This is a genomic window from Corynebacterium sp. 5QC2CO, assembly GCF_024580435.1.
Lineage (GTDB): Bacteria > Actinomycetota > Actinomycetes > Mycobacteriales > Mycobacteriaceae > Corynebacterium > Corynebacterium jeikeium_D.
In genome coordinates this window covers 1-41897 of sequence record NZ_JANIKI010000016.1, presented here as the reverse complement: position 1 = coordinate 41897, position 41897 = coordinate 1, and the positions used below count along the sequence as shown (strand labels likewise).

Below are 41897 nucleotides of genomic sequence, written 5' to 3'. Positions count from 1 at the left end.
ATGGTGGGGCGGGGAGGTTCTCGTGGCAGCACCTTTGGCGGCCGGCAGCTGTGTTGGTGGGCTATTTGTGCTGGCAGGAGGTTCTTTTTCTTTAATTGCCGCTGGGGTTGACCTCTGAGGAGCTGGCGGCTATCCCCGCACAGGGTGACGATTGAGCGCGGTGTGTAACCCACATTCAATGATGGCTGCAAGTGCTTTTAGTTGAGATAGTTTATGTCCGACTTAAAGATGCTTCCGCGCCCTGTTTTTGGCTGTGTAAAAGCGTGATTCTTGAAGCCGTTATCGGGAGCGGTGAAGCGGAGCTTGGGGTGGTGTTGAGGGGCACTGTTTGTGGTGCCGTATCTGAGCTAAGAAGCGCCCAAAAGTTAAAAAAAGGTTAACTGAAAACAAAGTTTAGTGCTTGCCAGGTCTTGTGTTGTGGTCTACGGTTGCAGGTCATAAGTTCCAAACGGTTCGATGAAACATTATTTCAACTGCGGAATCGCAAAGAATCGGTTGGAGAAGTCCAACAATAAAGATCAAAGAGATTTTAAGAGAGGTGACCTCTGATGAACGCATTCAACGAGATTATGGATACTGTGTCCCCGATTTTCCGGGACGGCAAGGAATCTAAGCAGGATGCGCTGGCATCGCTGCTTGCCGAAGCCATCGTGGAGGCGAACCCGAACCAGGGCATCGCCGCCGACGACCGCCGCGCTGCCTAACAAGAATTAGCTTTGGTCCGATTCCTGCTAGGCAGCTAGTGGGGAAGCAATCCCTACTGGTTATTCCTACTGGTTCAGGAACTCCCGGACCTGCTCCATATCCTTATCACCGCGACCCGACAGGTTCACGAGCAACAGCAAAGGCTCATCGCCTTCGTGAACCGGCAGCCCGAGCTCGCTACCAGCGGCAGGGTCGGTTTCACGGAGTCGCGCAATCTTAATGGCCTGCGCCAGCGCATGCGAGGATTCCATCGCCGGAATAATGCCCTCCATGCGGCTGAGCAGCTGGAATGCTTCCAGCGCCTCCTCGTCGGTAATTCCGACATAGCTGGCGCGGCCATTCTCCTTCAGCATGCCGTGCTCCGGGCCAACAGACGGGTAATCCAAGCCCGCCGAGATGGAGTGCGATGGCAACACCTCGCCGTCGTCGGAAAGCATGACAAATGAGCGCATGCCGTGAAGGACGCCAGTCTTGCCCGCATTGATGGGCGCGCCGTGACGATCGGTGTCGAGTCCCTCACCTGCGGGCTCGACGCCAATGAGGGCGACATCGGAGTCGTCAATGTAGTTAGCAAATGCGCCGATGGCGTTGGAGCCGCCACCGACGGCTGCGATGACAGCGTCGGGAAGCTTGCCGTAACGCTCGACCATCTGACTGCGTGATTCCTCCGAGATGACCTGCTGGAATTCACGCACGATAGTGGGGAATGGGTGCGGACCGGCGGCGGTGCCCAGCAGGTAGAAAGTGGAGTCGAGAGTCTTGCTCCACTCGACCAGTGCCTCGTCAATAGCATCCTTCAAACCGGCCTCGCCGGTGGTGACGGGAACGACCTTCGCGCCCATGAGCTCCATGCGCTCGACATTGGGGTGCTGGCGGGCGACATCGTGCGCGCCCATGTAAATCTCGCACTCAAGTCCCAGCAGTGCTGTGGCCATCGCGGTGGCCGTGCCGTGCTGGCCTGCACCCGTCTCAGCAATGAGGCGGGTTTTCCCCATGCGCTTTGCCAGCAGTGCCTGGCCGACCACGTTGTTGCCCTTGTGCGCGCCGCCGTGGTTCAAGTCCTCGCGTTTCAGCACAATCGTCGTGTTCGGCGTGGATAGACGACGGCATTCGAACAGCGGGGTTGCGCGGCCGAGGAAATCACGACGCAGTTCTTCCAGCTCGCGCTGGAACTCCGAATCGCTCATCGCCTCGATGTAAGCCGCTTCCAGCTCATCGAGTGCTGGCAGCAGGAACTCCGGCACTTCCTGTCCGCCAAAGCGGCCGAAAAATGCAGGTAAGAGGGTTTCGCGCACCTCGCCCGCGCCGTTAACGCTTGCCGACGGCACCTTGGTTGCAGTCGGTGCTGAAGCCTTGGCGATGGCATCCGCGCTGGGGTTGTAATCAGTCATTGAGAGGGGCCTTTCGTTGCTGTTGTTTATTTCAGCGGGCCCTGGTTCTCTTTGTCGAACCGATAAAAGAAAAGAGCCCGCCAGATTTATCTTCTTGCGAGCTCGTACTTGACGGGTTTGCCGTCGAATTTAATGAGATGACGTGACGTTGCTCGCGGACTTAAGCGAGCCACCACCACTGTGGGCCGCACGGCACGGGTGTGTTCATCAGGGGTGTCATCATGAATCTGACCATAACTCAAGCTTTCTGCAGTAGCCAAAGCGGGGTAGGGTGTGGGGGCGGGGATTGGGCGCGAAATGTGTACGGGGCATCGTAACTGTGCATGGGGCGTAAGGCAGTTCCCTCTAAGCCTGGGCATATGCAGAGGCGGAATATCAACATTCCCCCTCGACACCGCTGGCCACGAGGACTAACGTTCCGATGGTGATTACGCTGTCGCGGCAGACCACTAAATCACGTCGGGGAGTTCGTCCCACGACGTTGGTGGTGTGGTGTTATGTCGCCCTCATAACCGTTGGCACGGTTTTGTTAATGCTGCCGATTTCGGCGGCCAATAGCCATCCCACGGGGCATTGTGCCCCGAGCCCTGGGGATATGTGCCTGCCCACGGCGCTGTCTGATGCTCTGTTCACAGCCACCTCGGCAGCAAGCCTGACCGGCCTGATCACCGTAGATACGGCCACCCATTGGTCAACTTTCGGCAAGGTTGTCATCATGCTGTTAATTCAGCTAGGTGGTCTCGGGTTCATGACCTTGGCTTCGCTCTTTGGCCTTTTCGTTGCGGGAAGGCTCGGCCTGAACCGCCGTGCCGGTGCTCGCGTCGAAGGCCGCGGTATGGACATGGGCGAGATCTCATGGGTTGTCCGTGCTGCCGTTAGCTTCACTCTGTTGGTGGAGTTTGTTGTGGCAGTGGCACTAATGCTGCGGTTCCACCTAGGTTATGGGTACGGCTGGGGGAGAGCAGCGTGGGAGGGGTTGTTCCATGCCATCTCAAGCTTCAACAATGCCGGTTTTGCTCTGTATGCGGACAACGTCATTGGGTTCCACAGTGATGCCTGGATACTTTTGCCGTTGGCCTTCTCTCTTATCGTTGGTGGTCTGGGTTTTTCCGTTCTGCTCGAAGCTTGGCGACACCTGAAAGCGTGGCTTAGTGTCCGCACGCGAGGGCAGTTGCCTAAACGCTGGTCTCTGACTACTCGCTTCACTATCAAAGGCACCATCCTGCTGATTGCTTTGGGCACAATCATGGTGGCATTTGGTGAGTGGTCCAATGCCATGTCTGGATTCACGACGGGGGAGAAGATACTCAACTCATTCTTCGCTAGTGTGAGCCCGCGTACCGCGGGGTTCAACGCGCTCGATTACGCGGATTTCCACCCATCGACACTGCTGGGCACTGACTTCCTCATGTTCATTGGTGGCGGCACCGGTGGTACTGCAGGTGGCGTGAAAATCACGACGTCGGCAGTCATTCTCGCCGCCGTTCTCGCGGAGATTCGCGGTGACACCTCCGTGTCCGTGGCTCGGCGGCGCCTCAACCCAAAGGTGCTGCGTCAGGCCCTCGTCGTTCTTGCATTCGGTATTGGCCAGGTTTTTCTGGCAGTAATCGCCGTCAGTTTCCTAGCGCCACAGTTTTCTACTGACCAAATCCTTTTTGAAGTAGTCAGTGCCTTCGCCACGGTAGGCCTATCCACAGGCATCACCGCTAATCTACCGGTGGCGGCACAGACAATCTTCATCGTGCTGATGTTCACCGGACGTGTTGGCCCAATCGCTTTGGCGACGGCCTTGGCCGCCCGCCCACGCCAGCGCATCTACGAATATCCAGAAGAAAGGCCCTTCATTGGCTAACTCGAAATTCAACCCGTTTGCTGGTTTTGCAGAGAATTTCTCTAACCAAGTCAGCTCTTCTCCTGTTGTCATTCTCGGCATGGGGCGTTTCGGACAGGCGCTCGGCGAGGAGCTGGTCGCTGGCGGTATCGAGGTTCTCTGCGTAGACCATCGCGAAAAGGTGGTTCAGGAGCTGTCCTCGACCTTCGATCACGTAGTTACCGCCGACACCACCATGCCGGAAGTACTGAAGCAGCTCGGCGTCGATGAAGCCGAACGTGTGGTCATCGCAATCGGCAGTGATATCGAGGCTTCATTGCTGACCGCATCCGCACTGGTGGACATGGATGTGCCGCTGATTTGGGCAAAGGCCGATAACCAGGCCCACGCCAAGATTCTGGGTCAGATCGGTGTTCACCACGTCATTCGCCCGGAGGCCGACACTGGCCGTCGTATTGCGCACCTAATCGGCGGCAAGGTCCAGGACTTCCTGGAGTTCGACCGCGACTACGCAGTCGGCAAAGTCGCCCCACCGATCCATTGCCTGGATAAGACAGTGGCAGAGATTAACCAGAGCGCACCGATTACGGTTGTCGCCGTTCAAAAGCGCGGTCAGCGCTTCCGCCCCGCACTTGCCGACGACCGTATTACCGCAGGTGACCTCCTGATTGTCTCGGGTGCCATTCGGCAGTTGGAGACATTCGCCGGAGAGTAGGCGCTGATTGCTACTTGTCGCCGTGGCTGTCGATTCCGTCGACGCCTGTGACCGTGGTCAGCAAAAACACGGAATCCGTTAGAGCTTTCACGCCATGCTTGACGTGGGTGAGCACCTTGAGATTGCCCTCGGAAATCGTGGTTTCATCGGCACCGGTAATTTCAACTTCGCCAACAAGAACAAGCATCGAGGCTGCGGGCGGTGAGTTATGGGCGGAAAGCTCAGTTCCTTCAGCCAGTGCGATGAGAGTCTGGCGTAGCGGGCCGTCGTGGACAACAATTTCCGCAGCGCGGCCATTGCTGTCGCTTTTGGCCTGAGCGAGAAGTTCGTCCTTGTGGGAAAGAATCTTCATGGTTCTAGCTCCTTGGGGAAACCACAGCGCGCAGAGCACGCGCTGCCTCTTCCGGATTTGCTGCCTCGGTTAGTGCGCGAACCACCACCATGCGCTCCGCACCAGCGCCGATAACTTCGCTGGCGGTCTCGGCATTGATACCGCCGATTGCCCACCATGGCTTGACGGGGTCACTTGCGCCGCGGTCGTGTGGGCGCACAATATCGGCCACGGAATCCTGGTGGGACTCCGCTGAACCCTGTGCGCGTACCCTCCGCACGAGTGCCGCAGCTTCACGGACCATCTCGACTCCGACGGGCTGACGGTCGGGCTTCGTCGGGGTGGCGTAAACCGGGCCGATCACCGCGTAATCGATGCCATCGTCGGCAAGCGAGGCGGCGAACATGTCCAGATTTCGGTTGGATCGGCCGATGAGAACCTCGGGGCCAACGATCTGGCGGGCCTGCTCGGTGGTGAGGTCCTCCTGGCCCACATGCAGGATGTCTGCACCGGTCAGCGCGGCAATGTCGGCGCGGTCATTGACGGCGAAGAGCTTGCCGTGTTCAGCGGCGACCTCGGCGAGGACCTCCACGGCGGCGATCTCGTCGCGGGTGTCGACTTTCTTGTCGCGCAGCTGAATGATGTCGGTGCCGCCTTCGTAACAGGCGTGCAGGAATTCGCGCAGATCACCGCGGGATGCGCGCGAGTCGGTGCAGAGGTACAGGCGGGCGTCGGCGAGCAGGGCGCGTCGTGTTGTGCGAGTGGCGGCTGATGAGGCGTTCATGTCCCCATGTTAGGCGAGGTTGGGGATGCGGTGTCGTGGCGGAGAGTCCGAAGTCATATGATGGGGGAGTACCACGTTCCGCGGGAGCCGTACTCGGTATCGATGAGATGCCGCTGGCTGAGAGGGCGAGTAACGCCGACCGCTTTTACCTGATGCGGGTTATGCCGCCGGAGGGAGGAATGGCAGTGAATGCTGCCGCTATGGGTGCTGCCTCGACAAGTGAGGGTGGCACAGGGGATACGTCGTCAAGCGTTGTTATCGCAGGCGCGGGCATTATTGGCTTGGCGACGGCATGGAGACTACTCCGCCAGGGATTCGATGTGACCGTCCTCGATGCCGAGCCCGTTTCCGGCGCAACTTTCGCGGCGGCGGGCATGCTGGCGCCGGTGGCCGAAGTCGTGTGGGATCAGCCGACGCTGTATCCGCTGATGGTGGAGTCGGGCAAGCTCTACCGCGACTTTGCCCAGACTATCGCCGAGGAATCGGGCCACGATGTTGGCTATATCGAGAATTCCACGTTCGTTTGTGCGGGCGATGCCGCCGACCGGCAGACACTCAGCGAGCTCGTTGAGCTGCAGCATGACATGGGTATGGAGATCAACCGCATCACCGCCACCGAAGCGCGCCGGGCAGAACCGGCACTGGGGCCGGGCTGTGTTGGTGCGGTGGATATTCCGGGAGATCACCAGGTCAATCCGCGTCTGCTCGCCGAGGCGTTGCTGACCATTCTGGGAGACCGCGTCATCCGCACCCGCGCGGAAGAGGTTATCTACGCTTCCGACCGCGCCATCGGGCTGCGCGGTGCGGACGGAAATGACTACCTCGCCGATGAGGTCGTGCTTGCTGCGGGGCTGAACACCGCCGACATCACTGGTCTGCCGGAGAATCTGAATCTGCCACTGCGTCCGGTCTATGGGGATGTGCTGCGTTTGCGTGTACCGGAGCGCTTGCAGCCGCTGGTCACTCGCACTATTCGCGGTGTGGTTCAGGGGCGTCCGGTTTATATCGTCCCGCGTGCTGACGGCACCGTCGTGCTCGGCGCTACCTCGCGTGAAGATGACCTGACCGGCGTCTCCGCCGAAGGAGTCCACCAGCTACTCCGCGACGCATACCGCCTGGTGCCCGGCATTCTCGACTGCGAAATCTACGAGATGACCGCCCGCGCCCGGCCTGGCTCCCCGGACGATGTCCCCATGATTGGCCGCGTGGCTCCAGGGCTGACCGTGTCCACCGGCTACTTCCGTCACGGCATTCTGCTTATGGCCATCGGCTCCAAGCTCACGGTCGACGTCGTCGCAGGTCGGGAAAATGACAACGACCCGGCGCTTCTTTCCGCCGTCAATCCATTCCGCTTCAGCGACTAGAGGAGGCTCGCTTATGTCCACCACAACACTCAATGGCGAAGGCTACACACCGACTGCGGGGGAGATGGTCGCAGATCTCGTCGCAAAGCACACGGGGCATGCGCTTAACGACGACGGCACTGCCGCGGACGGCACCCGCCTGGGAATCGCGGTAGCCGTGGACGGCGCGGTGATTCCGCGAGCCAAGTGGGCGACCACACCGGTGGCAGGTGCCATCGACATCGTGACAGCAGTTCAGGGAGGCTAGAGATGACCGCGAATTCCGCACAAGCAAACATGTCCGCGCAGGAAAATGAAACCGGGACGGCGAGCGAAGTTACACGCGAACCGCTGCGCATTGGCGGGCTGGAGTTGAACTCTCGTCTGATTATGGGAACTGGCGGTGCGACCAGCATGGATACGCTGGAGCGCGCGCTGGTGGCTTCGGGCACCGAGCTGACTACGGTGGCGATGCGCCGCTTTACGCCCGGCACGAAGCAGAACGTTTTTGAGATTCTGCAGCGCAACAATATTGCGGCGCTGCCGAATACTGCGGGGTGCTATACCGCTCGTGACGCGGTGCTGACTGCGCAGTTGGCCCGCGAGGCGCTGGAGACCAACCTGCTGAAGCTCGAGGTCATCGCTGACGAGGACACCCTTCTGCCGGACCCCGTCGAGCTGGTTGCCGCTGCGGAGCAGTTAGTAGCTGACGACTTCGTCGTTTTCGCTTACACCAACGATGATCCGGCGCTGGCCAAGCGGCTGGAGGATCTGGGCTGTGCAGCTGTCATGCCGGCGGGCTCGCCTATCGGCACTGGTCTGGGCATTCTTAACCCACACAACATCGAGCTGATTGTGGACCGCGCGAATGTACCCATCATCCTGGATGCGGGCATCGGTACCGCGTCTGAGGCTGCACAGGCGATGGAACTAGGCTGCGATGCAGTGCTGCTGGCATCCGCTGTGACCCGTGCACATGATCCGGTGGGCATGGCCACAGCGATGCGCTTCGGCGTTGAGGCAGGACTGACTGCTCGCGAGTCCGGCCGCATTCCACGGCGTCGACTAGCCCAGGCTAGTTCGTCGTTCGAGGGAATCATCACTGAGCGCATCAGCGGCGCACGCGAGCAGGATTCTCTGTAATGGCTGAGCAGGGTGTCAATCTTTCGGACCGCGACCTGCGCCGGTACGCGCGGCACCTAACACTTCCGGGCTTTGGTGCCGAGGGACAGCGGATCTTGCGAGCCGCCCGCGTCCTCATCATCGGAGCTGGTGGCTTGGGATCTCCTGCGCTGTTGTACCTGGCCGGGGCAGGGGTCGGGCACATCACCATCATTGACGATGACGTGGTCGACGAGTCCAATCTTCAGCGCCAGGTCATTCACCGTGAGTCCGATATTGGTCGCCCGAAGTCCGAATCCGCCGCGGATGCCGTGAGGCGTCTCGACTCCGAGGCATCGGTGACCGCAATCGTCGGCAGGTTAAGCGTCGACAATGCCGAGGAGCTCTTCGCCACTCACGATGTAGTGCTCGATGGCGCGGACAACTTCGCCACGCGCTACCTGTCCTCCGATGCCGCGGAGCTGACCGGAACGCCGCTGGTCTGGGCCACAATTCTGCAGTTCGCAGGGCAACTGTCCGTCTTCTGGCCTGGCCACGGCCCCATGCTTCGCGATCTCTACCCCGACATCCCCGACCCCGGCTCCGTGCCGTCGTGCGCCGCAGGCGGTGTCCTCGGCGCAATGGTCGGACAAATCGGCTCCATGATGGTCGTCGAAGCTATCAAGGTGCTCACCGGTGTCGGCAAGGTCGCCGTCGGCAAACTCGTGCTTATCGACGCCTTGGAGGCAACCACCCGCACACTGTCCTTTGCGGCCGACCCGGAGCGCGAACCCGTTTCCGACTTGACCGAAATTGCGCAGGTGTGCGCAGCTTCGTGGTCCGAGGATGAGGAGAGCCCGGAGCAGAGCGTGCGCAGCATTGGTCCCAACATGGCGCACGAGCTTCTTGCCGAGGGTGTGCCTCTCATCGATGTACGCGAGCCCGAAGAGCACGCGGAGGCTGCCATTGCCGGATCTGTGCTTGTGCCACTCGGCGACATTCGCAGCCGTGGGTGGGCTGCGATTCGCGAAGCGTGGGCTGAGCAGAACCTCCAGTCGAACTACCCACGAGTCATCATTCACTGCCACTCGGGTGCCCGCTCGCAACAGGCGATTGAGCTGTTGGCCAGCGAGACCGAGGCTGATGGTGCCACACCGGAGCTCATCAATCTGGGCGGGGGCATTGTGGCCTGGCAGGCTGCGGGGCAGGAGACCGTCGTAAAGCGTGGCGGAACGCACTAATTAGTGGCTACCGCCACGCGCTGTTGAACAGTGTGCCTACGCCTGCGGCTTCAGCGTTGTCGACCACAACTCGGTGCCACGAGTGGTGAGCAGACGGACGGTCATCTCGCGTGAGTCGCCGTCGATATCGACTTCGCCGAAGTGCTGGAAATCCTGTGTGGGGTCGGCGTTGGCATTGTCTTTACCCGGTGCGTGGACGTACTCCACCTTCGGCCCGAAGGTCGAATCCATTTCGTTGGGGCCGAATGCGCCCGCGTGGAGAGGACCGGAGACGAATTCCCAGAAGGGTGCGAAGTCGGTGAACTGTGCGCGCTCTGGGCTGTAGTGATGAGCCGCGGTGTAGTGCACATCGGCGGTGAGCCAGACGACATTTGAAACATCTTTAACGGCGCTGAGCAGGCGGGCGATTTCACGTTCGCGTCCTGCAGGCGCACCGGCGGCACCATTGGATACGCTTTCTTGGTCACCATCGTCGCCGTCGGGGACGATGATGCCAAGTGGCAGGTCATTAGCAACGATCTTCCACGTCGCGCGGGAGTCCTTGAGGGAGTCGATTAACCAGCTGGTCTGCTTTTCGCCAAGGATTGGTTCTTCGGTTGTCGAGCGCGGATTATTGGAAGTGTTTTCTCCCTTGTAACTGCGCATATCCAGAATGAAGATGTCTAGCAACGGGCCGTAGGATACCTTGCGGTAGACGCGCCCATCGACAGCCATTTGTTGATCAAGTGGCTGCCACTCATGGAAGGCCTGGTAGGCGCGCTTGGCCAGGGTGTTGACGTCGCGCTCGGTATAGCGATCATCATCGAGGACCTCGTTGGGGTACCAGTTGTTGACTGTTTCGTGGTCATCCCACTGGACTAGCTGCGGAACCTGCGCGTTGAAGGCCAAGTAGTTCTTGTCCATGAGGTTGTAGGAGTACTGGCCACGATACTCTTCGAGGGTTTCAGCAACCTTGGATTTGGCTGGAGTGACATGGTTGCGCCACACAGTGCCGTCGGAAAGCGTGACGGATTCCTCCAGCGGACCGTCGGCGTAGCAGGTGTCGCCTGAGTGAATGAATAGGTCTGGATTGCGTTCCAGCATGGTGGAAAAACCGGTGTAGCCACCGATTTCGTCGTTAATTCCCCAACCCTGACCTGCGACATCGCCGGACCAGTGCAATCGGATGTTGGATGCGCGGTTGGGGGCAGTACGGAAGGTGCCAATAACGGGATCAGAGCAAATTCCAGTATCTGCCTCTTCGAGCGTGACGCGGTAAAAGATTTCCTGTCCCGGCTCGAGACCGACGACACGTAGACGTCCAGTGCCGTCGGTGTCTGGAGTTAACAGAGAGTTGCTGCGGAATACCTTGGCATTCTGGAAGCTCTCAGTTGCAGCAGTTTCAACCACCATGTGGGCGGGGCGGTCTGAGCGAGCCCAAATTAATGCGCCGTCGCCGCGGATATCGCCACTTGCAACGCCGTGGGTGAGCTGTGGCCGAGAACGCAGTAGCCCTGGGGAGGCCAGTGACGGCGAACCCGGTGTAACTGAAGCGGCAGCTCCAGAGGCATGAGCGAGCGTGACTGAAGTAGCAAGTGCGGTGGATGCGCCTAAACGTAGAGCGCTGCGACGGGAAAGCTGCATGGAGTCGAACGATAGGTTTTCCACTTTGACGTTCAGTTAAACCAGCGTGAACTCGAAGGAAAAAGTCGCAATTACAGCACAAAGGCTTAGTTATTGAGAATGACTGGGCTTCCTTTTGTAACGTAGATAACCGACTTGGGAGGAATGTGTCTTCCGAGCTGTCTTTTCTGAGACAGACAATCTAGAAGTGAAAGGCGCTGACCCCGATAATGGGATCTACACAAACGCCACAAGTAAAAACGCAAGAAAAGAAGTCGGGCGGTTTTCTTAAGAACCTGCCGACCGACCCGTTGATTTTCACGACAGCGATGGGTTTCATTGTCATCTTTGTGGCAGTGACCATAGCGCTGGGGGATACCGCTCGGGATGCCTACTCGGCCGCTTCCGATTGGGTTACGTCTAACATGGGCTGGCTGTTCATCGGTGGTGTCTCGGCAAGCTTTATCTTCCTCATCGGCTTGTTTGTGTCCCGCTACGGACGCATTCAACTTGGCGATGATGACGAAGAGCCCGAATACACCATCGCCGAATGGTTCGGCATGCTCTTCGCCGGCGGTACTGGCTCCATGCTGATGTTCTGGGGTGTGGCTGAACCGCTCAACCACGCTTACAACCCGCCGTTCGGTCAAGAGCCGATGAGCCGCGAAGCTCAGAACACTGCGATGGCATTTACCATCTACCACCTGGGTATTCACATGTGGGTCATCATGGCGCTGCCGGGGCTCGCGCTGGGGTACTTCATTTACAAGCGTCACCTGCCGCCGCGCGTCTCCTCCATCTTCGCGCCGCTGCTCGGTGCCCGCATCTACTCATGGCCGGGCAAGCTTATCGACGCTGTCGCCATCATCGGTACCGTCGTCGGTATCGCGGTATCGGTGGGCATGGGTGCGCTGCAGATTAACTCCGGTGCTGCTCGTGTAATCGGTACCCCGGAAAGCTCAATGGTGCAGCTCATTCTGATTGCCATCATTATTGTGATTGCCTCTATTTCCGTGGCCCGCGGTCTGGACAAAGGTATTAAGGTGTTGTCCAATGCGAACATTTGGGCCGCCATGGCATTGATGGTCTTCGTGCTGCTCATGGGCCCGACATTGACGCTGCTGCGTCAGACCGTCGATACGACAGGTGTCTACTTGGATGCGCTGCCGCGCATCATGTTCTGGACTGACTCCTACGACGTCAACCCGAATTGGAAACAGGGTGCCTGGACGGTCTTCTACTGGGCCTGGACAATCTGCTGGTCGCCATTTGTGGGCATGTTCGTCGCCCGTATTTCCCGTGGCCGTACAGTCCGTCAGTTCATTGCCGGTGTGATTGCACTGCCGACAATCGTGTCAATCATGTGGTTCTCCATCTTCGGCCGTGCCGGCTTTGAACTGGAAAATGAGCAGCCCGGTATTCTGACCAAACCAGTTGTCGAGGGCGGAGACCCGTCACCGGCGCTCTTTATCCTCCTGGAGCAGTTCCCGTTGGCAACGCTTGTCAGCGTGTTCGCGCTCTTTGTGATCATGATCTTCTTCGTCACCTCCATCGACTCGGCTTCGATGGTGATGGACATGATGTCCACCGGTGAGGAAAACAAGGCTCCGACCTTCTACCGAGTGCTGTGGGGCGTCATGATCGGTGCTGTGGCAGCTTCTCTGCTGCTGATTTCTGGTGAAACCGCACTGGAAGCGCTGCAATCTGCGGTGATTGTCATCGGTGTACCGTTCTTCTTCCTCCACTTCGTGATGATGTACTCCTTGGTCAAAGGCATGAGTGATGACCACATGGCAGTGCGCAAGCCGGTTACCCGCCAGTGGGAGAAGACCGATACTCCAGAGAAGTTGGAGAAGCACGAAGCTGCACCCGCGCCGGGCTACGACGAAGAGGGCAATGAGCTACCGCGCTTTGAGTACACCCACGATGAAGAGGGGCGCCTGGTTATTCAGTCCGATGTGGTCGTTGAAGGTGAGTTTGAGTCTGGCGAAAAGTCGGAATCCGAGAGGCCAGAGGAGTCGGAGACCAAGTCTGAGTCGTAGTAGAGCACGGTCGCAGTAGTGCCCGGCACTTGTGGCCACGCTATTCACCTATCGTTGCGCTGTAGCGTGGCCATCAGTGAGTAGCGCATCGATAAGAGCGAAGGCAAAGGCCGTAGCCAAACAAAAACGCCGCCCACGGAAACCAAAAGCAGTTTCCGTGGGCGGCGTCGCTGTGTTCGTCGTAAAGCGAGTGCGGCAGTAAGCCGTGATTAGCTCTACTCGTAGGTGCCTCGGAGGTCCTTGTAGTCCTCATCGTGCCAATCCACGTTGGCCTGGTCCTTGGTGGTGACACCGACATCAGGCTGCTGCGGAACTTTCGCAATGATGTTGCGGCGGGCGCGGCCGGCGCGGAGCTGGCTTTCGATACGCTCGGCAAGATTGGCCAGACCGAAGTTGATGGCGATCAGGATGATTGCCACGATGACCAGCGATGGGATCATGGCGCCGTAGTACTCGCCGAGCTGGCGGCCAGAGCGGACGACCTCGACGTAGCCGATCATGTAGCCCAGCGCGGAGTCCTTCAGCGCAATGACCATCTGCGAGATAATCGCCGGCAACATGGCGGCAACCGCCTGCGGCAGCAAAATGGTGACCATCGTCTGGCGGTGGGAGAGACCCAGCGCAATTGCGGCTTCACGCTGGCCCTTCGGCAGCGACTCGATGCCGGAGCGCAGCGTCTCGCCAATCACAGAGCCGTTGTACATGGTCAGACCAAACACAACAGCGGCAAAACCGAGGTAATTCGACGGGAACAGCTGCCAGATGGCGAACACCGAGTAGCCAAACAGCATGAGTACCAGCACCGGAATGGCGCGGAAAAACTCGACAATCACCGAGCACAGCCAGCGCACGGGTGCGACCGGGCTCAGCCTGCCGACGCCCAGGAGAGCGCCAATTACCAGCGCCAACACAATAGAGACCACAGCCGCGATAATGGTGCTGACCAGGCCGGGCAGGATGTAGGTAGTCCAGGTGGTGGATTCGAGGAAGAACGACCACTTATTGGCTTCGAACTGGCCCTTGTCGGCCAGTTTCATTCCCACCCAGGCGAGGATCGCAACGGTGATTGCAGCCACGATCCAGGTGAGAATTCGGTTGAAACGCTGAGCCTTGGGGCCCGGCGCGTCATAAAGAACTGTTGCGCGAGTAGCCATTAGCGCTTCACCGCCCATCGCTTGCCAGCCCAGCCGAAGAACAGGCCGGTCGGCAAAGTCAGAATAATAAAGCCGACAGCGATGATGCCGAAGATAATCAGGATATCGCTGGCGTAGTTTTCGGTCATCGTCTTCATCAGCAGCGACGCTTCAGCCACACCGATTACCGAGGCAATCGTGGTGTTCTTCGTCAACGCAATCAGGGTGTTGCCGAGCGGAACGATAGCGCCACGGAACGCCTGCGGGAAGATGATGTAGCGGAAGCTCTGACCAAAGCTAAGCCCCAGGGAGCGGGCGGCTTCGGCCTGCCCGAACGGCACCGTGTTAATACCGGCGCGCAGGGACTCCGCAACAAAGCACGAGGTGTAGGCAACAAAAGCCAACACCGCGAGGCGGAAGTTCTGCTTGACAATAAAGGAGTCATTCTCCGCAGCCAGCAGCAGCCCCAAGTTGTAGTAGAGGCCCATCGAGGCCAACAGCACAATCAGCGTCAGTGGGGTATTGCGCACGACGTTGATGTACCAGGTCGACAGGGTACGCAGGATTCCCACGGGGCTCACGCGCATAGCGGTGAGAAGCGTGCCAAAAATCAGGGAACCAATCGCCGAGGCAATCGTCAGCTTGATGGTTACCCAGAAAGCCGGAAGTAGTTCCGGCCCCATTTCACTCCATAGTTCTGGATTCATTGTTTGCTCGCACCCCTTCCTACTTCTTCTCTACAAACGACAAATCGCCGATTGCCGGCTTGTCGTCGAGCTCGAACTTGTCGCCCAAGTGTTTCTTCAGGATCTTCTGCAGTTCACCGGTGTCGTACAGCGACTCCAGTGCCTCATTGATGGCCTCACGGCTAGCATCATCGCCCTTGGGCAGACCGATGCCGTAGTACTCGTTGGTCCAGTAAGAATCATCGGGGTTGCGTAGCTCGACCACGCGGAAGTCATCGCCGAAGCGCTCCTTGTAGCGCTGTGCGAAGCCCGCGAGGATGGTCGCATCGGTGGTCAGGGCATCGACGACACCCTGCTTCACACCTTCGGCGCATGCGGCGTAGGTATCGAACTCCTGCAGCTGCACCTCCGGCAGAGCGTCCTTGACTTTCTGCGCTGGGGTGGAGCCGGATACAGAACACAGGCGAGTGCCCGGGGCGACGTCGTCAAGCCCCTGGATGCCCTCGGAACCGCGCACCAACAGTGCCTGGTGCGTGACCAGGTACGGGCCGGCGAAGTCGACGGCAGCCAGGCGGCCAGCGTTGATGGAGTAGGTGGCGGCGATCATGTTGACCTCGCCGTTGTTAATCAGCGTCTCGCGCTGAGAGGACGGGGTCTCGCGCCACTCCATCTCGGGCACATCCCAACCGTTCTTGTTGGCGATGTACTCGATGACGTAGCGGGAAACATCGTTGTCGACGCCCGCGAACTCACGTTCCGGGGTGCGCTCGCCGAGACCCGGCTGGTCAAACTTCGTACCCAGTGTCACGTGCCCGGCTTCGATATCGGCCAGCAGGTTTCGGGGTCCGCCGCTACCGCAGGCCGCGAGGCTCATTGTCGTGGCAACAGCTACGACAGCCGCCGCAACTCGCTTGCCGACGACACCTCGGCGGCCCTGGTTGCGACTGCGTCCCCGGCCTCCTCGTAATAGTGAAAGCTTCATGGTGACCAGCCCGCCTAGTGTCCGACGATCTTGGCCAAGAAGTCCTTGGCACGATCGCTCTGCGGGTTGGTGAAGAAGGTCTCCGGGTCGGTGTCTTCGACAATCGCACCGTCGGCCATGAACAGGATGCGGTCGGCCACGCGGCGGGCGAAGCTCATCTCGTGGGTGACGCAAACCATGGTCATGCCGCCCTTGGCCAGGTCGGTCATGACATCGAGGACCTCGTTGATCATTTCCGGGTCGAGCGCGGAGGTGGGCTCGTCGAAAAGCATGACCTTCGGGTCCATGGCCAGGGCGCGTGCGATGGCGACGCGCTGCTGCTGACCGCCGGAGAGCTGCGCCGGGTACTTGTCAGCCTGTTCCGCAATGCCGACACGGGCGAGCAGCTTGTCCGCACGCTCGCGGGCCTCGGCTTTGGAGATCTTGCGGACCTTCAGTGGGGCCAACGTGACATTGTCGCGAATGGTCATGTGGCTGAAGAGGTTGAACTGCTGGAAGACCATGCCGACCTCAGCACGCAGACGGGTGAGTTCCTTACCCTCTTCTGGGAGAAGTTTGCCGTTGATGCGGATCTCGCCGCTGTCGATGGTCTCGAGGCGGTTGATGGTTCGGCACAGTGTGGACTTACCAGAGCCGGAGGGGCCGAGGATAACTACGACCTGGCCAGCTGGGATTTCCAGGTTGATGTCGCGCAAAGCGTGGTAATCGCCGTAGTGCTTGTTCACCTCAGCAATCGAAATCATGCTCTGTGGTGTGGATGATTCAGTCATGGGGAAAAGTATAGGTGACTCACGACACATAACTGCTATCGGTGTTCCTTGTGCGATATTCACCTGTGAAAAGTGACTGCACACCAATTAGTTCTAAAGATCCACGCGATGGCGCCTCGCAACAGGCTTGCGGCCATGCACGAACCAGTAGAAGACGGCCGCGAGAACCACCACGACCGCCAGGCCTGCGTACATCTTGTCGAATCCCATAGTGGCGGCTACCGAACCCAAAACAATCGGGCCGAGGCCGATGCCTGCGTCGACAAGCAGGAGCAGCGTCGAGATGCCCGTGCCCAACTTGTGCGCCGGCGCCAGGTGCACGGAGATGGTCTGGCAGGCCGGCATCAGCGTGCCGTAGCCGAGGCCGCAGAGCGCACCGGCGGCGATAACGTGCCAGTCAGCGGTTGCGAAAGCCAGAACAAGCAGTGAGATGGTAAAGCACACCAGGCCGATGGCAATCACCGGGTTGTCGCCGCGGTGATCTTGTAGGCGTCCCAGTGAGAAACGCGCCGCCATCATTGCCACCGCATAGGCGATGAAGAAGAAGCTGGCGCCTCTAGCCAGGCCGCTCAGCTGCGAGTATCGGTTCAGGAATGTAATCACGCCCGCATACGCCAGGCCGATGAGCAGCATGAACAGGCCGATTGGCACCACTCTCGGCGTCATGATGTCATCGAAGGAAAACGTGCGCTTCGTCTCGCTTGCCGACGAATCCTCGGTGGCCCCGTCCTTGGTTGCCGCGGTGGCAGGCTCGTTGGGTTGTGGCAGAACGAGCGCCAGCACCAGTCCGACAATGGACAGGCCGAGGGCTGTGGCAAAGAGGACGCTGTAGCCGACCGAACCAATAAGGGCCAGGCCGAGAGCTGGGCCAATCGCTGTGGCCAGGGTGGTTCCGAGCGAGATGTAGCCAGTGCCCTCTGCGCGGCGCGAAGCCGGAATAGCGGTCTGGGCGGCGGCCATCACGGCGGTGGAAGCGAATGCGTAGGTCAGGCCGTGGATGATGCGGATTGCAATCAGGATCGGCAGGGATGCGGCCCACATGTAGGCGGCGCAGGCCGCCACGATGACAGCAAGCGAGCCAAGCATGATTCTGCGGCCACCGAAGGTGTCCACCAAGTAGCCGGAAAAGAGGCGAGCGATGGTGGCGCCGACCACGAAAGAACTGGCGGCGAAGCCACCGGCGGCATCGGAGGCGGAGAAGCGCTGGACGGCGTAGAGCGCCATGACTGTGATTGAAAGGTAGAACACCAGGTACATGCTGAAGTTAATCAGCCAGCTGATGATGAACGCGGGGGAGAAGAGCTTGTCCTGCCCGTGCTGCTCGTCCTGCTCGTTCTGTTTGTGCCTGTTCTGTGTGGTCGTATGCGTTGTCATGCTGAAGATACGGTCTCTTTTCTCGTTTGAAAACGATCGTGGAATTAGTGCTTTGGCAAAACTGCTTTCCGGTATTTGTATCGTGCAAAAATGCAGTTAGGAGTCGAATTATAACAATTGGTTTGTATGATGCAAATGTGCTTTTTCGGCCTTAACCCCATCCGCGACGCGCTAGAATAGGGAAGTTGAGCAAAACAGATACATCTCGCAGGCCCATTAAAGGGTCGACATAAAGGCGACAAGAGGATTGACTGCCACCGTGCGAAAAGACGACCTGGCCGCGCTCGTTTACGAGAACATGCTGCTATCCCGGGTGAGCTCCAGCGGCTACCGACCACATCGCAAGGACATCCTGTTGGATCGCTCCGCCGCAGCACTGCTGGCTAGGCTGGAAGCACAACCGGATATGACAGTCGCCGAGCTCTCCGATGCACTAGGGCTGGACATTTCTACAGTGCATCGCCAGCTGGCCGCCGCCATGCGGCAGGGGTATATCGCGAAGAGGTCCGCGCCGTCGTCAAGCGCGAAGGTGCATAGCGCGACCGACAAGGGGCTAGAGCTGCTACACCGGGAGATTGAGGCGCGTAAGAATAGCGTCGATGACATTACGCATGACTGGGAGGACTCGGAGCTCGCGGAGTTCGTGCGATTGATGCGCAAATTCAACGAAGGTGTGGAAGAAATGCGTGGTCATCCATGGCCTAGATAACCGCGGATGTTGTGGTCATGGAATACTTGAGGGCGTGGCTGAGAAAAAGAAGATCGCAAACGTCCTTGCAAACCGATACGCCTCTGCGACTCTGGCTGAGTTGTGGAGCCCTGAGTACAAGATCATCCTCGAGCGCAAGCTCTGGATTGCAGTTCTGAAGGCTCAGGTCGCCCGCGGAATTGAGGTGCCGGAGGGCACTATCGAGGCGTATGAGAAGGTCATCGACCAGGTTGACCTCGACTCCATTGCCGCCCGTGAGCGTATTACTCGCCACGATGTGAAGGCCCGCATTGAAGAGTTCTGCGACCTGGCTGGCACTGAGCACATTCACAAGGGTATGACCTCGCGTGACCTGACTGAAAACGTCGAGCAGCTGCAGGTTCTGCAGTCGCTGAAGGTCGTGCGAGACAAGGCCGTTGCCGTTGCCGCCCGCACTGCGGAGAAGGCCTCCGAGTACCAGTCGCTGGTCATGGCGGGTCGCTCCCACAACGTCGCCGCACAGGCAACGACTCTGGGCAAGCGCTTCGCCTCTGCTGCGGACGAGATGCTGCTGGGCATTGAGCGCGTAGAAGACCTGATTTCCCGCTACCCACTACGCGGCATCAAGGGCCCGATGGGTACCGCCCAGGACATGCTGGATCTGCTTGACGGGGACGAGTCCGCACTGGCCTCCCTGGAAAACGAAATCGCTGAAGGTCTCGGCTTCGACCGCGTCTTTGACTCCGTCGGTCAGGTCTACCCGCGCACCCTCGACTTCGACGCTCTGTCCGCACTGGTCGAGCTCGGTGCAGGTCCGGCATCGCTGGCCACCACCATTCGCCTGATGGCCGGTAATGAGACCGTCACCGAGGGCTTCAAGGAAGGCCAGGTCGGTTCATCCGCCATGCCGCACAAGATGAACGCCCGCTCTTGTGAGCGCGTCCACGGCTTCCAGGTGATTCTGCGCGGTTACATGACCATGCTCTCCGAGTACGCCGGTACTCAGTGGAACGAGGGCGACGTTTCCTGCTCCGTGGTTCGCCGCGTTGCGCTGCCGGATGCATTCTTCGCCATGGACGGCATGTTTGAAACCTTCCTCACTGTCCTGTCCGAGTTCGGTGCATTCCCGGCCATGATCGACCGCGAGCTGGAGCGCTACCTGCCGTTCCTCGCCACCACCAAGATTCTCATGGCAGCCGTCCGCGCTGGTATGGGGCGCGAGGAGGCCCACGAGATCATCAAGGAGCACGCCGTCGCCACCGCACTGGATATGCGCGAAAAGGGCGCCGAGCAGAATCTCACTGAACGTCTCGCTGCAGATGAGCGTTTCCCGCTGGATGCCGCAGGGCTTGCCGACGCTCTGGCGAACCGCCACGCGTTCATCGGTGCCGCTGAATCCCAGGTTGACCGCGTTGTTGCACGGGTGCAGGCTGTCGTGGACAAGTACCCAGAGGCCGCGGCCTACAAGCCGGGCGAGATTCTGTAGCTTTGCGAGCGTCACGCGTAAACGTGGAAGCGCGTAGAACGCAAGGAGATAAGGTCCCTTGAAAAACTCTGTCACGTTGGTGGCAGAGTTTTTCTTTGTTTGTTGGCGAAAGCACCGGTGAGCAGCCAAGTTCCTCGGTACGATGAGCGGTAAGTATCGAAACCTCTACGCGAAAGGTGCCCGACGTGACATCGGCTGTTAGGACTTCGCTTTCTCGCCCAGGTGCCACATTGAATGTGCTGCGCTGGGTTCCAGAAAATGACAAGGGCGCGCCCATTACTCCTAAGGGAGTGGTGCAGATTGTCCACGGCATGGTCGAGTACGCCAACCGCTACGCCAAATTCGCCGAGTACCTCGTATCCCAGGGCTATGCCGTCGTCGCGCACGACCATCGCGGCCACGGTATGACCAAGACGGATGCTGGCATCCCGGGCTACTTCGCTGACTACGGTGGCTGGAACCTGATCCTCGAAGACCTCCACGCGGTGCGCCAGTATGTTGACGCAGAATTCCCAGGCAGCAAGCACTATATTCTCGGCCACTCCATGGGGTCGCTTCTGACTCGTAACTACATCGCCAAGTACGGCGATGGGCTTACCGGCGTCATTATCATGGGCACCGTGGCGTGGCCAGGAACTAAGGGCGACGCGGGAATGAAGGTGGCAAACCTGCTGGCTAAGATTCATCCTACCGCGCCGGGCAAGCTGCTCAACACTCTCACCTTTGCTGATTACAACAAGGGCTTTGAGCGCCGCACTAAGTTTGATTGGCTGACCCGCGACCACAAGATTGTCGATGCTTATATTGCGGACGACAAGTGCGGTTTCGTTCCCACCAATGCCTTTTTCCGCGACCTTCTCGTCGGCACGCACTACGCGAACTCGTCTGAAGCCTATGAGAAAGCGCCTGATGAGCTGCCGCTTTTCGTGGTTTCCGGTGCCGTTGATCCGGCGGGTGGTGCGGCCTGTGTGACTGAGGTCGTGGGCAAATACCTGAATGCGGGCAAGAAGGACGTGCGCTTCAAGGTCTATCCGGAAGGTCGCCATGAGATTCTCAACGAGTTGAATAAGGAAGAGGTCTACGCTGACATTTTGGCGTGGTTGGAGTCCCGCTAGGGGGCTGGTTACTAGGCAAGAAGTGTGCCCGCTCGGCGTGTCGACCGGTGGGCACCTTTTGCTACTTACCCCAATGCGAGTTACTGAGTGCGTTTATGTCAGCGCCGGCGGGCCAACGCAAGTTACTGACTGCGTTTATGACAAAAACGGCCTGAAAAATTGCCTGAAAGTGTCATAAACTCGCACAGTTTCATATTTGCAGCCCGTAATCATATTTGGCACCCGTAATATTTGGGTCTGCCCAGTCATTATCTTGAGGATCAGACATACTTTTGTCATGTAACGTTCTTTTCACGCTTGAAGAAAAGGAACCGACCACATGATCAGAAGAAGACAACTCTCAGCGGTCGTGCTCACCATCTCCATGCTGCTGGTTCTCGTAGGTTCTTTTGCGGGAATCACAACAGGGCGTGCACAGGCGCAAGAGGCCGCGAGTACTATCTCGCCAACCATGGTGATCCTGGATGCTTCAGGGTCAATGCTTGCCGACGACGCGGGCGGCCAAACCCGAATGGAGGCAGCGAAGACTGCCACGAGTAAGTTCGCCGAATCTGTGTCAGAGGACTCCGAAATTGGGTTCATGGTCTACGGCACGGAAGTCGGCAATTCGCCGGAGGAGCGGGAAGCTGGCTGTCAGGACATCACCACGCTGCTGCCCGTGCAGGCTGGCAACTCGGCGAAGATTCCTGCTGAAATAGGAAAGGTCCAAGCCTCCGGCCACACCCCGATGGGGCCTGCGCTGCGTCAGGCTGCCAATGAGTTGCCGAAAGAAGGGCAACGTTCGATTGTGTTGATCTCCGATGGTGGGGACACCTGTGCTCCACCACCGGTGTGCGAAGTAGCTAAGGAACTCAAGCAGCAGGGCATTGACCTGGTCATCAACACAGTTGGTTTCCTCGTTGACGCAGGCGCACGTGCTGAACTGGAGTGCATTGCTGAGGCCACTGGCGGCGAGTACCTGGACGCCCAGGACTCCGATTCGCTGGCTGAGTCCATGAAGACGCTGGCGACCCGCACCGCACGCACCGCGCAGTCCAGCGCGCACGAGATACAGGGCGGCGACGCTCCTACGAGCGCTACCCAGGTGCCTGCCGACGTGGAAACGTTCTCGACCAAGCTGCGGGAAAAGACTCCTGAGTCCGAGCGCAGCATCGGTAATCAGGAAGGCGACGGTGCTGAGTACTTCTCCGTCCCGGTTGCTGAGGGAGAGCGGCTTGCAATTAGTGTGGCTACCGTGCCGGGAGCGTCGTCAGGCGCGACTTTGATGGACCTAGATGTCCGCAACTTCGCGCTCACAATGCATTTGGATGACAGCAGTTGCTTCCTGGCCAATGATTTCGGCAATGGCATCATCGACTCCAATGGCCCCTTTTTCGCATCGATAACAACCAAGCAGTCCGGGGGAGCTGAGGGAGACTGTAAGCCGGGCAATATGGTGTTCTCCGTGGCCCGAAAAGGAGGCCCCTTCGAAGGTCAAGACATTCCTGCAGAAGTGACTATCAAGCGCTTCGCCAACGAAAACCTGACCGATGTGCCGGAGGCGTTCCCCTCCGACAAGGAGAGATTGACCCCTCCGCCCGCGACACCAGAGACAGATCAGGCTAACAAGGTCACCCCAGGTTCGTGGTTCGATGACGCCACGGAACTTACTGCCGACAACATCAGCAGCGTCACGGCCGACATTGTTCCTGGTGAGACGCACGTGTACAAGATCAAGTCCGAGTATGGCCAGCAGCTCCGCGGCGCCGTCAAGCTCATCGACGCCCCAGAAGCGGACAAGCTTGCACAAATCTCCGGCCTGGATATCAAGACACTGAATTCGGCGCGTCAGCTCGCCGGTAGCGAGGAAAACCGTCCTGTAAATGAACACCAGATCGGCGAGGAGACAACATTTGGTAACTCGGCCCGGATTAACTACCGCAATCGGATTGGCGAAGATGGTGAAACATCAGGCGATTACGAGGCCGAAAGAGCCTGGTTGGATGGCGACCAGTACATCGTTGTCTTCTTTAACAACAGCTGGGGCGCCGGTAAATCCCACGATGTCGCGGATGTTCAAAGCGTTCCGGTGACTTACCAGCTGACCACGGAGCTGGTCGGTGAGAAGATTCCTGGCCCAAGCTTTGAGAAGGTAGCGCACACGTCGCCAAGCAGTGAAGCTCCGACTAGCAGCGAACAGGAATCCGAGGACACCCCACCGGAGGATGACGGTTCCTCGAACATGATGTGGATTTCTATCGGTGGAGTTCTGCTAGCCGTGTTCGTCGGCGCAGCGATCGCATTGACGCGCAAGTAACGCTAGAGCGTCCAGTACACGCCGAATCGGTCTGGCTTGACGACGGCTTCCGTGCCCTCGGCAACCTCAGCGCCTGCCAAGCCAAGTGCTTGGCAGGCGCTTTCGATTTCTTCGGAAGAATCGCTGGAGAGGCTCATCGCCACACCGTCGCTGAAGGTGAAATTGTGCATGCCCGGCGAGTCGAGCGTCATGAAATTCCCTGACCCGAAAAGCTGGTTGTAGACCTCCGTGGCGGCGGCAGCTTGTGGTTCGTCGCCAGTCCACATGAAGTAGGGGATAACGGTGGGATTCGCTGTCTTTGCGGCAGCGTCCGTGCTTTCAGCCCCGCCGGGTGATGGATCAACCATCAGTTGCCAGTTGACCCCATTTCCGTCGGCCAACCAGCCAAAGAGCGGCGAGAAATCGTAGTTGGTCAGAGGCATGAGTGCGGCACCACCGCTGATGGTTTCATCACCTGCCATCAGATGCTCCCACAGTCTGCGCAGCTGGTTTTCCTGACCAGAGGCAAAGCGCACCATAAAAGACACAGCGGGGGTTAGCTGGCGGTTTCCGTCCTCAATGAGCTCGAAATCCATTCCGCCGATAGTGAGCGTGGTGGAGTTGGACTTGATGTTGGAGTTAAAACCTTCGGCGTAAAACCGCGCAGCGGCGCGGGGGTCGTCGTTAAGCGCGATTACGGCCGAGATAGAAACAGTCATGAAAAAGAGCCTAACGGCGAGCACCTAACCGCGCGAATACTCGTCTCTTAGGATGAGCGACGAAGGAGGCAGGTTTAGAAATCCCAGTCTTCATCTGCGGTATCTTCGGCTTTTCCGATGACATATGCGGAGCCGGAACCGGAGAAAAAGTCGTGGTTTTCATCTGACCCCGGGGTGAGGGCGGCGAGAATCTCGGGTTTGAATGCGGTCTCATCATGGTTAAACCGCTGCGGGTACCCCAAGTTCATGAGCGCTTTGTTGGCGTTGTATCGAATGAAGTTGGCAACGTCGTCGTAAAGCCCGAGTGGTTGGTATAGGGCTTCGGAGTACCTTAGCTCGAGCTGGTATAGCTCGTCGAGAAGCTCGAAGACGGAAGCCTTCATCTGTCTTTGCGTGGCGGTGTCGTAGGTTTCTACGCCGCGCTGGAATTTGTAGCCGGAGTAATAGCCGTGAACAGCTTTGTCACGCAGGATCAGGCGCACCATGTCGGCGGTGTTGGTCAGGATGCCTCGTGATGCGAAGTGCAGCGGGAGGTAGAAACCGGCGTAGAGCGAGAAGGACGAAAGAAGCGTTGCTGCCGCCTTTCGCTGGAGTGGAACGGCACCGTAATAGTGTTTGAGCACGGCTTTTGACCGAGCCTGCAGGATGTCGTTGGAGACTGCCCATTGGTAGGCAGCGTCGATGTCCGGGGTATTGGACAGCGTGGAAAAAACTGAAGAATAGGACTTTGCATGCACTGCTTGCATGAAAGCGATATTCGTGTAGACGGCCTCTTCATGTTCTGTGCGGGCATCTTGAATTTGGGAAATCTCCCCAACAGACGCCTGGACTGTGTCGAGCATGGTCAGCCCGGTGAAGACCTTCATGGTTAGCTCGCGTTCTAGATCGGTGAGACGTCGCCAGTCTGCAAGATCATTGGACAGCGGGACTTTTTCGGGTAGCCAAAAATTTGCCGTCAGGCGATTCCACACTTCGAGATCTTTGTCATCTTGCACTCGGTTCCAGTTGATTGGCCGAAGGCGGGTAGCGGGGTCCTTTCGAAAAGACGGTGGCGTAGTTGAATAGCTGTAGATGTTCAAGAAGTAGCGCTCCTCCAGAATTTTTCCAGGCCCTCTTTGACGTTTTCCACATCGTGGTCTGTCCCCAGTAACTCGTAGTGGTATAGCTCCGGGACCTGGCATTTTGCAGAAATGATGGCTCCGGCTATGCAAAAGTCGGTGCCGAAATTTGTGTTGCCCGAGGTGATGACACCGCGGATGAAACTCCTGTTGGTTTCGTCGTTGAGAAAAGCGATGACTTGTTTAGGCACCGCGCGGCGCCGACATCCGCCGCCATAAGTCGGTGTGATTAGGACGAATGGGCTGCAAACGCGAATCATTCCGTCTTTTCGCGGATGTAACGGGATGCGTGCTGCTGGTTGATCCAGCTTTTGGACGAACCGGTGAGTGTTTTCAGAAGCACTGGAGAAGTACACGATTCGGGGTGACTCCTCCGGTGGGAGTTCCGTGAAAGTCAGCGGCGTCTTCGATGATGAAGACACTCAATTACCTCCTATGTTCAATGGATTGAACATAAAATAGAGGAGTGAATGGGATGTCAACAAGGCGTTGCCTACGTGCGGCTGAAAGTGCTTAGTCACGCAACTGCGAAGTAAAGCCGCGACTCTGCATTAACGGCGGAAAAACCCAGCAGCTGATTTTCAAGGCAGGAAAGTGGCGGGGTTGCTGGTGGGGGTGGGGAAGGAGGCGGTGTCTCTTTCGAGGGGAGAGGGGCATGTCAGTGGTGCCCCCGGCAAAAGCACAACTGGGAAAACAAAAACGCCGCGCTTTGGAAAGGTCCAGTCAATGAGGAGACTGGTTTTCCAAAACGCGGCGTTTTCTACAGCGCTTTCGCGTCAACTACTTCAGCGGGCGAACACTTCCGGTGAAGTGCGGACGCTTCTTCTTGCGATCCCACGCGACGATGTTGACTGCACGGCCGATGTTGGAGCTGCCCTCAGTCAGGTGGTGAGCAGCACCTGCACCGTCACCGGTGTGGGTGAGTGCGACGTTGATGGTGGTCGGCAGAACGACCGGCGCACCGAAGGAGATCTGGAACTCGTACGACTGACCCGGCAGAACCTGTGCCTCAGCCAGCGCGCGGGAGGCGGTGTACATGCCGTGTGCAATCGCTGCCGGCATGCCCAGAGCCTTCGCGGAGACAGAGGTGATGTGAATCGGGTTCCAGTCACCGGAAACCTTGGCCCACTTGCGGCCGGTGTTGCCAGCCAGCTTCCACTGAGCAGTGGGGAAGGGGACCTTGAACTGCTCGCGCTTGATGGTCTCGGCGCCGGACTTGATGGCCTCACGCTGTGCCTGGACCTCTTCGAAGCCCTCGGCATCCTTCAGGCGAACGCCCTTGGCCAGGTACACCGACTGCTCCTCGACCAAGGTGGCACCGGATGTGGACGATGTAACAGTCGACTCCAGAACAACCTCAGTGCCCGAGCGGTGAGCGCGGAATGCGGCAACCTTCACCGAGATATCAACCTTGCCACCGAGCGTGACAGGCGAGATTTCGCGGTAAGTGTTCTCGGTGTGGACCAGACCCATCATCGGCAGCGGGAAATCATCCGCAGCCATTAGCTCCATCTGAATGGGCATGATTAGGGCGTGGATGTGGCCGAAGAAAGCCTGCTCAGACTTCGGGGCGCCAACGACATCGCGGAAGTCCTGGTCACGGTCGGCATCGACAGCGACGCCCTTGACCACTAGTTCATCGACCTTGATTTCGGTGGAGTTCGGGCGCTTCTTCGCCGAACCAGCAGCTGCCTTGGCGTAGAGCGGAACCAGATTGGGAATGGCATCCAGGGTCTTAGCCATAAGTTATCCTCTTTCCTCCTTATCGGGAGCCTATGCGGAAGCCGCGACTTCGCTTAGGCACCGACGATGTTCTGACCACAGACGCGCAGGACGTGGCCATTGACGCCGAGAGCGCGGTCGGAGACCAGGAAGGCGATTGCCTGGGCGACATCGCCCGGCTGGCCACCCTGCTGCAGCGAGTTCACGCGTCGAGCAACCTGGCGATTGACGAACGGAATGGCAGCGGTCATGTCGGTCTCGATGAAGCCCGGAGCAACAGCGTTGATGTTGCCGCCGCGCTTAGCGAACTCCTCAGCGTAAGCCTCGACCATTGCGATAACACCGGCCTTGGAGGTGGCGTAGTTGGTCTGACCGCGGTTACCTGCGATACCGGAGGTGGAAGCCATGGTGGCAATACGTGGAGCCTTCTCGAAGGCCTTGTGGTTCAGCAGCTGCTCGTTCATCTTCAGCTGAGACTCGATGTTGACGGCGATGACCGAGCCCCACTTGGCGTCGTCCATGTTGGCGAACATCTTGTCGCGGGTGATGCCTGCATTGTGGATGACGATGTCCAGGCGGCCGTAGCGAGCTACAGCGGCATCGGCAATGGCGTTGCCGGCGTCGTCGGCAGTGATGTCCTGCTGCAGAGCCAGGCCACCGAGCTCGTTGGCAACCTTGGACAGAGCCTCGCCAGCCTGCGGAACGTCGATGACGATGACCTCTGCGCCGTCAGCCTTGAGCTGGCGAGCGATAGCGGCACCGATACCACGGGCGGAACCGGTGACAGCGGCAACCTTGCCAGCCAGCGGCTTATCCCAGTCGGCCGGGATCTCACCAGCGTCGGAGGTGACGCGGAGGAACTGGCCGTCGATGAAGGCCGAGCGGCCGGAGAGGAAGAAGTGCAGGGAGGAAATCACGGACGGTGCGGTGACCGAGACATCCGGAGCAACGAGGATGCCGTTGGCGGTGGAGCCGCCACGAACCTCGTGGCCGAGCGAGCGAATCAGGCCCTCGATACCACCGGCGACAGCGTTCTCAGCGATCTCGGCCGGGGTTGCGTTGTGGTGAGAATCCTTGGCGCGGGAGACGGTGACGATGCGGCCACCCTTGTCCAGCTTGCGCATGTGCTTTGCGGCAGCGAGCACTGGGCCCTGCAGCTCTGCCGGGCGCTTAGCCTCGGTGGCGACGAGGACAATGGCACCAATCTTGTCGTCAGCGGCGGTGCCACGACGAACCTGCAGGCCCCACTCTGCCAGCTGAGCTGCAACTGCGTCTGCATCTGCACCCTCGCCGGTGACGAGCACCTTGTCGTTATTCAGCAGCGGACCGCCCGGCTTGTGGCGGCGCAGGAACGGTGGCTGTGGCAGGCCAGCGGCCTTAGCCAGTCCAGTGAGCGGACCACCGTTGACGAGTTCCTGGTACTTATCGGTCATGGAAAATTCTCCTTGAAAGTAAAAGTGTCTTTATCGGTGGTGCGCTTTTAGACGCGAGCCTCGAGAACTGCGACAACACCCTGGCCGCCCGCAGCACAAACGGAGATCAGGCCGCGAGTGGTCTTGCCGGTCTCGTCTGCCTTCTGGCGAAGCATCTTGGCGAGGGCTGCCACAATGCGGCCGCCGGTAGCGGCGAATGGGTGGCCGGCTGCCAGGGAAGATCCCTTGACGTTGAGCTTCTCGCGCGGGATGGAGCCCAGCGGGCCTTCCAGTCCGAGCTTGGTGCGGCAGAACTCCTCGTCCTCCCATGCCTTCATGGTGGACAGGACGGTGCCGGCGAAGGCCTCGTGAATCTCGAAGAAGTCGAAGTCATCGAAGGTCCAGCCGTTGCGGGCCAGCAGGCGCGGGGTGGCGTAAGCCGGAGCCATCAGCAGGCCCTCGTCGCCGTGGACGAAGTCAACTGCGGCTGCCTCGGAATCGACGACGTCGGCAAGCACCGGCAGGCCGCGCTCAGCGGCCCACTCCGGGGTGGAGACGAGGACGGCGGAGGCGCCGTCGGTAAGCGGAGTGGAGTTACCGGCGGTCATGGTCGGCTCTGCTTCCAGACCGCGGCCGAAGACTGGCTTGAGCTTGGCCAGCTTCTCCGGGGTGGAGTCCGGGCGCATGTTGGTGTCGCGGGAAACGCCCTTGTACGGGGTGACGAGGTCAGTGAAGAAGCCCTCGTCGTAAGCGTTTGCCATGTTCTGGTGGGAAGCGGCGGCGAGCTCGTCCTGCTCGGCGCGGGTAACGCCCCACTTGGCGGTGGTAATGGCCTGGTGCTCACCCATGGACAGGCCAGTGCGTGGCTCGCCGGTCGACGGGGTGTCCGGAGCCAGGTCGGACGGACGAGCCTTCAGGAAGACCTTTGCCATGTCCAGAGTGGACTTCTGGCGGCTGGCCTCCAGCAGGATCTTGCGCAGACGGTCGTTGACAGCAATCGGAGCGTCGGAGGTGGTGTCCACGCCGCCGGCGATAGCGGAGTCAATCTGGCCCAGCTTAATCATGTTGGAGACAGAGTTGAGGGCCTCCATGCCGGTGGCACATGCCATCTGGATGTCGAAAGCCGGGGTGTCCGGCGCCAGTGCGGAGCCGAGGACACACTCACGGGTGAGGTTAAAGTCACGGGAGTGCTTCAGCACAGCGCCGGCGGAGACTGCGCCGAGGCGCTCGCCGCCGATACCGAAGCGGGCGACGAGACCGTCGATTGCGGCGGTCAGCATGTCCTGGTTCGACTCGTTAGCGTATTCCTTATTAGAACGAGCGAACGGAATGCGGTTACCACCGACGACGACTGCGCGGCGCAGAGAGTTATTGTTGGCCTGAGCTGCCATGTGATTGTTCCCTTCAAAATCCTTGAAGTGTGACGTGAATTACTAAATTTAGACAATACTGGTATCGGTGTTTTCTGTCACGTTTTTAGAAATATTTTTGTCCAGTCATCTACCGAGCGGGGGAGGTGAGGGGTAAACACCGTCGTCCACCTGTGAAAAATTCGATGGGCAGCACTCCGGAATCTCAAAAGTTTTCCCGCTTGACGACGGTCGTTGCGTCAATCCCCACTAGTTGGGGTGGCGGCCGGAGGTATCAATAGAGTGCAAAGGCGTATAGGGGTTTAGACTTTATCGCCATGCGACCTGAACTTTCCTCGTATAACCATCTTTCCGCGGGCAAGGTCCGGGAAATCTACGAGATTGACCCTGAGACTCTGCTGCTTGTGGTCAGTGACCGTATTTCTGCCTTCGACCACATTCTGGAGACCCCGATTCCTGACAAGGGTCGAGTGCTCACCGCGATGAGCGTGTTCTTCTTCGATGAGATTGACTTCCCGAACCACATGGCTGGCCCGGCTGACGATGAGCGCATTCCGGAGGAGTGCCTAGGTCGTGCGCTGGTGTGCAAGAAGCTGGACATGCTGCCATTCGAGTGCGTCGCACGTGGCTACCTGACAGGCTCTGGCCTGGTCGAGTACAGGGAAAACGGCACTGTCTGTGGCATTGAGCTGCCAGAGGGCCTCGTCGAGGGCTCCAAGTTGCCAGAACCGATTTTCACCCCGGCCACCAAGGCCGAACTGGGCGAGCACGACGAGAATGTCTCCTTCGACGCCGTTGTGGAGTCCCTGGGGCAGAAGCGCGCCGAAGAGCTGCGCGATGCCACCCTGCGTATCTATACCCAGGCTGCTGAACTGGCTGCTAAGCGCGGCATCATCCTGGCCGACACCAAGTTCGAGTTCGGTCTCGACTCCGACGGCAATCTGGTGCTGGCCGACGAGGTTCTCACCCCGGACTCCTCCCGCTACTGGCCAGCCGACTCCTACCAGGAGGGTTCGGTTAACCCGAGCTTTGACAAGCAGTACGTCCGAAACTGGCTGACCTGCTCCAAGTCCGGCTGGAAGAAGGACGAGGGCACTCCGCCGCCAGCGCTGCCGGGTAGTGTTGTGGAAGCAACTCGCGAGCGGTACGTCGAGGCCTACGAACGACTGTCGGGCCGCCGCTTCTCGGACTGGATTGGAGAACCTGCGTGAGCGAAGTGACCTTGGACTCGGCATCCGTCGGCAAGCCTGCTAAGAAGGATTTGCCCGCACCCCGTGCACAACGGAAGCCGGTGACTCGGTCCTTCCACGGAAGGGACTTCACCGATAACTTCGAGTGGCTCCGCGATAAGGAAAACTCCGAGGTTATCGACTACCTAGAGGCTGAAAATGCCTATACGGAGGCTTTTACCTCCGATCTCGACGGCACCGCGGACGCGATTTTTAAGGAGATCAAGTCGCGCGTGCAGGAGACCGATATGTCGGTCCCAACTCGCCTTAATGGCTGGTGGTACTACTCGCGCACGCAGGAGGGTAAGTCCTACGGGATGAGCTGTCGCGTGCGTGCGGAGGCCGGTGACGGTCTTGCCGCGTGGACTCCGCCGACCATCGCCGACGATGCCCCGGCACCAGGAGAACAGGTCATCCTGGATGCCAACGAGCTGGCCGAAGGCCATGATTTCTTCGCCCTCGGCGCAGCGAGCGTCTCCGCGGACGGCAATCTGCTGGCCTATTCCACCGACGTCACAGGCGACGAACGCTACACGCTGCGCGTAAAGGATCTGCGCACGGGCGAACTGCTTGACGACGAAATTGCGGGCATCGCCGCAGGTGCTACCTGGGTCGGCTTGGAGTGGATCTTCTATCAGAAGGTCGACGAAGCCTGGCGGCCGGATTCCGTGTGGCGTCACCGTGTGGGCACCTCCACCGAGGACGATGTCTGTGTCTTCCATGAGCCCGATGAGGCCTACTGGGTTGGAGTCGGCACGGTACGCAGCGAAAAGTACCTGATAATTGAGAGCTCCTCGAAGATTACTTCCGAGGTTTGGTACCTGGACGCCAGTGACCCGACTGGTGAGTTCACCTGCGTGCGCCCGCGTGAGGCCGGTGTTGAATACGACATCGATCACGCCGTCATTAGCGGCCGGGATATGTGGCTGATTACACACAATATGACTGGTTCGAACTTCGGACTGGCCATGGTGCCGGCGGGGTCTTTCGACAGCATTTCGGATCTCACTGAGCTGGTTCCGCACCGCGATGACGTCCGCGTTGAGGGCGTCGACTGCTTCGCTGGGCACATCGCGTTTGGTTACCGTCGCGGCGGTATTGGGCGTGTGGCGCTGGCGGTATTGGATCACGATGAGGATGGTGCTGGCTCGGCTGGTGATGTCTCTGGTACTAGCGACGCTGCTGCTCCAGTGCCAGCGTCCGCTGTGAACTTCGTCGAGCTCGACTTCGACGAAGAGCTCTACTCCGCAGGCACTACCGGCAACGCTGAATGGGACACCCCGGTGTTGCGCTACGCTTACGGCTCCTTCACAACACCGTCGCAGCTCTGGCAGATTGACATTGCCTCTGGCAAGCGGGTGCTGCTCAAGGAACAGAAGATTCGCGGGGAGTTTAATCGCGGTGATTACGTCGCCAAGCGTGAATGGGTGAGTGCAGCCGACGGTGCCCAGATTCCGGTATCGATTATCCACCGCGCGGACCTGGACCTGAGCAAGCCGAATCCGACGCTGCTCTACGGCTACGGTTCCTATGAAGCCTCGATGGATCCTGGCTTTTCCATCGCGCGACTGTCGCTGCTGGATCGTGGGATGATTTTTGTCATTGCACACGTCCGCGGTGGTGGCGAAATGGGCCGCGGCTGGTGGGAGAACGGTCGCGCAACCACGAAGAAGAACACATTCACTGACTTCGTCGCCGTCGCTGACTACCTGCTGGATTCTGGGTGGACCACACGCGAGCAGCTGGTAGCACTCGGCGGTTCGGCGGGCGGCATGCTGATGGGCGTGGTCGCGAACATTGCTGGCGATAGGTTCGCGGGCATTCAGGCCGGGGTCCCGTTTGTCGACTGCCTGACATCCATGCTGATGCCAGAGCTGCCGCTGACCGTGGTGGAGTGGGATGAGTGGGGCGATCCCTACCACGACCCGGAGGTCTACGACTACATGGCCTCCTACGCGCCGTACGAGAACATCTCGGCCGATGCGAAGTACCCGAAGATTCTCGCGATTACTAGTTTGAACGACACCCGCGTGCTCTACGTGGAGCCGGCAAAGTGGATCGCCAAGCTGCGCGAGGTTGTCGGAGGTCAGCCGGGGCAGTTCCTGCTCAAGACCGAGATGTCCGCAGGTCATGGTGGCGTTTCCGGTCGTTACGAACGCTGGCGTCAGACTGCCTTCGAGTACGCCTGGATTGTCCACACTGCTGGTGCGGCTGGTGCGGTGGAGTAACGGCATGGATATGCGCACGCTGCTGTCCGCGCAGGGTTTTGACACCGATTCGCTTTCCGACGATCAGTTGGCCGTCTACCACACCCTTTTTCGGCGGCGGGATGTGCGCCGCGAATTCGCCGGAGAAGTGGTGGACAGGGAGCGATTGATGCGCGTGTTGGCGGCGGCCCACGCCGCCCCATCGGTGGGGCTGTCCCAACCATGGGACTTTCATATCATTCAGAACCCGGACCGCCTGCAGCAGTTTGCCGACCACGTAGCCGGACGCCGCGCTGAATTCGCGGCCAAGCTCGAAGGCGAGCGGCATGAGACCTTCAATCCGATTCAGATTGAAGGAATTGTGGACTCGGGAACGGGCATCGTCGTCACCTATGACCCGACCCGTGGCGGCAAGAACATTCTCGGCCGCGACACCGTCGATGACACCGGCCTCATGTCAGTCGCGCTGGCCATTCAGAATCTGTGGCTGGCTGCCACGGCAGAGGGGCTCGGCGTCGGTTGGGTCAGCTTCTACCACGAGGACTTCCTGGCCGACTTTGTCGGTGTCGAGGCACCCGTGCGCCCGGTGGCCTGGCTGTGCATTGGTCCAGTAACGCACCTGGCCGAGGAGCGTGACTTGGAGAAGTTCGGTTGGCGCAAGGGCCTGGCACTCGATGAGGTTGTGCATTGGGGATAAGCCGTGCCACAGACGCACATTGATGTGCTGCGACGGCGCTTATCTGAACTCTTATTTGAAAGGCCTCTGAGTATTCTCCAAGCCTTGTCCTCTCCGTTACCAAAAATTTACATACGGCTGTTTTTGTTGAATCCATGGCAGGCAGTGGGGTGCAAGAACAGATTCGGGCGACCGACCAGGTCATTCGTCCAGCGGGCAAAGAGCTCGTAACTGTTGACGGTGGTGTGGTCGGTTCGCCGCTTTTGGTGTCGGTGTCGGGTTTGCGCGATGGCACATTGCTCGATGTCGCTCGTATCGTGGCAGCGATGGAACAGCGCGGTATTACACCGTCTCTGCTGGTAGCGCCGCATGCGGGTAAAAACTGGTCGTTGCGGGAAGCTCCGGCGGTGCTGGATTGGCTCCGCCGTCGTAGCGATGACGGCATCGAGATTGTTCTCGCGGGGTTCGATCAGTCAGTTCGAGGCCGGGGCGCGGAATTTGCGTCGTTAAGCGAACATGAAGCGCGTTTGCGCCTGACCGCCGCAACGCGCCAGATGCGTGCGATGGGTTTTGAGACGGACGTGTTTGCACCGCCGAAGTGGACCATGTCGCCAGAGACCATGAACGTGCTGCCGGAGCTGGGCTTCCGTGTGGCGGCGGACCGAAATGGTGTCCGCGACCTGACCACTGGTGCTGTTGATCCGACTCGCGTGCTGGCTATCGGCGAGGGCTTCGGCGGTGCCGGTTGGTGGCGCCGCGCGGTGCGCTCCTCGGTGCAGCGCTCGCTGGAGAAGGGCCGCGCAGTGCGCATCTCCGTTAACGCTTCGAAACTGCGGGAGCACAAGCTGCGCCAGGATGTTGTCGGCATCATTGACCAGGCGGTCGATGGGGGTGCGCAGCCGGTCAACCACTCTTCGGTGCCTCTGGGCCGCGAGCTCTTTGAAGGCATGGAGCAGGTCGGCTAGTCGCCACCTCTGACGGCTATCGTGGGACTGCCCTAGTGTGGGGTTTATGAGCAATCTCTTCGACATCCCAGTGACCACCATCGACGGCAACGAAGCAACGATGAACGACTGGGCAGGCCACGTTCTGCTTATCGTCAACACCGCCTCGGAGTGCGGTTTCACAGATCAGTACGACGATCTGCAAGGACTTTTCGACGAATTCGCACCCCGCGGCTTCTTCGTCCTCAGCTTCCCCTGCAACCAGTTCGGTGGGCAAGAGCCCGGCAGCGCCGAGGAAATCAAGCAGTTCTGCCAGCGCGAATTCGGCGTTACCTTCCCGCTCTTCCAAAAGACGGAGGTCAACGGCGATGGCGCGCACCCACTGTACAAGCTGCTGAAGGAAACCCCGGATGCCGACGGCGAGGCTGGGGATGTGAAGTGGAACTTCGAAAAGTTCGTTGTCTCGCCCGAGGGTGAGGTCATCGGCCGTTTCCGCTCCAAGGTCTCGCCTGACGACGACACTCTGCGCGACCTCATCGAGGAAAACTTGCCTATTTAAACTTGGCTATTTGGTGGCGTCCAGCGGTGCCCGCTCGAAGTAGCCCGTGGCACCGTAGCCCACGATGCCACCTCGGTTGCGCAGGGTCATGCTAGCTAGACCGACCTTGCCAAGCTCATCGCCACCGATGGTGACCCAGTCACCCTGAACCGCGACAACCATGTTGGCGTGCACCCCAAGGCCTGCGGGGTAGCGGTAGAAAATGATGTCACCCACCTGAGGAGAGAAGTCCTTGTCGGTGACGAAAGCATCATGTGCCTTGTAGGCATCCATGAGCTGTTCGACATCCGTAACCAGCCATGGGTTCTCGGTTGTGGCAGCCGAATCCTCGGGCGTATCAAAGACCGGAACACCCGCGGACGCGAGCAGGAATGACAAGAATGGCGCAGTCCAGGAACCGGAGCAGTCGACCGTGTTTCCGAATGCGTCGAGGTTTGGATTCAGCTTCGAGGCCTGGTTCGCAGCCCCAGGTGCAGAACCCGGTCTGGTGGCAGCAGCGGCAGCGACGGCATCTGCATCAGCAGTTGGGTCTGCATCTGAGTTCGGGTGCTCGCCGACCTTGGGGATAACGCTGCGGATGTCGTCATCAGTAGCGCCACACGCCAGGCCGAAGTAAACCTCAGGGGAGGGCTGCTCCTCGTACTGATAGCGCGCAACATCCTTCAGAGCCTGCTGATAGTAGGGGCGGTCTGCCTCGGTGCGGGGGAACGTGCCACCACGCCACGCTAGAACATTGATAGGACCGAAGAGCGTGAACCACCCGGCGAAGAGGAATACCGCCGTCAGTACCAGGATGGACACAGGCGGGATAGCGGCGCGAACACGTTGCAGCTTGCTCGGTGAGGATGCGTTCTCCTGGCCGTCGTCAAGCGATGGTGAGGAAGACTCAGACCGTGCTGCATGAGGCTGCTGTGCGGGCACAGGCGCGGGTGAATCGGTGGTCATATCTTCCCAGGATAGTAGGAGGCGCTGCGCTCGTCCTTGGCGAGTGCGTCTGAGCCGTACGTAATGGCCTAGTCTGCGGCTCCTGCTGTGGAAGGGGGCGTGCAGTTAAACTGTGGTTCATGACTTCACCCGACATGCGTAACGAGGCCGAGCACGACCCTCGTGAGGATCTGCCGAGCTTCCTGCGTGAGCCGGACAAAATAGACAAGCTTCTCTATGCATCGCTGATGCTGGTTGCCGTGTACGGCTTTGCAATTATCCCGTTCCGTGCGGTTTTGCTGCTCAAGTACACGTTCTTGCACACGTGGCTGACAGGATCGAATCTGTCGGTGTTGATTCTCGCGTCGGAAAACGAAGACCGGCCGCTCTTCCTCTTCGCTGTTGTAGTGATTGCGGCGCTGTCGACAATCAAATTCATGCCGTTCTTCTACTGGATGGGCAAGAAGTGGGGCACGGAATTCATCACGATGAGTTTCGGCGGACACCCACCGCGATGGTTTAAGAAGATGGAGAACTTCATCTATGAACGCATCGGGCTGAGTGTGCTGGCATCGTTTGTGCCATTCTCGCCGATTCCGGCCACGATTGTCGTGGCCATCGGTGGTATTGCGAAGGTGCGCGGCTGGGTAGTAGGCGTGTACCTCTTCCTCTGTGCCGCGATGCTCAAGTGCTTCTACCTGTACTTGGGCCTGAAGTTTGGCCCAAGCATCCAGGGCTCCCTGCAGACGATTGACCGGTACGTCACCTACATCACCTTCGCGCTGATTGGCTGGATGTTCCTATCCATCTGGTGGAAAAACAGGAAGCCGGGCGGCCAGGCAGCTTAGTCCTGTTCGCGCTCAATCAGCGGCAGCGGGCTGTACTTGTCACGCAACGCCTTCAGTGATAGATCGTGAGCGTGCAGGCGCTTGTCCTCATCCGTCGTCGGCTGGAAGTGCGGTACCGGCTGCGGGTTGAAATCGTCATCAATTGCGACATACGTCATGGTCGAGTGCAGTGCCTTGCGCAGTCCACCGACGCCCTTGCGGGGCTCACAGCAGTAGACCTGCACCGACAGGTGCATCGAGGTCGTGCCTGTACGCAGGATGCGTGCGCGCACCTCAACTAGGTCGCCAATGTGGATTGGGCTGTAGAAGCGAATACCACCTGCGTAGACAGAAATGGTCTGGCGCCCTGCCCAGTTGGTGGTAACTGCCGTCGCAGCCTCGTCGATCCACTCCATGGCGGTGCCGCCGTGGACGTTTCCGCCCCAGTTGACATCGGTCGGCTTTGCCAGGAAACGTGTGGTCAGTTCGGGTGCGGAAGAGTCCGCGGAGTAGGTCTGCGCGCGCATGCTGGCCTCGATGTCGCGGCGGAGCTCAAAACGGGAAAGAGCGGCCTTCTCAACGCGCTCTTCTTCCTCCGTTTGCGGCACCCACTTCGGCACCGGAGTCGACTTACCGTTTTCATCCATGGCCACGAAGATCACCATGCAGTCAGCTGCGCGGGTGAACTTGCCCTCGCGCGGATCCGCCGAAAGCACCTCATTGACAATGTGCATGGACGTACGGCCAGTGTGTGCAATCTTGGAGCGCACCTCCACAATGTGGCCGCTGGGAATCGGTCGGGTGAAGTGAATGTGACCGAAGTACGCAGTCACGCAGTAGCGTCCCGACCAGCCGGTCGCGCAGGCGTAAGCGGCCTTGTCAATCCACTGCAACACACGGCCACCGTGGACGGAATTGGTTCCGGCCATAATGACATCGGTCGGCGACGCCATAAAACGGAGTACAAGAGATGGTGATGCCGGAGCATGCACCTGTTCAGCTTTTTCAGTTGACTGCGTATCCATATATGAAAGCATAACTCTAGGATGAGGTTATGGTATCCAAAATCTCGCCTTTCGACGTTCGCAGCGCTCTTTCCACCGCCGCACCCTGGGCGGCGCAGCGGCTTCTTGACCGCGGATTGTTGTCCGAGCAGGTGGCAGCCCCCTTCATCGAGGAGGATGGGGCGCAGGGGTCGTCGTTAAGCCGTGCGAGCCTTGCCAAAGCGGTACGTCTGTCCGTGCGGATGCTCGCCCAAGAGGCTCCGGGGCATAGCGTCGAGGTGCGCGTGCCGCCCTTCGTCGCGGTCCAGTGCATTGAGGGGCCCAGGCACACGCGCGGTACGCCGCCCAATGTCGTGGAGATGTCGCCGGAGATTTGGCTGGGACTCGCGTGCGGAATGATCACGTTAGAGCAGGTGCAGGCGCACATCGATATGTCGGGCACGCGCGCGGCGGAAATTGGGAATCATCTGCCGGTGGCGCGCATTTCTTAAAGCCCGTGGGGGGATGCTGAATTGGTGCCCAGGCGGGTGGGGCTATTAGTGTGAATGTCGTGGCCGATACCAACATTTCAGGTGCACCAAAGACCAAACTTTTGCCAATTTCGCCTTACGACGATTTGGGGGAGACATCCCCGCGCGAAGAATGTGGCGTTTTTGGCGTTTGGGCACCTGGCGAAGACGTGTCCAAACTCACCTACTATGGCCTGTTTGCCCTGCAGCATCGCGGCCAGGAAGCCGCCGGTATCGCAGTCGGCGACGGCGACCAAATTCTCGTATTCAAGGACCTGGGCCTTGTTTCCCAGGTCTTTGATGAGCAGACGCTCGACGCTCTGAAGGGGCACGTAGCGGTGGGGCACACGCGCTACACCACCGCTGGCGCTCCTGCGTGGGAGAATGCACAGCCGATGTTCCAGATGGCCTCTGACGGCACGGACATCGCGCTGGGGCACAACGGGAACCTGACCAACCACCTCACGCTGTTCCATGAGGCGGTCGACAAGGGCCTGCTGCGTGAAGAGGGCGAGCTGCCCAGTGACTCCGCAATCATGACCACTTTGCTTGCCGACGAAACCGGCAAGATTGACCACCCCGAAGATTACGGCTGCAGCACCAATGTAGAAGCGGCCGCGATGGCACTGCTGCCACGTTTGAAGGGTGCTTTCTGTCTTACTTTCACCGATGGCGAGACGCTGTACGCCGCGCGTGACCCATATGGTGTGCGCCCGCTGTGCCTGGGGCGCCTGTCCGGTGGCTGGGTAGTCGCATCCGAGACTTGCGCGCTGGATATCGTCGGTGCATCGTTCGTTCGCGAGATCGAGCCAGGCGAGATGGTGGCCATTGATGCTTCCGGTGTGCGTTCGCAGCATTTTGCCGAGACCACCCACGCTGGATGCATTTTTGAGTACGTCTACCTGGCGCGCCCGGACTCCAACATCCGTGGTCGCTCCGTCAACGCGGTGCGTCTTGAGCTGGGCCGCCAGTTGGCCCGCGAGTTCCCGGCTGACGGTGACCTGGTGATGCCGGTGCCGGAATCCGGTACCCCGGCCGCTGTTGGCTACGCCCAGGAATCGGGCATTCCGTTTGGACAGGGGCTGACCAAAAACGGCTACGTGGGGCGTACCTTCATTCAGCCTTCGCAGACGATTCGTCAGCTGGGCATCCGACTGAAGCTGAACCCGCTGAAGGAAGTTATCGCCGGTAAGCGCTTGGTCGTGGTCGATGATTCCATTGTCCGCGGCAACACTCAGCGTGCCCTGATTCGCATGTTGCGTGAGGCGGGTGCGAAGGAAGTGCACGTGCGCATTGCTGCCCCGCCGGTGAAGTGGCCGTGCTTCTACGGCATTGACTTCGCCTCCCCGGGGGAGCTGTTGGCCAACGGTGTCGATGAGAATGACATCGTCGCCGGTATCGCAACCGCGATTGGCGCCGACAGCCTGGGATTTGTCTCCATCGATGGCATGGTCGCGGCTTCCGAGCAGGCAAAGACCGAAGTCTGTTGTGCGTGCTTCGATGGCAAGTACCCGCTGGGTCTGCCGGAGGGCAATCCGAACGCGGCAGCTGTGGAGAGGATGCAGGCGGCCCAGGCTGCCAAAGCCGCAACGAGCAATTAGCCTCGAAACCTCCTTAGAATGAACTACGAGAACTGAACCGAGAACGAAGCGCAAGCGGTGCTGTGGATTGCAGCCGTTGCTTTGTTCCCGGTCCGCCAATACTCCCGGATACGGCCGAAAACGCCGCCCGGGGGAGAAAGTTTAAAGCGAGAGCCTCTAATGACCGAGAACGTTTCTGGTGCTTCCTACGCTGCAGCCGGTGTCGACATCGAAGCCGGCGACCGCGCCGTTGAACTATTCGCCCCGATTGCCAAGAAGGCCACTCGCCCAGAGGTCCGTGGCGGGCTCGGCGGTTTTGCCGGCCTGTTTGCACTGGGCAACTACGAAAAGCCACTGCTGGCCGCATCCTCCGATGGTGTGGGGACCAAGTTGGCCGTGGCGCAGGCCGTCGGCAAGCACGACACCATTGGCCTGGACCTGGTCGCCATGGTCGTCGATGACCTGGTTGTGTGTGGCGCCGAGCCGCTGTTCCTGCAGGACTACATTGCAATTGGCAAGGTCGTGCCGGAGCACGTCGCCGAGATTGTTTCCGGCATCGCCGAAGGATGCGTCCAGGCGGGTTGCGCACTCCTGGGCGGCGAGACTGCAGAGCACCCGGGTGTGATGGAACCGGGTGAGTACGATGTCTCCGCTACCGGCGTCGGTGTCGTGGAAGAGGACAAGCTTCTCGGCCCGGACCGCGTGCGTGAGGGCGATGTCATTATCGCCATGGAGTCCTCTGGACTTCACTCCAATGGCTACTCGCTGGCTCGCTACGTTCTCCTGGAGAAGGCCGGTCTGGAGCTCGACGGTTATGTCGAGGACTTCGGGCGCACCCTCGGTGAGGAGCTGCTGGAGCCAACCAAGATTTATGCGAAGGACTGCCTGGCTCTCATGAACGAGGCCGAGGTCCGCACTTTCTGCCACGTCACCGGTGGTGGATTGGCTGGCAACATGGTTCGCATCATGCCGGAAGGCCTGACCGCCGACATGAGCCGCGCAACTTGGACCCCGGGTCCGATTTTCAAGACCATTGCTGAGCTCGGCAACGTCTCCCGCGAGGAGATGGAGAAGACCTTCAACATGGGTGTTGGCATGGTTGCGATTGTTTCTGCAGAGGACCGCGATCGTGCACTGGCTCTGCTGACTGCCCGCCACATCAATGCTTGGGAGCTGGGTACTGTACGCAAGAGCGAGGCGGGCGAGGACGGGGCTGTTTTGCGCGGCAGCCACCCGCGCTTCTAGGTTCGGCCGGCCGTCGGTTTACTGCGACGGGCGGCCGGGATGCGGGTTGCACAACGAGCATCCTCCAAAAACCATGGGCTGCAAATGTGAAACTGTATGAGTTTATGACACTTTCGAGCCGTTTTTCGGGGGTAGGGTCAGGCGGTCATTGCATCATGGATAACACCAGAGATTACCTCCCGGGGAGTCAACCCGCCGAGTACCACCCGCGGCCGGTTATTCAGCAATGCTTCGGCCTCAGCAACCTCTTGGTCGGT

Annotated in this window: 38 protein-coding genes and 1 riboswitch; of the genes, 21 read left to right on the top strand and 17 right to left on the bottom strand. The window is 59.4% G+C overall.

Translation table 11 applies throughout. The features are described 5' to 3' along the window. Positions 1-548 precede the first annotated feature (548 nt). Positions 549-704 carry a hypothetical protein gene (locus NQ014_RS10350; RefSeq protein ID WP_016421428.1) on the top strand — a complete coding sequence of 52 codons (156 nt, stop codon included), beginning with the start codon at positions 549-551 and terminating at the stop codon, positions 702-704. A gap of 66 nt (positions 705-770) precedes the next feature. On the opposite strand, the gene trpB is transcribed toward NQ014_RS10350, so the two are convergent. Next, positions 771-2096, bottom strand: coding sequence for a tryptophan synthase subunit beta (trpB, locus tag NQ014_RS10345; protein ID WP_257075227.1), 1326 nt, complete (start codon positions 2094-2096; stop codon positions 771-773). A 421-nt stretch (positions 2097-2517) separates the two neighbouring features. On the opposite strand from trpB, the gene NQ014_RS10340 reads away from it, so the two are divergent. Both NQ014_RS10340 and NQ014_RS10335 read left to right on the top strand, forming a co-directional pair. Then, on the top strand, positions 2518-3948 hold the full coding sequence (locus tag NQ014_RS10340) for a TrkH family potassium uptake protein (RefSeq protein WP_257075226.1): 1431 nt from the start codon (positions 2518-2520) through the stop codon (positions 3946-3948). Beyond that, complete coding sequence (locus NQ014_RS10335) at positions 3941-4642, top strand: TrkA family potassium uptake protein (protein ID WP_257075225.1); 702 nt, start codon at positions 3941-3943, stop codon at positions 4640-4642. Before NQ014_RS10340 ends, NQ014_RS10335 begins: the two co-directional genes overlap by 8 nt. Positions 4643-4652: 10 nt before the next feature. On the opposite strand, the gene NQ014_RS10330 is transcribed toward NQ014_RS10335, so the two are convergent. Both NQ014_RS10330 and NQ014_RS10325 read right to left on the bottom strand, forming a co-directional pair. Beyond that, positions 4653-4994, bottom strand: coding sequence for a cupin (locus NQ014_RS10330; RefSeq protein WP_257075224.1), 342 nt, complete (start codon positions 4992-4994; stop codon positions 4653-4655). Between the two features lie 4 nt (positions 4995-4998). Further along, positions 4999-5757 carry a thiamine phosphate synthase gene (locus NQ014_RS10325; protein WP_257075223.1) on the bottom strand — a complete coding sequence of 253 codons (759 nt, stop codon included), beginning with the start codon at positions 5755-5757 and terminating at the stop codon, positions 4999-5001. A gap of 70 nt (positions 5758-5827) precedes the next feature. Beyond that, a riboswitch (TPP riboswitch) is annotated at positions 5828-5950 on the top strand. A gap of 7 nt (positions 5951-5957) precedes the next feature. On the opposite strand from NQ014_RS10325, the gene thiO reads away from it, so the two are divergent. Genes thiO through NQ014_RS10305 form a run of 4 tightly spaced genes read left to right on the top strand, consistent with a single transcriptional unit; the run spans position 5958 to position 9442 of the window. Beyond that, positions 5958-7121, top strand: coding sequence for a glycine oxidase ThiO (thiO, locus tag NQ014_RS10320; RefSeq protein WP_257075231.1), 1164 nt, complete (start codon positions 5958-5960; stop codon positions 7119-7121). Positions 7122-7134: 13 nt separating this feature from the next. Continuing rightward, positions 7135-7368, top strand: coding sequence for a sulfur carrier protein ThiS (gene thiS, locus NQ014_RS10315; protein ID WP_257075221.1), 234 nt, complete (start codon positions 7135-7137; stop codon positions 7366-7368). Positions 7369-7397: 29 nt separating this feature from the next. Continuing rightward, entirely contained in the window at positions 7398-8243 is an 846-nt protein-coding gene (locus NQ014_RS10310; protein ID WP_257075230.1) for a thiazole synthase, read from the top strand. Further along, positions 8243-9442, top strand: a complete 1200-nt coding sequence (locus NQ014_RS10305; protein ID WP_257075219.1) for a ThiF family adenylyltransferase — start codon at positions 8243-8245, stop codon at positions 9440-9442. Before NQ014_RS10310 ends, NQ014_RS10305 begins: the two co-directional genes overlap by 1 nt. Positions 9443-9478: 36 nt before the next feature. Here the strand turns inward: NQ014_RS10305 and NQ014_RS10300 are convergent, their stop codons facing one another. Then, entirely contained in the window at positions 9479-11065 is a 1587-nt protein-coding gene (locus NQ014_RS10300; protein WP_257075216.1) for an alkaline phosphatase, read from the bottom strand. Between the two features lie 209 nt (positions 11066-11274). Here NQ014_RS10300 and NQ014_RS10295 point away from each other — a divergent pair, with 209 nt between their 5' ends. Then, positions 11275-13086: a BCCT family transporter gene (locus NQ014_RS10295; RefSeq protein ID WP_257075214.1), complete on the top strand. Its 1812-nt coding sequence runs from the start codon at positions 11275-11277 to the stop codon at positions 13084-13086. Between the two features lie 215 nt (positions 13087-13301). Here the strand turns inward: NQ014_RS10295 and NQ014_RS10290 are convergent, their stop codons facing one another. From NQ014_RS10290 to NQ014_RS10270, 5 genes are all read right to left on the bottom strand, one after another. Then, a complete protein-coding gene (locus NQ014_RS10290; protein ID WP_257075212.1) occupies positions 13302-14240 on the bottom strand; it encodes an amino acid ABC transporter permease in 939 nt (312 codons plus the stop codon). Then, positions 14240-14926 carry an amino acid ABC transporter permease gene (locus tag NQ014_RS10285; protein ID WP_257075210.1) on the bottom strand — a complete coding sequence of 229 codons (687 nt, stop codon included), beginning with the start codon at positions 14924-14926 and terminating at the stop codon, positions 14240-14242. The genes NQ014_RS10290 and NQ014_RS10285 overlap by 1 nt, the downstream gene beginning before the upstream one ends. Before the next feature lie 19 nt (positions 14927-14945). Beyond that, entirely contained in the window at positions 14946-15887 is a 942-nt protein-coding gene (locus NQ014_RS10280) for a glutamate ABC transporter substrate-binding protein (RefSeq protein WP_257075209.1), read from the bottom strand. A gap of 14 nt (positions 15888-15901) precedes the next feature. Then, positions 15902-16630: an amino acid ABC transporter ATP-binding protein gene (locus NQ014_RS10275; protein ID WP_042388208.1), complete on the bottom strand. Its 729-nt coding sequence runs from the start codon at positions 16628-16630 to the stop codon at positions 15902-15904. A 120-nt stretch (positions 16631-16750) separates the two neighbouring features. Continuing rightward, positions 16751-18031 (bottom strand): MFS transporter, encoded by a 1281-nt coding sequence (locus NQ014_RS10270; RefSeq protein ID WP_257075208.1) that lies wholly within the window; start codon positions 18029-18031, stop codon positions 16751-16753. A 259-nt stretch (positions 18032-18290) separates the two neighbouring features. On the opposite strand from NQ014_RS10270, the gene NQ014_RS10265 reads away from it, so the two are divergent. The 4 genes from NQ014_RS10265 to NQ014_RS10250 all read left to right on the top strand — a co-directional run bounded on the left by NQ014_RS10265 (position 18291) and on the right by NQ014_RS10250 (position 23616). Next, entirely contained in the window at positions 18291-18740 is a 450-nt protein-coding gene (locus NQ014_RS10265) for a MarR family winged helix-turn-helix transcriptional regulator (protein WP_257075207.1), read from the top strand. Positions 18741-18774: 34 nt separating this feature from the next. Further along, entirely contained in the window at positions 18775-20205 is a 1431-nt protein-coding gene (gene purB / locus NQ014_RS10260) for an adenylosuccinate lyase (RefSeq protein WP_257075206.1), read from the top strand. A 185-nt stretch (positions 20206-20390) separates the two neighbouring features. Next, complete coding sequence (locus NQ014_RS10255) at positions 20391-21320, top strand: alpha/beta hydrolase (protein WP_257075205.1); 930 nt, start codon at positions 20391-20393, stop codon at positions 21318-21320. A gap of 349 nt (positions 21321-21669) precedes the next feature. After that, positions 21670-23616 carry a VWA domain-containing protein gene (locus NQ014_RS10250; protein WP_257075204.1) on the top strand — a complete coding sequence of 649 codons (1947 nt, stop codon included), beginning with the start codon at positions 21670-21672 and terminating at the stop codon, positions 23614-23616. Between the two features lie 2 nt (positions 23617-23618). Here NQ014_RS10250 and NQ014_RS10245 read toward each other — a convergent pair whose 3' ends face one another. From NQ014_RS10245 to NQ014_RS10220, 6 genes are all read right to left on the bottom strand, one after another. After that, positions 23619-24314: a VOC family protein gene (locus NQ014_RS10245; RefSeq protein WP_257075202.1), complete on the bottom strand. Its 696-nt coding sequence runs from the start codon at positions 24312-24314 to the stop codon at positions 23619-23621. Between the two features lie 74 nt (positions 24315-24388). Continuing rightward, positions 24389-25393: a class 1b ribonucleoside-diphosphate reductase subunit beta gene (gene nrdF, locus NQ014_RS10240; RefSeq protein ID WP_257075201.1), complete on the bottom strand. Its 1005-nt coding sequence runs from the start codon at positions 25391-25393 to the stop codon at positions 24389-24391. Next, positions 25390-25854 (bottom strand): class Ib ribonucleoside-diphosphate reductase assembly flavoprotein NrdI, encoded by a 465-nt coding sequence (gene nrdI / locus NQ014_RS10235; protein WP_257075200.1) that lies wholly within the window; start codon positions 25852-25854, stop codon positions 25390-25392. The genes nrdF and nrdI overlap by 4 nt, the downstream gene beginning before the upstream one ends. Positions 25855-26212: 358 nt before the next feature. Next, positions 26213-27175 (bottom strand): MaoC/PaaZ C-terminal domain-containing protein, encoded by a 963-nt coding sequence (locus NQ014_RS10230; protein ID WP_257075198.1) that lies wholly within the window; start codon positions 27173-27175, stop codon positions 26213-26215. A 53-nt stretch (positions 27176-27228) separates the two neighbouring features. Further along, positions 27229-28587: a 3-oxoacyl-ACP reductase gene (locus tag NQ014_RS10225; RefSeq protein ID WP_257075196.1), complete on the bottom strand. Its 1359-nt coding sequence runs from the start codon at positions 28585-28587 to the stop codon at positions 27229-27231. 47 nt (positions 28588-28634) lie between these two features. Further along, positions 28635-29957, bottom strand: a complete 1323-nt coding sequence (locus tag NQ014_RS10220) for an acetyl-CoA C-acetyltransferase (protein ID WP_016421400.1) — start codon at positions 29955-29957, stop codon at positions 28635-28637. 296 nt (positions 29958-30253) lie between these two features. On the opposite strand from NQ014_RS10220, the gene NQ014_RS10215 reads away from it, so the two are divergent. From NQ014_RS10215 to NQ014_RS10195, 5 genes are all read left to right on the top strand, one after another. Beyond that, positions 30254-31147, top strand: a complete 894-nt coding sequence (locus NQ014_RS10215) for a phosphoribosylaminoimidazolesuccinocarboxamide synthase (protein ID WP_257075195.1) — start codon at positions 30254-30256, stop codon at positions 31145-31147. Between the two features lie 5 nt (positions 31148-31152). Beyond that, positions 31153-33393 carry a S9 family peptidase gene (locus tag NQ014_RS10210; protein ID WP_373467726.1) on the top strand — a complete coding sequence of 747 codons (2241 nt, stop codon included), beginning with the start codon at positions 31153-31155 and terminating at the stop codon, positions 33391-33393. A 4-nt stretch (positions 33394-33397) separates the two neighbouring features. Continuing rightward, the gene (gene bluB / locus NQ014_RS10205; protein ID WP_257075192.1) at positions 33398-34069 is read left to right on the top strand and encodes a 5,6-dimethylbenzimidazole synthase; all 672 of its coding nucleotides are present in this window, start codon (positions 33398-33400) and stop codon (positions 34067-34069) included. 134 nt (positions 34070-34203) lie between these two features. Beyond that, positions 34204-35013 carry a polysaccharide deacetylase family protein gene (locus tag NQ014_RS10200; protein WP_257075191.1) on the top strand — a complete coding sequence of 270 codons (810 nt, stop codon included), beginning with the start codon at positions 34204-34206 and terminating at the stop codon, positions 35011-35013. Positions 35014-35059: 46 nt separating this feature from the next. Further along, a complete protein-coding gene (locus NQ014_RS10195) occupies positions 35060-35551 on the top strand; it encodes a glutathione peroxidase (RefSeq protein WP_257075190.1) in 492 nt (163 codons plus the stop codon). A gap of 6 nt (positions 35552-35557) precedes the next feature. Here NQ014_RS10195 and NQ014_RS10190 read toward each other — a convergent pair whose 3' ends face one another. After that, a complete protein-coding gene (locus NQ014_RS10190) occupies positions 35558-36496 on the bottom strand; it encodes a hypothetical protein (protein WP_257075187.1) in 939 nt (312 codons plus the stop codon). Positions 36497-36615: 119 nt separating this feature from the next. Here NQ014_RS10190 and NQ014_RS10185 point away from each other — a divergent pair, with 119 nt between their 5' ends. Continuing rightward, a complete protein-coding gene (locus NQ014_RS10185; protein WP_016421393.1) occupies positions 36616-37323 on the top strand; it encodes a hypothetical protein in 708 nt (235 codons plus the stop codon). Here NQ014_RS10185 and NQ014_RS10180 read toward each other — a convergent pair. Then, a complete protein-coding gene (locus tag NQ014_RS10180; RefSeq protein ID WP_257075185.1) occupies positions 37320-38327 on the bottom strand; it encodes an acyl-CoA thioesterase in 1008 nt (335 codons plus the stop codon). The two genes, NQ014_RS10185 and NQ014_RS10180, sit on opposite strands and share 4 nt — an antisense overlap. A gap of 29 nt (positions 38328-38356) precedes the next feature. Here NQ014_RS10180 and NQ014_RS10175 point away from each other — a divergent pair, with 29 nt between their 5' ends. From NQ014_RS10175 to purM, 3 genes are all read left to right on the top strand, one after another. Next, a complete protein-coding gene (locus NQ014_RS10175) occupies positions 38357-38797 on the top strand; it encodes a sterol carrier family protein (RefSeq protein WP_257075184.1) in 441 nt (146 codons plus the stop codon). Between the two features lie 50 nt (positions 38798-38847). After that, positions 38848-40416: an amidophosphoribosyltransferase gene (purF, locus tag NQ014_RS10170; protein ID WP_373467725.1), complete on the top strand. Its 1569-nt coding sequence runs from the start codon at positions 38848-38850 to the stop codon at positions 40414-40416. A gap of 159 nt (positions 40417-40575) precedes the next feature. After that, positions 40576-41640, top strand: a complete 1065-nt coding sequence (gene purM, locus NQ014_RS10165) for a phosphoribosylformylglycinamidine cyclo-ligase (protein WP_016421389.1) — start codon at positions 40576-40578, stop codon at positions 41638-41640. Positions 41641-41897 lie beyond the last annotated feature (257 nt).

Bases quoted from the DNA above. Each gene is read 5' to 3' on its own strand.
- NQ014_RS10295 (WP_257075214.1), top strand. From the start codon at position 11,275: ATGGGATCTACACAAACGCCACAAGTAAAAACGCAAGAAAAGAAGTCG.
- thiO (WP_257075231.1), top strand. From the start codon at position 5,958: ATGGGTGCTGCCTCGACAAGTGAGGGTGGCACAGGGGATACGTCGTCA.
- NQ014_RS10180 (WP_257075185.1), bottom strand. From the start codon at position 38,327: ATGGATACGCAGTCAACTGAAAAAGCTGAACAGGTGCATGCTCCGGCA.
- bluB (WP_257075192.1), top strand. From the start codon at position 33,398: ATGGATATGCGCACGCTGCTGTCCGCGCAGGGTTTTGACACCGATTCG.
- NQ014_RS10275 (WP_042388208.1), bottom strand. From the start codon at position 16,630: ATGATTTCGATTGCTGAGGTGAACAAGCACTACGGCGATTACCACGCT.
- NQ014_RS10270 (WP_257075208.1), bottom strand. From the start codon at position 18,031: ATGACAACGCATACGACCACACAGAACAGGCACAAACAGAACGAGCAG.
- NQ014_RS10305 (WP_257075219.1), top strand. From the start codon at position 8,243: ATGGCTGAGCAGGGTGTCAATCTTTCGGACCGCGACCTGCGCCGGTAC.
- NQ014_RS10325 (WP_257075223.1), bottom strand. From the start codon at position 5,757: ATGAACGCCTCATCAGCCGCCACTCGCACAACACGACGCGCCCTGCTC.
- thiS (WP_257075221.1), top strand. From the start codon at position 7,135: ATGTCCACCACAACACTCAATGGCGAAGGCTACACACCGACTGCGGGG.
- NQ014_RS10340 (WP_257075226.1), top strand. From the start codon at position 2,518: ATGGTGATTACGCTGTCGCGGCAGACCACTAAATCACGTCGGGGAGTT.
- NQ014_RS10220 (WP_016421400.1), bottom strand. From the start codon at position 29,957: ATGGCAGCTCAGGCCAACAATAACTCTCTGCGCCGCGCAGTCGTCGTC.
- NQ014_RS10175 (WP_257075184.1), top strand. From the start codon at position 38,357: ATGGTATCCAAAATCTCGCCTTTCGACGTTCGCAGCGCTCTTTCCACC.
- purM (WP_016421389.1), top strand. From the start codon at position 40,576: ATGACCGAGAACGTTTCTGGTGCTTCCTACGCTGCAGCCGGTGTCGAC.
- NQ014_RS10285 (WP_257075210.1), bottom strand. From the start codon at position 14,926: ATGAATCCAGAACTATGGAGTGAAATGGGGCCGGAACTACTTCCGGCT.
- trpB (WP_257075227.1), bottom strand. From the start codon at position 2,096: ATGACTGATTACAACCCCAGCGCGGATGCCATCGCCAAGGCTTCAGCA.
- NQ014_RS10190 (WP_257075187.1), bottom strand. From the start codon at position 36,496: ATGACCACCGATTCACCCGCGCCTGTGCCCGCACAGCAGCCTCATGCA.
- NQ014_RS10350 (WP_016421428.1), top strand. From the start codon at position 549: ATGAACGCATTCAACGAGATTATGGATACTGTGTCCCCGATTTTCCGG.
- NQ014_RS10200 (WP_257075191.1), top strand. From the start codon at position 34,204: ATGGCAGGCAGTGGGGTGCAAGAACAGATTCGGGCGACCGACCAGGTC.
- NQ014_RS10195 (WP_257075190.1), top strand. From the start codon at position 35,060: ATGAGCAATCTCTTCGACATCCCAGTGACCACCATCGACGGCAACGAA.
- NQ014_RS10225 (WP_257075196.1), bottom strand. From the start codon at position 28,587: ATGACCGATAAGTACCAGGAACTCGTCAACGGTGGTCCGCTCACTGGA.
- NQ014_RS10330 (WP_257075224.1), bottom strand. From the start codon at position 4,994: ATGAAGATTCTTTCCCACAAGGACGAACTTCTCGCTCAGGCCAAAAGC.
- NQ014_RS10290 (WP_257075212.1), bottom strand. From the start codon at position 14,240: ATGGCTACTCGCGCAACAGTTCTTTATGACGCGCCGGGCCCCAAGGCT.
- NQ014_RS10230 (WP_257075198.1), bottom strand. From the start codon at position 27,175: ATGGCTAAGACCCTGGATGCCATTCCCAATCTGGTTCCGCTCTACGCC.
- NQ014_RS10310 (WP_257075230.1), top strand. From the start codon at position 7,398: ATGTCCGCGCAGGAAAATGAAACCGGGACGGCGAGCGAAGTTACACGC.
- NQ014_RS10300 (WP_257075216.1), bottom strand. From the start codon at position 11,065: ATGCAGCTTTCCCGTCGCAGCGCTCTACGTTTAGGCGCATCCACCGCA.
- NQ014_RS10245 (WP_257075202.1), bottom strand. From the start codon at position 24,314: ATGACTGTTTCTATCTCGGCCGTAATCGCGCTTAACGACGACCCCCGC.
- NQ014_RS10280 (WP_257075209.1), bottom strand. From the start codon at position 15,887: ATGAAGCTTTCACTATTACGAGGAGGCCGGGGACGCAGTCGCAACCAG.
- NQ014_RS10185 (WP_016421393.1), top strand. From the start codon at position 36,616: ATGACTTCACCCGACATGCGTAACGAGGCCGAGCACGACCCTCGTGAG.
- NQ014_RS10215 (WP_257075195.1), top strand. From the start codon at position 30,254: ATGCGACCTGAACTTTCCTCGTATAACCATCTTTCCGCGGGCAAGGTC.